The organism is Sphingomonas sp. S-NIH.Pt15_0812, from assembly GCF_003951315.1.
Taxonomy (GTDB): Bacteria; Pseudomonadota; Alphaproteobacteria; order Sphingomonadales; family Sphingomonadaceae; genus Sphingomonas.
The window spans coordinates 1-42,094 of the sequence record NZ_QLJH01000029.1 but is presented as its reverse complement, the minus strand read 5'-3'; the positions used below and the strand labels follow the sequence as shown (position 1 = coordinate 42,094).

Here is a 42,094-nt window from a genome sequence, read left to right as displayed (position 1 = left end):
TCCGCAAGTTGGCCAAGCTCATCCCGATGCCGGTACAGCCGCTACCCGCCTGAGGCGGTCAGCGGCTTCCGGCGCAAACCAGCCCCCAATTGTCTCCGCGCCAGACGCCGACTTCTTCAACACAATCGCCCAATAGCGGACATATGCTCGCGAGTGTATTGCCCGCTCATGGTTCCTGCCGGCTACCTCTTGAAGCGCCTCGCGCCACCTCCCGGGTGGCTCTCTAATGGCCCCAGTCACATCAAAGACGTTTGCAGCGTGTCCGACTGCGTCAACGACAACGTAGTCGATGTGCAAGGAGCATGGCAGCACAACGGCTTCGGCTTGGCCAACAACCCCGATGTACTCGCGGCTTTGGCCGCTGAAGCTGGCGCTGACGTGAGCGATGCAGCCCTGCTCTACTTTACTGCCTACGACCGCGAGCAGGAATCCGACGGGTGGACGTTTGACCCTGTTCGCTGGCGAGCGCGCTCGCCAGCCAGCTCTGCCGCTGTCGCAAACGATGTTCGTGTGCCCGCCTCGGGTGCCTCGACACTGCTCGGTTACGATGTCGTCGTGCTCGGTGACTTTCTTGAGCACTCCCCGTTGTCCTGCAACTCCATCGCCAAAGAGCTTCATGTAAACGAACATTGTTTGTTCGCGAGCCTTGACGAAGCCGTTGCGGCCATAGACGCAGGGGCGTTTGGAAACGGCTGCGAGGATGGGGTCTATACGATCTTCGGGGTTCACCGGGTGCAATGAACGATGGGGTGCGAAAGTCTGCTTTCCTCCCAATCTCGGACATTCGCGACGGGGAAACCCTCTGCCGCATGCGGCAGGAACCAACGATTTTTCGGCAGCTTAGTGAGCGGGGTAATGTCGCCGATACCCCGGCTTGTACCCCAATGATTGCAGGAACATAAGAAGAACGATAGACGGGGTTCATGGCCGACCGGATCGCGATGATTGCCGTCTGCATTGTGGAGGATTACCTCGCCTGGTGCGGCAACAGGGTGCTGTTCCGGCCGCCTGAGCTTCCGCTGCGCCTAGCTCTTGCCTATCTCTACATGATCGCGGGGGACGATCCGCGCGTCGGTCCCAAGACGCGGGAGCCCTTCGACGAGCTGTGGCGCGAGATGATGCGCGGCCTAGATTCGGAGCGCCATTTCGACGGCTATGTCCGATCGACGATGGCCACCGCCTGCTATCGGAAAATCCGCCGGATGGTCCGCCTGCCCGAGACGCGGGAGATCGAGGATGCGATTGCGCGGATGCGGAAAGTCGGGCGCAAGGATGGTTAGACCGCCAGCCGCCCGACACCTCCGCCGGTAGCCTAGTCGTTGCCGGCCGTGTTCCTTGTCAGCGGTCGGTGCAGCCCGACATGCTGGCGTCGGTGCGGGTCTGGTGGTTCATGCGGCGGCCGGCCTGGGCGGCGATCGCCTGGACCTTCGCGCCGGGTGCGCGGGTGCGCCACTCGGCCGGGGCGATGCGCTCGCGCAGCGGCACGACCGGCGCGGGCCGGTCGACGACGCAGCCGACCGGGACGGCGACGGCCGCGTCGCGATAGACGATGGAGGGCTCGGGCGCGGGCGCGGGCAGCTGCGCGGCGCAGGCGGAAAGGCCGCCGGCGATCGCCAGCGCCAGGATGGTGCGGATCATGCTGTCTCCCCTCAGAAGCCGTCGCGGTAGAGCGCGTCCGCGACCCGCTCGCATTCGGCTGCCTCCGCCTCGGCACTGCGCCGGGCGGTGCGCGTCTCAGCCGCCTCGGCGCGCGCGATCCAGGCGTCGCGTTCCCGAAGTGCCGATAGCGCGAGCTCGCGATTGCGCGCGCCGATAGCCGCCTGGCGCTGGCCCTCGTCCGCCAGCGCTCGGATCGACCTGGACTGGCGGTCGACTACCTCGCGCGCCTCGTCGCGCTGAAGTCGGTAGCGGTCGCGGACGATGCCGATGGCCGCGATGGTCACCGGCATGTCGACCGCCTTGGGGCGACGGCCGGTCACGTCCTCGATCGCGATCGCGATCCGGTCGAGCCGGGTGCGGTAGCCTGCGCGCAGATGATCAACCCGCAGGCCCCAGGCCGCGATGATCGCCAGCGCGACGACCAGGCCGGCCCCGATCGCCCGCTGGATGGTGCCGAGCGGCGTCATGCCGGCAGGCCCGTCAGGCACAGTGCGCGCTCGCGCCGTCGGCGCAGCAGCAGCCCGCGCACCTCGCGCCTGCCGGCATAGCGAAAGGCGAGGAAGCAGTCGCAGCCCTGCCGCCAGCGCCCGGCCGCGAAATGGCGGGCGATGCTCGACCGGCAATAGCCGCGCACGCCGATGTTGAAGGTCAGCCGCGTCACCGCGGCGAGTTGGTTCGGATGATCCGCCAGCATGGGCGAGCAGGCCAGCGCGCCCGCCATATGCCCCCGTGCATCCGCGCGCAGCAGCGTCTCGCATTGCGCGTCGGTGCGGACCTGGCCCGGCCGCACGTCCGGCCCGGTATGGCCGTAGCAGGCGGTCGGGATGCCGACGATGTCCAGGTAAGAGGTGTTGCGCTTGCCCTCGTCCGCCTTCAGGCCGACGACCGCCAGCGCCAAGGCGGTGGCAATCAGCGCCGCGCGCTTGGCGGAATTGGGGCTGACCGCGCCCTTCGCCGACCGGAAAAGCGCCCGCCAGAGGCTCGCACCATCCCTCGCCGAGCGCTGCGGGAGGACCCGCGCGACGATGACCAGAGCAAACAGGATCATGCCCAGCCAGTTGCCGGCCCGCGCAGGCAAGAGCGTGCGAACCTCGGCCGGCATCATGTTCCAGAGGCCGAGGAGCTGGTCCGGCATGAGGAGCATGGCGGCATAGAGCAGCGAACCGAGCGCGGATACGCGCACGGACCACCAGCGCGAAGCTTCGCGCCAGTCGATCTGGGTCATGGATGGGAACTCCGATGGCGGCCCCCAGCGGGGCCGGGATTCAATCCGGCCGGGCGACGCGGCCGAGGGCACGTAGACGCGCGACAATCACCGGCCATGCCGGCGCGGCCTGGACGCCCAGGCAGATGACGACGAGGATGGCAGGAAGCTGGCTCATCGAGCGCCTCCCTTGGTCATCATCTGGAGCGTCGCCTCGATCCGGGCGGTGCGGACATCGATCGCGCTCAGCAACTCCTGGCGACGATCGTCGCGCTGTTGCAGCTGACGCACGTCGGTCTCGACCTGGAGCAGGCGCTGCTCGCGCTGACCGTCGCTCCGGATGACGCCGAAGACGACGGCCGCCGCGGCGGTGACGGTGCAGGCGAGCGTCAGCAGCTCCTTGAGGGACAGGCGCGCGGGCGCGGGCGCGCCCGCCGGGGGTGCGGTGGCCATGGCGATCGGGTCCTTATGCGGTGATGTACGAGCCGGTGACGGTGATCGTGGTGCCCGCCTGGATATTGGCATGGGTCACGAAGCTGTCCGGATTGGCGGTCCGGTTGAAGACGAACAGGCCGTCCGCGCCGGGCGTGACATAGCCGATCGCGTCGGTGAGGCTGCCGCCGGCGCTGCGGATCAGGACCGGCAGCACCTGCGTGATGCCGGCCGAGGCGGTGACGGGCAGCGACAGCTTCAGGTCGCCGGTCGACGATCCCGGCGCGTCGATCGTCAGGTCCATCGCCAGGCTGACCAGTCGGCCGTTCTGGACGTAATAGCCGCCCCGGCTGGAATAGGTGAGCCCGGCCGACCCGCCGCCCAGCGTAGCCGACGACTGGAAATTGACGGCTGCGGGTGCCGCCGGTGCCGACCCGCCCCCGATCGTCAGCGCCTGCCAGTCGGTGCCGGCGACATGGGTCGTGCCATCGGTCAGCCGCCACCAGCCGATGACGAGCTTGCCGCCCTCGACAACCTGCGCCTCGGCAAGGAGCAGATCGTCGCGACGGTAGCTGCCGGCGGTCGGCATGGCGGGGGCCGAGCTGACCAGGCGCGTGCCGAAATACCCGCCCCCGAATCGACCCTGGCCGCGCGCCAGCAGCAGGCCCGAGGATCGGTCCTGGCCCAGCGTCAGCGATCCGTCCTTCTGGCCGGGGTGCGGGAAGCCGCCACCGCCGGGCGACCAGCTATACCAGCGCAGCCGCCCGCTGTTGTAGACGATCCGCGTGCCCCGCGCCCGGTAGCCGTCGCGGACCTCGACATAATAGGCATCCGCCGGCAGCGCTCCGGCCGGGATCGCGTCGATCCAGGTATCGCCCTCGCTGTCGCCCCCGACGATCGCGACGAATTGACAGTTGGCGAGGGTGGCGGTCGAATGGGCGACGGTGATGGTATTGCGCCGGGTGATCGCGCCATCGAGCTGGAGGCGGGTGCGGGTCAGGCGGATGGCATTGCCGATCAGCTGGACGCCGGCACCGGCACCGGCCACGTCGATCAGGTAGGTATCGCCCGAGCCGCTATCCAGCGCCGGCTCGTCGGTGATGGTCATGCCCTGGATCACGGTATTGTCGGCTGCGGAGGCCTGCCCGCCCAGCACCCGGCCGAACGTGCCGTGCAGCTCGCCGTCGATGAAGCGGGTGCGCGGCTTCGACGTCCAGAGCCGGCCCCAGGCGCGGCCGCGGAATTCGATGTCGGCGGAATTGCCGCTGTCCGCGACGAGCGCGGTGCTGCCGCCTGGCCCCGCGATCAGCGCGACATTGCTGCCGAGCGTCACGCGGCGGACGATCGCGTCCTCGGCTTCGATGTCGAAGCACGATTTCGGATTGCTGCCGATCCTGCCGCTGGCGTGATAGCCCGCGCCGGCATCGCGGAAGAGGCAGTCGTCGAAGGACATGCCCGAGCCGCCGATGACCGAGACGACATTGCGCCCGGCGTTGCGGCCGCGCTTGTTGCGGATGCGCGCGGGCTTAGGGCCTTGCGCCTCGGTCAGGCCGGTCCAGGAATAGACATAGCAGTCGAGCAGGCAGTCGAAGGTGTCGAGCACCGCATCGTCGGACAGGCTCTCATAGCCGCCGATCGCCATGCCATAATGGATGCATTGCCAGCCAGTGTCGCCCCAGCCGCCGCCCACGATCATGGTGCGGCTGTTGCCGTCGAGCGTGCCGGCGCCGGTGGTGACCACCCGCTTGCAGTCCTGGATACGGACCAGCCAGCCGATATCGGCGCGCCGGCTGCGATCGAGGAAGGGAAAGGCGGGCGTGATCGCCTGCCCGGTGGAGGGGTCGAAGCTGCCGAAGCGCATTCCCGGCTTGAACCGCAAGGTCGCGCCGTTGAAGTCGACCGCGATATAGTCGAGCCCCCGCGCATCCAGGCAGGCGGTGCCGGTCAGGTACTGGCCATTCACTCCCGCCACCTGCCGGCCGACCAGATAGGTCGCGCCCTGGCGGAAGGTGATCGACGCCCGGCCGGTCGCCTTGATCGCGGCATTGAGGCGATCGAAGGCCGGCTGGTCGTCGGTGCGGCCGTCGCCCACCGCGCCGAATTGCTCGGGCGTGACCTCCAGCAGGCCGGCGGCCGCGATCCGCGCGATCTCGACGGCCGCCGCGCCCTGGCGCTGGTAGAGGATGGCATAGCTGCCGCCGGCGCCGGTCGCGACGGTGAAGAATCCCTGGTCCGCAGTCGCCGCCAGTCCGGCCGCGACGCTCGGATACATCACGCCCCCGATCGCGGCGGCCGCGACCGCAGAGGCGGTGCGCGCATCGTCGGCCGCGCGCTCGGCGCGATCGGCGACGACTTCGACCTGATCGCTGACGAAGTCACCGACCTGGCGGATGGTGGGCGCGACCTGGCGGCCGTCCTGGAAGACGGCGACCGGCTCCTCCCCCGATAGCGGACGACGGGGCGGCGGATAATCGGCGATCGTGCTCATGTCGTCAGTTCCCCACTGCGATCCAGTCGATGCCATCGGCCGAATTGCCGGTGGTCCCCGCCCATTGGATCTTCACCCGAAAGCCTGCGGCGGTGCGGCTCACCCGCTGCGCCCAGGTGTCGCGGTCGGTGCGGTCGCTGGTGTTGACGACGATCGGCACGGCGACGAGGCAGGCGGTCGGAAACGGCTTGGCGAAGGCGATATCGACCGATCCTTCCGAGAAGCTGCCGGTCACGCTGCCGCCCTTCAGAATGAAGCCGCCGCCCAAGGGCAGGCTGAAATCCCCGGCCTGGCCCAGATAGAAGTCGCTGCCGCCGCCCTTGGCGACGAAGGTGGCGAGCAGCGCGCTGAGCAGCTGGTTGCGCTTGCCCTTGTCGAGCGCGATGCCGGCATTCTCGACCACGCCGCACATCTCCTCCTGGACCATATTGGCCCAGTCGACATCCAGCGTGGTGGGCGGCGTCCCCATCTGGGGATTGCCATGGCCGAAATAGCCGGGCGACGCATTGCCGGTGCCGGCCGCGGCAGGCGGTGGCAGGACGGCCGACCGGGTCGGCCCATCGATACGGTGCATGAGGCCTCGCTTAAGTGAGAAGGATGACGGTGGTCTCGGCCGGCTTGATCGCATCCAGCTCGCGCATCAGGGCGGCGATCGGCAGCGCGCCGGTGGTGGCGGTGACGGTGACGCCCCAGACGAACGACCAGGCGTCCGACGCCACCGGATTGCCGACGGTGCTGAGCCCGGCGCGGAAGGGCGCGAAATTGGTGATGCGGATCGTGAAGCCGAGTGCCGCGGCAAAGGCGATGATGGCGCCGCGTGACTGCCCACCGATCCCGACGAAGCGGCCGCGCACCTGGTCAAGCCGCTGCGCGATCGTCGGCGCATCGCCCAGCGCCGGGTCGGGCAGCCCGAGCGTCGCCTCCCATTCGGGCAGCATCGCCGTCTCCGCGCCCGGCAGGGTGCCGGCGAGGAGCGTGGTGGCGGCCGCGTCGCTGCGCGCGAAGCCCTCGCCGATCGCCGCCAGCACCCGGCCCTGGACGCTGTCGGGATCGGTCGACCAGGCGCGGCCACGCGGGAGAAGCGCGCGGGCGGCGGTCGCATAGTCGCCGGCGCGGTAGCGCGGCGGCCGGGTGACGACGGGCACCGGCAGGTGGGTCGGCGCGGCGCGCGGGGTCGGCGGGGCGGCGGGGATGTAGATCCCGCCGGCATAGCGGGTCGGCTCGGCCGCCTGAGGCGGCGCGGGGCTGGAGATCGGAGCGGGACCGGTCTCGGGCGGATTGAGGACCGGCTCGCCATCATAGCCCGGATCGGCGCCGAAAACCGGTTCGTCGTAGCGCATCAGGCCCAGACGATCCCGCCCAGCACCGGCAGCGCGCCGGCGTTGGAGCTGATATTGCCGATGCCGCCATTCCCGACGGTGCCGGCGGTCGCGGCGATGCCGGTCAGCACGAAGCCCGCGGTCCCGGCGGTGGCCGAAATCGCCGCCTCAATCGCCGCGACATGGGTGACGCCGCCCGGCACCGCGCCGGCGAAGAGCGCGCCGCGCACGGCCGCCGCCACCGCCGCCTTCCGCTCGTCGGTCAGGCCGCCGAGGTTGGCGATCGTCAGGGTCAGGGCATTGGCGGTCGGCGCGACCGCATAGACGAGCGCAGTAACCGGCTGCTTCAGGAAGATCGCATCGGCGACGGCGAGCTGATCGCCGCTCGCGGCCGTGTCGCGCGCCTCCATCGCAGCGCAGCCGTTCGTCCCTTGCGGGAAGCCGCCCTTTGCCGCCTGCGCCTGGTCCATCATGAAATAGACCGCGACCGTGCCCGGCCCCATCGCGCCGGGCTTGATCCAGGCGCGCGTCACGCCCGGCACCTCCAGCGCCCAGCCGGGATAGTCGGTGATCGATCCGCCCTGGGGCGGCGAGGCATAGGCGGCGAGCATCCGGGTGCGGAGATTCGCATCCTCCTCGACCGCCGCCCCGCCGGTGATCGCCGCCACCGCCGCGCCGGTGGACGCCACGCCCGGCAGCGCGGCGCCCAGGAAGAGCGTGACGCCCGCATCGGCGTTGCCGGCCGCGCCGGCCACGTCGGCGAGGAAGGCGACGGTGACCGCGCCGTCCGCGACGCTGGCGGCATCGGTGGTGCGATAGGTGACGCCGTCCGAGCGGGTGAGCGTCGTGCCGGCGGGGATCTCGGTGCCGACTGCCGCGACGAAGCGCGCCGCGCCCTTTGCCGGCGTGGCCGGCTTCCTGGTCACGCCCTTCAGCGCCGCCCAGCCCTCCAGATATTCGCCGGTCGCGGTGAAGGGCACCGACTGGCGCGCGATCCAGTCGAGATAGCCATAATGGCCGCTGGTCATCGCCGCCTGGACGTCGCCGAGGATGCCGAGATTGGAATAGCGGAGCAGCGCGTCGACGCCCGGCAGCGCGGCGTTGATGTCGGTCGCCGCCTGGCGGCGCAGGGTGCCGAGCGTCGGACGATCGAAGGGCATCAGCTATTCTCCCAGAGATAAGCGAAGCGCAGCGCCCGGCGGGTGCCATCGGTGCGCAGGATCAGAACCAGCGCGCCGAGCAGGCCGGGCGCGGCCCAGGCGGTGGTGACGTCGATCCGGGCGGCGACGCCGTCCGTGACCAGCCAAGCGAGCGCCTGCTCGATATCGACCTTTACGATCGCCAGCGTGGCGGCATTGGCGCGGGCCCGGGCGCGCAGCCACAGGCGCGAGCCGATCTCACCCGCCCACCAGCCGCGTGGATCGCCCGAGCCGTCAGGGATCGCATCGTCATCGCCGGCCGCGGCATCGCAAAAGAGGCTGATCAGGACGGCGGTGAAGAGATCGTCGCCAACCGCCAGGTCGCCGCCCGCGGTGAAGACATAGGAGACGGGCCGCCCCGCCTCGTCGACGATCGCGCGGCCGGTCTCGTCGGTCCAGATCACCTGTTCGGGAGCCACGACGCTCCAGTCGCCGGCATCGATCCGCCAGCCGGTCGCGATATCCGCCATGGGTCAGGCCTTCCTGTCGGGACCGAGCGACTTGTCGCTGCCGGTCCGGACGCCCGTATGGACATGGGCGACATAGGCATCGCGCAGGTCGTTGAGGCTGACCGGCGTGCCGCCGGCCCGGCTGACGATATCGCCGGTGCATTCGATCGACGGCGCTTCGATCCGCACCTTGCTCTGGCTCTTGATCGTCACCGCGCTGGCGTTGACGATCGTCACCGGGCCACCCTTGCCGTCGATCGTCATGCCGTCGCCGTCCAGGCGGATCGACCGGCCGCGAACGTCATAGACGATCGCATCGCCCGGCTTCAGGCCGCGCGGCCGGCTCGGCTGGTGGTTGGTGGCGATGCCGACCGACTGCGCCCGGTCGTCGCCGCAGCGCGCCACCAGCACCTCGGCGCCGATCGGCGGCACGCTGCCGAAGCCGAAGGCGCCGACGATCGGGACATTGTCGGTGAGGCGGCGCACGCCGCCCACCAGCGCGCCCTGATCGACCTGGCCCCGTTGGACCGGGCCGCTATCGTCGATGAGACGCAGCCGGCCCAGGCCGAAGATGGTGGACAGCCAGCCGGTCACGGCGCGGCCTGGATGTCGTTGAGGTTGACCGGCGAGAGGCTGATCGGCTCGGGCTGGAAGGCCTCGGGCGGCAGGAGATACAGGCGCGCGATGGTGCCCTCCTCCGAATTGCGGATGAATTGCACCTCGGCGATGCACAGCGACGCCTTCGCGCCCGGCAGGTCGACGTCGACCAGCGTGTTCGGCAGCCAGAGCCGGCCGGCGGTGTCGCGCCAGCTGTCGATCGTCACCTCCACCGCCAGCGCGCGGCCGGCGCGGCGCGCCGTCTCCCACCGCGCCTTGCGGATCGTCAGCTCCTGGCCCAGCGCGGACTGCTCCAGCACCAGATAGAGGCGGCGGTGCCGGCGCACTCCCGGATCGCGCTCGGTATGGAAGAAGAACCCGCCCTCGCCGAGGTCGGACCAGAGGTCCTGGCCTGCCCAGGCGCAGACGATCTCGCTCATCCGCTGGTCCATCGACCGGGTGACATTGTACGCCTCGACATTGACGCCGTAGGCGATGCCGCTGGCGGCGCGGGTCGATCCGGCCGCCGCCAGCAGCAGCCGGCCATCGGGTGCTTCATAGGCGAGCAGGCCGGCATTGCGCGCCAGGCGCTGGATGATCGCGGCCGGCGTCTCGCCATAGGTCAGGTTGAATTGCGGGACCGGATCGCCCGCGCTGGCGCCGTCGCCGAGCGCCACCTCGACCCCGTAAGGCTCGGCAAGCCGGGTGACGATCTCCAGCGCAGTGGCAGACAGGATCTGGCCACCGGCCTCCCATTCCGCCGAACAGTCGACCAGGTCCTGTGTCCGGCCGCGCCCGATCAGCGCGACACGGTGGTCCTGGCGATCGCCGCCGGTCGCGACCCGGTCGACATAGCCGGTCACGACGATGTCGTCGTCGATCAGGATGCGCGCGAAGTCGCCCTCCGCCACCGCGATCTTGTCCCCGGCCGGCGTCGCAGACGTCGCCGTCAGCGACCAGTCGTTGGGAAAGGCCTCGGCGCGCAGCGTGATCGCCACGTCCATCCAGCCGGTCAGCCGCCGCCCCCCCGACACCTGGATCTCGTCAGCGGCGGACGTGGCCCTATTCTGGCTTTCGGTGACGATCGTCACCACGCCGGCCGTCATGCCGCCAGCGCCTGGAAGCGCGCTGGCATGAAGAGCGGGTGGACCGGCTCGATCTGGGTCACGAGCTGGTCGGCGCGATCGCTGTCGCGGTAGAGGCGCTGGGCGAGAGCCAGGCTCGGCAGCGCGGCCGTTAAGACGAAGTCGCGCAGGCGCGCCATCGTCGCCGCCCGGGCGCGCAGATCCTCTACGATCGCGCCACGCGCTGCGCGCATCGCGCGGTAGCTGTCATCCTCGTCGGCATCGGCCGCCGCGGTCGCCAGCGCGTCCAGCACATCGCCGCAGCGTGCGATCATCGCGCCGGCATCGTCGCCGCTCGTCGGCTGGTAGCGGCCGATCGCCAGCACCAGCTCGGCCGCGGTCGCGCGACGCAGCATCCGGTCGATCGCCTGGCCTAGCGGGGTCGCCGCCTCGGGGCGGCCCGGCACGAAGGCGAGCAGGCGCAGCAGCAGCCGGATCGCATCGGCCGGATCGGCGCAGGCCGCTGCCAGCGCCGCGATCAGCGCGGCAGCGGCAGGGGCGACGCCCTGCATATTCGCAAGATCCGCGCTCGCCAGGGCGGTGCCGAAGGCCGCGGTGGCCGTGCCGATCGCGGTGCGCGCGGTCGAGGCGGCCACAACCAGGTCGTCGATCGTGGCGGTGCGATCGTAGATCGAGGCGCGGGTGGCAGTGAAGCCGGCATTGCCGCCCGCGGCGAAGCGGCCATGGTCGCCCGGCAGCCGCGCCGCCAGGCGGTGGAGCGCGGTCGCATCGCCGCCCAGCTCGCCCACCGCCGCGCTCCAGGTCGCGGCCGTCACCGTGGCCTGGCGGCGGGTGCCGCCGGCGCGGCTGACCACCGCGACGGCCCGCACCACGTCGATCGCCAGCGCGGCCTTCACCAGATTGGCGGCGGTGAAGGGTCCGCGCCCGGACGTGAGGAGCGAGGGGAATTGCCGCTTGCCGCTCTCGACGAATTCAAGGTCGACCGTCGAAAAGGACCCCGCCCCCAGATCCTCGCCGATCGCCGAGCGGACGAGCGACACGGTGAGCGCGCCGAGCGTCGGATGGATCAGGAGACCGGGGCCGGCCTTCTCGCAGGCCGCCAGCAGCGTCGCGCGCTGGAAGGCGATCGGCCCGCCGGCAAAGGCGACATCGCCGTCCGCGATGAACCCCCGGAAGCGGAAGCGTCGTGCCTCGCGCCCCATATCCTCGGCCCAGGGCTCGTCCCGGCCGGGATATTGGTGGAGCGCGACGCGCCGCCCCGCCATCGCCTCGCTGGCGAAGACGGCGAAGGGCACGCCCCGGAAGGAGGCCGGCAGCAGGCCCTGAGCGAAAAGCGCCATCGATCTCTCCTCCTACTGCGCGAAGGCGTGGCTGACCGCCGGGCGGACGCCGCGCCCGCCGCTGGCGCGCACCGAGGTCCCCTTGGGCAGGCCGTCGACCTTCAGGTGGATCTCCAGCGCCTTGCCCACTTCCGCACGCTCGGCACCGTCGCGGCCGGCATGAAGGGGCCGCAGGACGTGGCGGGCATAGCCATCGGCGATCGATGCGCCGTCCTGCCCGCCCGCCAGGGCGCGCCGCCAGTTGCCGCGCTCCTTGTGGCCCAGCTCGTAGCGGAGGAAGCGCCACTGGGTGTCACGGTCGGCATGCTCGACATCCATGCCGGTCACCCGGCGGAACTCCGCCTTGCGCGCGGCATCGGTCCACTGGATAAGGCCGCGGCCATTGCCGCCGCGCTCGCGGGAGCGATGATCGCCGCCGCTCTCCAGCACGATGTTCGACGCGATGCCGATCCCCTCGGCCTTGCTGAAGCCGTAGCGCATTGCCTCATGAACCAGCGGCACCGCCATGGCGGCGAGCGACTGGATCTGGCGCGGATTGAAGCGGCCGGCGCCGCCGGCCTCGACCGTGCGGCCGATCCGGTCGGCGGCACGGGCCAGCGTGTCGGCCGCCGGGCGGAAGGTATCGCGCACGGTGCGGGTAAAATCCTTCGATCCATCTAGCATCGCCCGGCCGCCCGACAGCACCGCGTCATAGCCCTGCTCGGTGACGCCGGCCGCGGTCGCGCCGGCATCGAGCATCACCCGATCCTTCATCTGGCTGACCATCGCGCCCTTGCGGACGATGCGCTTGCCGGTCTCCACGTCGCGGTCGGTGATCAGGCCGGCATGGCGACCGGCATCGGCCATGTCGGCACCGAGCGCCTTGCCACCCTGGGTGAAGATCGGCAGCGCAGCCTCACCGATGCCCAGCATCCGGGCGGCCGTGCGCCGGCCGGACGAATTCTGGCGGGTGATGGCATCGGCGATCGCTGGCAGCATGGCGGCGGTGTCGACCGTGCCGTCCTGCTTGAGCTTCAGCCCCACGCCCATCCGGGCGAGCAGCGCGACGGCGTCGGTGTTGCGGCCATAGCGCGCGTCGTTCAGCGTCTGGTTGAGGCCGCCGAGCGCGCCGGCCCCGGCCGCCTTGTCGATCCCGACCCGCTCGCCGGCCGCGGTGAATTCCTGGAGCTTCCGGGTCGCGATCCCCATCATCTCGGCGGTGTGGCCCATCGCTGCCGCACCCTTGGCCCAGCCGTCCGCCAGGCGGAACGCGCCGTAGGCTGCCGCCGCCATGACGCCGGCGATGCCGGCCGCGGCGACACCCACCACGCCGAGCGTGCTGCCGAGCATCCCGCCGGCCACCGACGCCTCGCCCATGCCGGTGCCGAGCGCCCCGATGACGCCGCGCACCTCGCCGATGCGGCTGACCAGGCCCATGGTGATCGAGCGGCCGCCGAGCGCGCGGGCGGCAGCCTGCTCGACCGCGCCGAAGGTCCGGCCGACCGCGCGGGCGGAGCGGCCGAGCCGGCGCTCGTCTTCGGCGACCTGGCGGCGATTCACCTCGCTGACGTGTTTCGGGATCGCGCCCAGCCGCTTCTCGGCGGCCTTGCTGCCTTTCGCCGTCTTGTCGTCGGCGGTGATGTCGATCGCGACTTTCGGACTCGTCATGCCGCCTCGTCATCCAGGAGCCCGGCCCAGGCGGCCCAGGCATTCAGCTCGGACCAGGGGTGCTGGGCGATCATGCGCGGCGTCTGGCCATAGCGCTGCCCGAGCAGGTCGAGCCGCCGTCGCCAGTCCGGCGGGATCAGGCCAAAAAACGCGCGATATACCTCGCGGCGGTGAGCAGGTCGCGCGTGCCGATCCGCTCGATGACCGGGCGCGGCACGCCCGACACGACCGAGATCGCCATGATGTCCGCGTCGACACCTTCCAGCCGGTGCCATTGCTGCCATTCGGCCGCGGTCGGTTCACGCAGCAACAGGTCGGCATAGGTCTGGCTGCCGAGCGTGATCGGCTTGCGAAGCGTGACGCGCAGCTCGTCCGCCGGCTGGTCCGGGACGATCATATCCAGGTCCATGATCAGGCCTCCGTCACGTCGGGACCGATGAACTCGACCTCGAAGGTCGAATCCTCGGTGTTCACGCTGAGCGGGCCTTCGCCCATGCGGGCCATGTTGCGGCCGATGATCGTCTTGCCGTTGGCCAGGCTGAGGACGACGGTGACGTCGACCGCCTCGGACAGCGCCGAGATGGACAATACGCCGGTGTCGCGGCCCTTGAAGCTGATCTTGCCGGGCTGCGGCATCGACGAGAAGCCGTGGAAGCCGTCCTGGCCCACCAGGGGCTCACGCTTCGAGCCGGACACCTGATAGCTGGCCTCGCCCGACACATTGTAGGACGCGCCATCGATCGTGATGGACGCGGCGCCGGTGATGGCGCTTGCGGTAACGGTCATGCGGGCCTCCTTCAGGCGTTGCGGAATTGGGCGAGCAACGCGAAGATGCGCAGCTGCTCGATCAGGGTGCCCGGCCACAGGACATTGACCCGGCCGGGGGTGGCGGCGTCCTTCTCGACGACCAGGCCAGCCGCGAAGGCGGCCGAATTCTGGACCATTCCCTCGGCTTCCAGCTGGCGATAGGCGGCGATCAGGTCCGCCTTGATGATCGAGGGCGTGACCACCTTGCTGCCGGGCAAGAGCCGCGCGCCGTCCGCTGCCAGCTTCACCCGCGAATATTTGGCGGTGATCACGTCGCGCAGGCGGCGCAGGACGAACATCAGCAGGTAGAGCGTCTCCACCTCCAGATAGCTGTTGTCCGCCTGGCCCTGGGCGTTGGTCACATAGGTGGTGACCAGATTCTCGATGGCGATCGCGCCGGCCGTGTCGACCGTGAAGGTGCTGACGCCGCCATAGAGGAGCGTGGCGTTGCGGGTGGTGAGCGGAAAGCGCGAGGCGAGCGGCGGTGCGAGGATGCCGGCGACGGTCAGGGTCTGGAGCGGCAGGCCCGGATCGGCGCGCAGGCTGACGGCCGCCGCACCGGCAAAGGCCGCCGCCCATTTCCAGCTCGGCGACGGCGAGTCGTTGAAGCCGATGCAGCAGATGTGCTGGTTGTTCAGCGCGGACGCATAGGCGGCGAGCGTGCCGGCGGTGCCGCGCGCCGCGATGAAGCAATGGCCATAGACCTGCGTCGACCAGGCCCAGCGGCCGGTGGTGTCGGACAGGAGCGCGGCGATCGCCGCCATCGAGGTCGCATCCGTCAGCGAGCAGACGATGAAGTCGAAGGCGGTGTCTTGGAGATTGGCGAGCGCGGTGACCAGTGATGGGTTGGTCGCGCCGCCCGTCATCGCCGCGATCACGACGCCGAGCCCTGGCGGCGTATATTCGCCGGCCGGCGGGCCGGCATGATTGATCCGCAGGTCGACGTCGTTGCCGAGCAGGCCGCGATTCCGGGCGGTTAGCGTCACCACCGCCGCGGCTGCGGTCGCGGTCACCGGCAGCGTGGTCGCCCCATTGATCGCGGCCGCGACGATGGTGGCGACCTGGGCGGCGGTGGTGGCCGCCGCCAGCGGGATCTGGAGAAGGTGGCCAGCGACATAGAGCGCCAGGACGCCGGCACCGGACGTCGGACCGGTGAAGGTCAGGCTGCCGGTGGCGGCGACGGCTGCGGCATCGTCGGCGAGCGGCAGCGCCCAGACCTCGCCCGCCGCGTCATTCTGGCGATAGGCGCGGACCATGCCGGCGAGGACCGAGCCTGCCCCGCCGGCCGCGACCGCGTCGCTTTCCGACTGGAGGACCACCGGCACATTCGGGGCCAGGGTGCCGGCATTGGTCTTCTGCCCGATCAGCAAGGCCCGCTGGGCGCGCTGGTTGGTGTTGGCGCGCGATGCATCCAGCTCGGCATAGAAGAGCGGGGTGCGCAGGCCGGTCGGGATGGTGCGGAAGGGAATGGTCACAATGCGGGCTCCTTGCTGGTCGCGGCCACCGGGGCGGCCGCGACATCGCCATCGGCGAGGAGGCGCGCCCAAGCCGGGTCGAAGGGATCGATGGTGAGGCCGGCATCGTCGACGACGCGGCGGGTCGCCGGGTCGCGCACGATGCGCCCCGGTACGGAGACGATTTGCATGGACGCTCCTAAAGCGGGAGGGAGGCGGTCAGCCCGGCGGGCGGATAGTGGCTGGCGGCGAGATCGATGGCGTCGATCGGCTCGTCCTCGATCGCAGCGAAGTCCTCCGCGCCCTCGTAGATCTCGAAGACATAGTCGGACTGGATGCCGGCGAGGCGCTGCGCCTGGACGCCGTAGGCGAATTGCGTCGTGACGCTGGCGAGCTGCTGGACGATGCGGAAGAGCGCGCCGTCGCCGATGATCGCGCGCTCGGCCTGGCGCTTCAGCACCAGGAGCTTCGCCATGATGGTGGCGACGAGCAGGTCGTCGTCCGGGTCGACCGGTTCGGACACCTCGCCCTGGACGCGGATCGTGACCAGCGTGGTGAAGCCGATCGTGCCGCGCCCGGTCGATGTCTTGCCCTCGGCGACGATTCGGACCTTCAGCGCCGGGAATTGATCCGGCTGGAGGGGAAGGTCGCCCGGGACGGCGATCCGGTCCCCGGCGGCCGTGCGGCCGACAAGCGCCGCAGTCATCGCGGCGACGACATCGGTCGCGCTGGTCACCGCGCCGCCTCGACCAGCACCAGGACGATATGGCCGTGACTGTCCGGCTGGATGTCCATGACCTTGTAGAGCTTGCCGGTGGACGGGATCAGCACCCGGTCGCCCTGCGCCGGCAAGGGCCGGCCGGCCGCAGTGAAGACTGCGGCGCGGACGCCGAGCGCCGGGCTGCTGGTGCTGATCTCGCTGCCGTCGCCCTGCGGCACCAGGCGCTGGTACTGCGCGTCGAAGACCGCGTCGGTGAGCGTGAACGGCACCCCCGATCGCGGCCGGTAGATCGGTAGCGAGGCCGGGACGCCGATGTTGCCTTCGCCGAAGACGCCCATCACCGGGCCGAGGACGTCGGCGTCCCAGTCGATCGCCATGTCAGGCGCCTGCGCGACCCGAGCGCAGCACCTCGGGGCGCTTGCAGATATGGAGCGGGAAACCATAGGCCTCCATCCGCCACCAGGAATTGCGGTCGCGATCGAAGATCGGCACGACGTAGCGCTCCTTGCCGGGCGTGTTGATCCACTCGAAGCTCTCGCCCGGCGCCAACGCGCGCTCGAAAATGCCGGGCGCATTCTCGGGCAGGAATTTCACCTTGTCGTCGCCGATCTTGATCTGCTGGTTGTCGTCGGACCCACGATAGTTGATCCAGTCGATCCCGGCGAAGCGGAACGCCTTGAACGCGCCGCCTTCGCGCAGTTCGGCCGCATCCGACCAGTTCTTGAAGGTCTTTTCCACGTCTACATGGGTGGTGAACTTGTCGTAGAAATAGTCGCCGCACAGCGCGGTGATCGAGGTCTCGGTGGTGAAGGCACCCTGCGACGATCGCGCCATCGACCGCTCAAGCGCATTGCAGAGCGGCCGGATCGTGTACTCGATATTGGCTTCCAGATTGAAGGCGATCTCGGCCGGCCGGACGATCTGGAATTCGTCGTACCAGTCATACCAGACGCTGCCGTCCTTATCGAGCAGCAGGCCCTGTGCCGCCGCCAGGCGGTGGAATTCCTCGGTGAAGTCCAGCGTCCGCAGGATACCGGTCGGGCCGGACAGGCGGCGCGCCACCTCCGTCTGGAGCTGCATCATCACCGATTCCTGTCCGAACTCCCGGATGTTCTGGAGTTCGTGGGCGTGGATGGTGTCGCCCTTGAAGATGCGCGGCGCCTCGAAATAGCGCATTTTCCGGCGCTCGGTGTCGCGCTCGGAATTGGTCGGCTCGCCACGCTGGCTCATCGGCACGACCGACAGCACGCCGTTGCGCTCCTCGACCGCCAGCGCGGTGGTGCGGATCGGGTTATCGTCGAAGATCTTGCGATCGCCGAGCGTCGTGGGCACGTGCGGAATACGCTCGATCTGGCTGGTCAGCTCGACTTCGCTGAAGGCGTCGGCGCGGAAGAGGTTGAGAATGGACATGGGGGTGGCCTCATCGGCTGGGCGCGCGGCATCGCCGCCCATGGGGTGATGGGGCTGGACCAGCCCCGGACGGGTCGGAGGAAGGATGGCGGCCGCGACTGCGCGCGGCCGCCGGTCGGTCAGACGGAGAGGATCTGCGCGGCCTTGAGCAGCGACAGCGCCAGCGTCTTATGGGCCGGGGTGGTGACCGCCGGGCCCCAGATCAGCTCGGCGATATTGACCTTCATCGGTCCGCGCACATTGACGATGCAGCGGCGATCGGCGCTGGTGGCATCGACATAGCCAGTCCACAGGATGGCGACTGGCACGCCGACCAGCGCCGGGTCCCAGGGGACATATTTGACCGTGCCGGTCACCGTCACCGTGAAGCTGTCGGCGGCCGCGAAGGCGGTGCCGCCGGCGGTGACGGTGAAGGTCAGGCCGCCCACGGTGACGGCCGCGCCGGTCTTGCCGTGACCGATGGTCAGGCCGGTCGGGTCCTGGACGACGAAATTCGTCGCATCGTTGAATTCGACGATATAGACGCCGGCCCGCGCGGTCGCGCCGACCACGATCGCGCCGAAACCGCCAGTGCCGTTGTTCGCGCCGAGCGGTGCGGCGACGGCGGCACCGCCGGTCAGGATGCCGGCCATGACCAGGCCGGTGATGCAGACGCCGGCGCCGGACTGGACGATGCCCGGCTCGCGGGTGAACATGCCGCTGAAAGGATCGAAGACGACATAGCCGCCCTCGCGGCGGTTCTCGACAAGCGGCTGGAAGGTGGGATTACCCATGGCGATGGTCCTGGAAAAGGGGGCCGGCCGGGGGAGCCGGCCCGAGGGGATGGATCAGCGGCGCAAGGTCGTGACGCCGGCCTTGGCGAAGGCCGCGCCCCAGCTCGCGTCGGTCGCTTGGCGGCCGGTCGGGGCGGCATCGCTGCCGAGGCGGACATTGCGCTCGGCGCGCGACGGGCGGCTGCCACGCGGGCGATCGTCACCGCCGTGGGCCGGCTGGCCCTTCAGCACCTGCACCGCCGCCTGGCGCGACATGCGCGTCTCGCAGGCCAGCGACACGGCAAGCGCCGGGTTGTTCGCCGCCGCCTTGTGACCGAGGATGTGGGCGATGCGCGCCTGCTCGCGGCGCCGCGCGCGCGACGCCGAGGAGCGGCCGTTCAGCTCCTCCTCGTCATCCTCGTCCTCGTCGTCTTCCGCCGCACGGCGGGAACGCTTGCTCTTGGGCTCGTCATCGTCGCCATCGTCGTCGTCCTCATCCGACGCGCGGCGGGACCCCTTGCCCTTCGGCTCGTCGTCACCATCGTCGTCATCGTCATCCGATGCCCGGCGCGATCCCTTGCCCTTCGGCTCGTCGCCGTCATCGTCATCGGCTGCGCGACGGGAGCCCTTGCCCTTCGGCTCGTCACCATCATCGTCATCGTCCGACGCACGGCGCGATCCCTTGCCCTTGGGCTCGTCGTCATCGCCGTCCTCGTCCTCGGCCGCACGGCGCGACCGCTTGCCCTTCGGCTGATCGTCATCCTCTTCGGCGGCCCGCCGGCGGGCGTTGGAGCGGCTCAGGCCGGCGAAATGCGCAAAGCGGCTCGCGCCGGCCATGAGGCTGGTCGAAGTCTTCATAGTCACCTCTGTTGATGGTCGGGCACGATCGCCCGACGGGGCCGGTCCGGGCCGGCCGGGGATCAAAGCTGCGCGAGCAGCGCCCGGAAGGCGGCATCCGGCGCGGCGACCGCGTCGGCAAAGCCGATGTCGACACCATCCGCGCCGGTGAACACCCCGGCCTCGGTGCCGGCGACGTCCCGCACCGACAGGCCGCGGTTGCGCGCCACCGTCTGGTCGAAGAGCAGGCCGGCCTTGTCGACGTCGCGCTGGATGCGGGCGCGCGCCTCGTCGCTGAGTGCGATCAGGTCGCTGCCCTCGCCCTTCAGCGCGCCCTTGGTGACCAGGGTCGGCGCGATGCCGGTCTTGGCCAGCCAGTCGGCGACGCTCAGATGGATGTAGATGACACCGACCGACCCGGTGCCGCCGGTGCGCGGCACCCAGAGCCGGCCGGGATCGACCGCGGAGGCGACCGCATAGGCGGCGGAATAGGCGCACTCGCCGAGAATCGCGGCGATGGGCTTGATCCCGCGCGCGCCGAAAATGGTGTCGACCAGGTCGAAACAGCCGGCGACGTCGCCGCCCGGGCTGTCGATGTCGAAGACGATCGCGTCGACATTGGGGTTCGACAGCGCGTGAAGCAGCTGGAAGCGGATCTTGTCGTAGCCGGAGACGCCGAAATACTGTCCGATATGCCAGAGCCAGCCGAGGCGTTGGATCAGCACGCCCTGAACCGGGATGACCGCGACGCCGCAGATGATCTCATAGGGCGCGCGGTCGTCGACCGGCGCGCGCTGCGTCGACCACGGGTCGCCGGCATCAATGTCGATCCCTGCGCCGCCATCGCCGCGCAGCACCGACTGTTCCAGGAGCTGGAGCGCCAGCGCCGTGCCATCCTGCTGCATGGCCAGCGGTGTGTTGAACAGCGTGGTCGCCAGATGGCGCGGGAAGCGCATCAGCTCCGGCCGCGCTGGCGACGGTTGCCCGAGGTGGTCGCCGGAGCCGCTGGGCTGGTGGCGGCATCACCGGAGATCTGGCGCAGTTCTTCCGACTGCTCCTCGGTGACGTCGACGGGCAATGCGCGCATCGTCAGCGGCGCGATCGCCGCCTCGATCTCGGCGACCGTCTCGGCGACGTGCAGGCCGTCGCCGCTGGTCAGACGGATGACCGCGCCGGCATCGGCCTCGTCCAGCCAGGCGATCGCGCCGAGCGCCAGGCGCAACGGTCGGCCGCCGCCATGGCGGGACACGGTGATGAACATCATGCTTGCTCCTGCTGCTGTTGCGCGCCGGGCATCTGCGAATAGTCGATGCCGAACCATTGCGGCCGGGGCAGGCCCAGCTCTTCCATCCGCCGGCATTCCAGCGCGCGCTGTTCGAGATTCTCTTCCCAGTCGGTGCCCTGCTTGGCGCACTCGTCCTCCATGGTGGACAGAGCGGCATCGAGGCCGAGGACGACGCCCTGACGCTCGGCGACCGGATCGACCCAGCCACGCGCGACGCCGAGCCAGCGCCCGCGCGCATAGGCGCTACGCATCTCGATGAACGGGACGGCGTTGCGGGGGAGCGGCACCTCGCCGCGTTCGAACGGCTCTTCCAGCCAGGTTGCGAAACACGGTGTCGCGGTGTTGAGGTCGAATTCGTCGCACCGACGATTATAGGTCTTCTCGGATTGGACGATGCCCGCGCGGGCGCTGGCCCAGGATGCGTCCGAATAGTCGTTGTGGACCTCCTCGGCCGAGGTGCCGAGGCAGGCGGACACGGCGCGCAGCATTTCGTGGGCGAAGGGCGTGATGTCCTGCTGCCCACCGCCCGGCGCGACCGACTGGATCTTCTCGCCCGGCGCCAGCATCGCCAGCTTCGCACCGGTGACGCCGACATCATTGTCGCGACGGAAGTTGGCGCGCAGATCCTGGTAGAAGCCGATGCCCTCTTCTTCGTCATCGTCGAGCGCGTTGCGGATCATCTCCAGGTCGAAGGGCGATTCGACATAGAGACCGAAGGCGGCCGCGATGTTCTCCGCCTGGAGCTTCACGCCGTAGAGCCGCGCCAGCATCTTGAGCTTGGGGATGATCGGCGCGAAGATCGACACGCCGCGATTCTGCCCGAACGCATCCGCGTCGAAGTCGTGATAGACCCGCCGCCAGCCGTCCGGGTCCTCGCGCTCGACCCGGTCCCAGATCATGCTCTCGCTGGCATTGTACGGATCGGACTGGTGCGCGCGCCGGAGGTGATAGGCGATATGCACCTCGTCATCGTCCAGCTCGACGCCGCCCCGCAAATAGCGGGTGTCCGCGCCCTGGTACGGGTTCGACAGCCGATCGGGATGCACGCCCTGGAAGGTGGTGGCATAGCGCGCCGCGCCGCGCCCGATCCGATCCTCGCGCCAGTGTCCGACGATCACTGACTCGCCGTCGACCAGCTTGTGGCCGAGCGCGATCCGCCATTGCTGCGATACGGTCCGCTGGCGGGTGAGGTCGTTATAGTGGCCGAGATCTTCGGAATAGGTGCGCCACAGCGCCTCCACCACCTGGCGATAATCCTGTGCCCAGACCGCGTCATAAGCCTTGGAATAGAGCGACAGCGCCCGATAGTCGGGCTTGGACACCAGCCGGTAGGACGCACCGATCGTCGAATCGAGAATACGGCTGATCGCACCCGACGCCCAAGGGTCGTTGCGGCGCAGATCCCGTGCCCGCGCCGCGATCCGGTCGCGGTGGATGATGATGTCGCTGTCGGGCGAGCGGACCTGGGGGTTCCACGATCCCAGCTCCGCCGATTCCCAGTCCGCCGCGTCATAGGAGAACCGGTTTGGCATCGAGCCGCCGAGCGCGCCGCGCATCCGGCCGCCGCCCCGGCCTCCCTCGCGGATGCGGGCGATCTGCGACGACGCGATCGGTCGGCCGCCGCTGTCGAGGATGACCGGGGCCTGCGCCATCAGAAGCGCAGCCGCAGGGCACGCCGGGGCGTGTCGATGATGCCGAGCTGCGCCTGCACCTGGCGGATCGCCATCGCCAGGTCGGCGATCGTCGCCTGGGTGTAGGAGGCGGTCTTGCTGCCGTCGCCCTGCGCATAGGCGGCGCTCTGGAGCTTCCGACCGGATGACAGGTCCAGATAGTCCTGCTGCATCTGAGCGAGCCGGGCGCGCAGCACGGCGTCATCCATGCCAGCCAGCAGGCCGGCGTTGCGGTTTAAGCGCATGGCGTCTCCTCAGGCGAGGCGGCTGGCCCAGGACGAAGCGCGGCTCGTCCGGGTGCGGCTCGTGGCGGCCGGGGGTGACCGGGCCGGTTTGGTGGGGGCCGGTCGCGGCGCGGCGACTGGCAGGGTGGCGGGCGGCGGAGCGGCCGACGGGGGATCGTCGGGCGGTTCGTCGGGTGGCAGAATGCGCGGCTCGTCCGCGGCCGCCTGTAGTGCGTCGTCCTCGATCGGGGCGGGCGTGATCTCCGCGCCCACCTTGTCGGCGAGCCGGTTGAGCTTCAGTCCGGTGTGCATCAGGCCCCGAAGGGCCGCCAGCGCGTAGACCCGGCAGTCGAGCCGCTCATTGGCGCGGCCGGCGATCGGCACCCAGCGCTCGACCTTCTGCGAGCCTTCGCCCTTGATCTCGATCTGCTCGGCGGTGAGCTGTTCGAAGGCAGGCAAGTCCCAGTCGCCATTGAAGTGCATATAGCCGGCGCCGGGCTTCTGCTTGGGCAGGTAGCTCTTGAGGATCGTGTCCTTGGCGGCGTTGACGCCGATGATGAACGGCCGGAAGCTCTTCTTCGACCGCGACGACGGACGCTTGCTGGGCCAGACGGGATTGCGGAAACCGGTGCGTGCGCTCTCGCCCTTGATTGCCCACCATTTGCGACGAAGGTTTTCCTTCGAGAAATTATAGACATGGTCGGTGTGGTGGCCGCCCGAGTCTTGGCAGGCCGCCGACAGGGTGAAGGGCCGCTCGTCCGCCCGGTACCAGGTCTGCGACAGATAGGCGGCGAGTTGTTCGCGCACCGCCGGATCGCTCATCTCGCCATCGATGACGTGGTGCGCGATCGACCAGCTCTCCTCGTCGCGCCCCCAGCCGACGATCTCGATCTCGATCCGGTAATCCTGCGTGTCGATGCCGGCGGTGATGAGCGCCACGCCGTCCGGCACATAGCCGTCAGGCCAATTCTCGCGGCGGGCGAGCAGCGCATGGCCGTCGACCGCCTTGGCCATGTGCTTGCGATAGGTGACCGCGAGCTGGGTGTTGTAGAAGGAGAGCTTGCCGTCCTCGTCGACGATGGCGAGCCATTTCTCGGCGATGCGGGGCGGGGAATCGTTCTGCCACGGGCTGTAGAGCTTCGACGCCTGGAAGCCGGCATGGATGTTCGGCACCGCCCAGGCGCCGCACTCGCTGCACTTGGCCCGGTAGACGCCCCAGCGGCTGGACGCCCACCAGTCCCACACGGCATCGACCGCGGCTGGACCAGGCTGCCTGGCCCATTGGGCGGCATAGCGGTCGAGCGGGTTCTGCAGGACGGCGCAGCATTCGAAGCGCCGGGTCTGGTGCCAGCGGATTGTCCCGAGCGCGCGCAGCCGCTGGCCCTCGGTCCAGCCCTTGCCGCAGCACTCACAATAGATCTGCGCCGTCTCCGGCTTGTGGGTCTTGCCGTCGCTGCCCTTGTCCCAATGGACGTGTTTGAAGAAGTCGAGGAACTGGCGGTGGCCGCAATGCGGACAGGCCACCGACGCCAGGCGCTGGTCCGACTGCTGGAAGCGGACCTCGATCTTGCTCGCGCCCTTGATCGTCGGCGAGCAGACCGCGACGCTGAGCGAGTTCGATTCGAAGCTGGCGAGGCGTTCCTCGCCGATGAACAGCGGGCAGCCCTCTTTGAGGGGCAGATACTTGTCGACCTCGTCGAACAGGATGATGCGGATCGGCCGGCGGGCCAGATTGTCCGGGCTGCCCGCGCCGACGATGCCGAGGAAGCCGCCGGGGAAGGTCTTGTAGTCGAGCGTGTTACCGGCATCGCGAGACTTGGACTGTCCGCGCTGCCGCTTGCCCGCGCGGGGTTTCTTCACCGACCCGAACAGTTTCCGAAGGACGGGCGTCGCCTTGATGAAGGGGGCGACGCGCTCCTTCGAGAATTGCAGCGCGGCTGCGTCCTTGGGCTGGACGATCAGCATCGGGCACGGATCGAGATCCGCGTGATAGCCGACGACATTCTCGATCAGCGTGGTCTTCAGGAGCTGCGTCGCGACCATTGCCGACAGCTTGCGGACGCCCGGCTCGGTGACGGCGAGCATGGGACCGCGCGCCACCTCGACGCGCCCCGTGCGGTACTTGCCCGAGGTGCTGCCGGCCTCCTTTGCCAGCACCCGCTTGCGGTCGGCCCATTCCGGCAGGCTGATGCGCGGGGGCGGTGTCCACCCCCGGCGCGCCGCCAGCCGCAACCGGTCAGCCTTCGTCCACGCCGGAGAAGTCGAGGTCGGGTTCGCCAAGCTCGTCGAGCTGCTGGTGGACATAGGGCTTCAGCGCCTCCGCCAGCGTGGCGCCGTCGATATCGAGATCCGCCGCCAGGAGCGGTGCGAAGCGTGCGGGGAACGCCATCCAGGCATCCCGCGCCGCCCGGCGATCGTCGAAGATCACCGCCACCGCCACTTCCACCTCCACCAGCTGCTCGGCCTCCCGCTGCGCGCCCAGCCAGTGCTTCAGCGCGAGCGCGTTCTCCTTGATGGTGCCGGCATTGGCCTTCGACTGGAATTGCCCGGCGAGGAGCTGCTGGATGAAGTCACCGGCGATGCCCTCGTCGATCTCGCCTTCCTCGGCCGCATCGCGGAGATCGGCCACCACCTCGTCGACGACGGCCGCAACCGCGCGGCCGGTTGCCCCCGCAACCGCGCGCCGGTTGCGGGGGGCGGTTGCGGGGGGCGGTTGCGCCCCCGCCGCCTCGGCCTTGAAGCGCCCAAGGCCTGCGTCGCGGAGACGCTGGTCGGACGCTTCCACATCGACCTGATCGCCGCGCAACTTCAGGAAACCTTTGGCTTTCCACTTGCTCGCCGCTTGGCGCGACGTGCCGTGCGTCGCAGCGAAAGCGGTGAGCGACATCAGCGTCATCTCATGCCTCCCCCGCAACCGGTTGCCCCCCGCAACCACATTTCAGATTTGACAGCTGCCGGATCATCGGGGTGCGCAATTACCCACGTTTCAGGAGGGGCCAGGAAGGACCCGCGAAGGCCGGGGGGTGCCGGGCAAGCAGGCTATCACCGCCGCGCTGTGGCCAGCGCCCGGCGGATCGCGGCGTCGAAGGCTGGGCCGGCATGGCGCTGGATGTAGGTGCGCGCGAGTTGCTCGAAGGGCAGCCGCTTGGGCACCGGCGTCGTGTCCTCGAATTGGATCAGGAGCTGCAGCTTTCGTTTGGGCTGCGCACCGCTGGTCCGGCCGGACTGGGATCTCTTGCCTTTCGCCGGCCGCTGCCACACGCCGCTGATCACGCGACCCGACTTGGTCTTGATTGGGCCGATATAGGTCGTAGGCTTAGCTTTTAGCGACGCGAGCTTGCTCTTCGGCAGGTTGCCGTACTGGTTCAAGCCCACCTTGCGCGGCGCCAGCATGCCACGCTTCTTGCCCAGCGATCGACTGCCGCCCAGCACATAGGGCGCGAGGTACTCGGCCTGGATGTCCTTGATGGCGACGGTCGCGATCGGCCGGGTCTTCGTCGCCCGGACGGTCCGGATGGCCTTCCGGGTAAACGGCGTCGGCGTGTCGAAGGTCCGGGCGATGCCCTGTTCCTCGATCTCCGCCACCCCCTGTGCAAGCTCGTTTAGCGCCAGGGACATGGCAAAAGGCACCTGCTCGGCGCCCATGGCGATCATCGCCCGGTGCAGCGGCTTCAGGTGCGCCTTGATGCCGATGCCGATCATCCTGTGTCGATCCTCCAAGCATCGAGAAAGCGACCTGCGCCGTGGGGCTGACCGCCTGGCGCACCTGGATGCCGACGAGGAGCGGCGCCATCCGGCCGCCGCAAGGGATGACGGGGAGCCGGCCGGTCAGCACCGGCCGCGCACGACCGCACGGACATCGGCCGAGATCTGCTCGACCATGTCGATGCGCTGGTCGGACACGTCGATGGACAGCGCCGGGCTGTCCATCATGTCCGCCACCTCCAGCAGCTCAAAGGCATGGATGCGGATGCGATCGCTCGGGCTGAAATGCTGGGGCAGCGACGGCACGCGGCGTCGCAACGGGGATGCGGCCATCGCCATCTCCGATCTGGAATTTCGGGTAACCGCAGGACACCCGCCGGCACGCATGGCCGTGGGTTTGGTGGCGGGGAGCGCAAGGACACGAAGTCCCAGATCGTCTAGCCCCAGGGCCGCTCAGGCGGCGGTGCTCTTCCGAGCTGCAGCTTCATCTACATGAAAGGGCGACAGCCGCCAAGCCTCGATCTCCCAGGCATATGACCCGCCGAAGGACACCAGGGCCTTGCGGCCCAGGCCCTTGACCACGGTGCCGACCAAGCCCGCCAGCGAGGGAGCCTCAGCGACCACCACATCCAATCCCGGAGCGAAGTCCCGCCGCTCGGCGCGCAGCGCCTGAAGGCGCTCCCGGGCCGCCCGACGCGCCGCCCGGTCCCGCTCCGCCTGGCGGCGAAGGCCAGCGATGTGGATGCGCTTGGCCTCGGCACGGCTCTCGGCGGTCCGGATGGCCTGGAGGAGCGCGGCCTCCTCCTGCTCGGCCTGGCGCAGGCCGGACAGCTCGCTCGCGCCGATCAGTGGATATCGATCGCCGTCGCGGAACAGGGAGAAGGCAGGATGCGGGCCGGCACCCTCGATCCGCTGGTCCATGGCGATCGTCGCCAGCTCGGCCATCGCCGCGACCGGCGCGAAGACGATGGTCGGCAGGATCGGCGCCTCGATCTCGACGACCGGCTTGCTGCCGTCGATCAGGCGACAGCGGCCGGGCTTCTCCCGGCGCAGCGTCCTGCGCGGCGTCCAGGCCTCGATCCCGGCCGCCACCAGCGAGTCCGCCAGCGCGAGCGTCCGCCCGCCGGAGGTGCGCAGGATGCACCAGCGCGTGACAGCATCGGGCATGCCGGTCACGCCTTGGCGATGTTGAGTGGGATGGACCGGTAATCGTCGTCTGGCGAGCTGCGCTCCTGGAAGCGCATGTACGTCTTCGAGCCGATCGGACGGATCGAGGCGCGGATCGCATCCATGGCGCGCTGCCAAGCCTCGTCGTCGATGTTGACGCGGAGGAGCTGGAAGATGCCGGTGTGGCTGATCGCCCCTTCCTTTTCGACCGTGAACACCTGGTCGACGAGCGCGCGGATGTACGGATGGCTCGTCGCCGACCAGCCGGTCAGGCACTCGTCGATCATTCCCTTGGCGACCTGCAGCTCGGGACCGAAGGTGATGCGATCGGAAACGGCGATTTGCACTTTGGCGCAGCCGTCGATCGACGTCAGCGTGATGTTGCCTCGCGCTCCACCGACGCTTGTCCCATGATCTTGGGCAAGAAGGGCATTTAGCGAGCCGACGCGCTCGAAGCCCATTTGCTTGAAGTCGCGGATGCGGTCCGCGAGATCCAGCGCATGCGCGCGCAATTCGCGGACCAGCTCATCGATCAGCAAATCCACCGGCTTGATCGCCGAATAGGGCACCAGCGCACCCTTGGCATCCCGCAGATACCAGTGGCCGTTATAGTCGAGCGCCTGCGGGTGCGGCTTCTCGCTCACGCCGCGATCCCCAGCGGCGCGGCGCCGAGAATGACGCGGCGCATTGCCGCGAGATCATCCTCGGCACCCTGCCCTCGCTCCACGGCTTCCAGGAGCTTGCGGAAGTCCGCCTTTTCGATGCCCACGGTCTCTCCCGGAGAGGCGTCGACAAGCTCCCGCATCGTCTTGGTGTCGTAGCGCATTGCTGATCCCGGCTAATTTCCTCCGCGATGTGCCAGGATCAGGGGGATCATCGGCAGCTGCTCATTTGCGCAGGGGTGCACAATAAGATTGCTCAGCGGGTGCGCGTGACACCAGCCTTGCCGGCCGAGCGCATCGGCGATCACCACGCGGCACCGGTGTGCATCGCGGATGTAGATCCCTCGGCGCGCGCCGATATCACGCTGGATCAAGCCGCGCGCGACGAGCTGGTCCACCAGCTGCCGGACGCGCGTGCCCTTGATGCGCGGCCGCATCCCCCGCCCGATCTCGCCATAGCTCGGGCTGGTGCCGGTCCGCTCGATGCGCTCCATGATGTACGCCAGGGCCTCAATGCGCCGCGGCGCACCGTGGAAGGCGGATCGCTCCCCCACAATTCCTCCATGACACCCCCGTCACGGAACATAGGGGGAATTGCACCGCGTCGCCAGCGCGACGAACGACGCGCCGTCCCGCTGCGGGCATGCTACCATCGCGATGCTGGAAGCCGGCTGCGGCCGTGATCGTCGGTGACCTTCAGGAGGAGCGGTGCTCGCCGCTTGCCCCAATCCTCCACCCCGGAAGTCGGGGCGCGGCGGAGACCTCGTCCGCCGCGCTGGACATTTCCCCTCCTATGAGTGGGCCAGCCGGGGCGGATATACCCCAGCGATACCCCACCTAGAGAGGAGCGGCCTTGCGCAGCGCATCGTTCAGCCGCGTCTGCCAGCCAGCGCCACCTGCCCGGAAATGGTCCAGCACGTCGCGATCCAGCCTGATCGTGACCTTCTCCTTGTCCGAGCCTTTCGGCCGGCCGCCACGGTTCACCACCTTGCCAGCGACCTTCACCGTCGCGGCATCGAATTGCGCGGAGGAGATTTCAGGAAAGTCGTCCGGATCAACCCACGGTTCGATAGTAGTCATTCGCCTCACCCTTGGTTGCCACGCGCATCGAGATGATGTGCTGGTCATCGCCACGATCGGTCCAGACAATCACCACGACCTTGGTGCCGAGAAGGCCGATGGAAACGATCCGCACCTCACCATAGTCGAAGCGGTCATCCTCAAACTCGACCGTGACACCGGCGAACACCTTGCCTGCGTCCGCAAAATCGAGGTTCCGTTCCCGAAGGGTGACGGCGCGTTTCGCAGGATCGAAGGTGATTGCCATGAGGTTTTTGTAGGTACAAAAACGATGGTGGTCAAGAGGTTCTTGTCATCCCAAAAACTACTGCGCGGCCACATCCTCCGCCGCCCGCTGCTTCTCCCCTCGTACAACAAGGCTGGATGAAGCGGATGTACCCCATCGATACCCCAAGTAAGGCTGCGGCTTCCAATGTCCGGTATTGGGAGGAAAGCGGACCTTCCGCTTTGGAGGCGCGCCCTCGAAAACTAAACAATGAACCGGCATCTCAAATGCATCGGCCTTTTGCATCGCTGAAGCTCCCAGCTTCCTGCCGTTCTTGGCCTGATGCGAAATCCGTGAATTCTGCATCATGGGCAATGGAAATTGGCCACTGTCTATGTTAGTCCACGCACACGGTACTCAGGATACGACCCTTTTCGACCAGCGTTCTACACCCAAAATAAGAATTGTTTGGAGCACAAATACCCCTGATCTTCGTTCTCGAACTTTTAGGACGCGGCTTGTCCGGGTAAAGACAGGCTCCATGACAGTCTGCGTGACCATTGCATGATTTGCCGGCATCTTGGTAGGGAATGACGCACATTTCGTAACCGAACATACCCTGAGCCGTTGCGGTCCCGCCTTGCCGTAAGCACTGTTCTAATTTTGCACCAGATAGCGCTTTCTGAGGGTCTCGAGCACGTCCTAAGCTCGATGTCGCACAACACGCGAGTAAGCTAACACAATGGATAATTCGCATGTCCGATGGCTACCATGTTTTTTGAGCCGCAGAAATCAGCGTCGGTGGACTGACTGCTTTGCATCCCAGCGTTAATGCAGAACTTTTGATTTTTGCATCAGGGGTGGCCGGACCGAGACTGTCGCGCTGAACGAATAACCGCTTTCGAAAGCCGTGTATCGCAAATTGAGCGTCCGGTATTGGGCGATTGTGTTGAAAAACTCCGCCAGGGATCGAACCTCGCCAACCACGCGCAGCTCCGTTGCACAAACCCCTTGGCTTCTGCAGTTTAGTTACGTTTGGCAATCGTCCAATGGTCTATTGCTTCACGGTCATGGCCCACCATCAGGGCTGTGAGAGTTTTTCAACACAATCGGGTGAAAGCGGACGTGGCCCGTGGCGGACAAACCCTCCGCCGCGCTTGCTACTTGCCCTTCTACGCCTAGGCTAAAAAACGCGAATGTACCCCTATCATACCCCAACTTGGCTTGCGTCATGACATGGTCAACAGAGTAGCCACCTTCGGTTCCCGCCATATTCCAGCCAAGCAATTTCCTGTCACCTGTCACTCAACAGGCTGCTCGCTAAGCCAGGCTCGAGCTTTCCCCATCAAAAGGTTCAGCACGAGAGCGATATCCGCTGCGATCGCGACTGCAGCGATTAACATCATCCACTTCGACGCGCCGTCATGGGTGCAATGAGCGTTTGCCCGGACGCATGCGATGCCAGTGGACAGATCTGCCTGGAGTATGATGGCCGCCATTGGAACCGCTAGGACTCCGGACAGGACATATCCAAGCATGGTGAATGGAGCTTTTGGCGGCATTGCGTTCTCCTGCGAGGCCACGCCAATGCCTTCAACCTGCATGAGCTTGAAACCGATATAAGCCGTTGGTGTGATCGGACCAGCCGATTTGGTCCTAACGGGGCAGGAATGGAGGGGTAGAGGAGGCACCCTCCGCCGAGCATCGCCTTGCCTCTCCTATGCGGGTGGTAGAAGCGGCGATTATAGCCCCATCGTACCCCATGCGCGCCTGGAAGGATAAGCGTGGGAGTGGATTAGCCCGGCGTTGCTAGGAGTTGATGTCCGGGTTTTGGGGGGAGGCGGGCATACCGCTTTAGGGTGTAACCTTGGATACGGCGCAAGCTTTTCGAGCATCTGCAAGCCGCAGATCGCATGTCACACGGACACGATCGGGATGCCATGAACCAAACCAGCGGACGCCACCAATAATAGGATTGCCGTTGCCAGTGAACAAACGAACCTGCAGGCTCTGTGAACTCTCCACACCTGGCAGATATTCCATTCGCGAAACTCGGCTCACACAAAGTGATCCTCTCGTCTTGCAGTCTGCGACGCGAATATCGCTTCGGCCGCCTCCTTCGTGAAAAGGATCACTGCCCTTCTCGCCGTAGATCAAGAGCAGGTTCGGCGTCTTGTCACCGGCGTCAGCTGTCCGAACATCTATGACGAACTCTGGCATGCTATGACGCCAGCTGGTCACCGCCGTATACCCTGTTCCGCCGACAAGGACCGTAGCCGTCAGAGCGACGGCGATTTTGATTGCGTTATGCATGGCGGTTTCCTCAGGGCTGAACACGGCAGCTTAATGCTTCGTCGATTGCCTGCAACTGGGCGAAAGCGGACGTGGTCTGCGGCGGACATCCCCTCCGTGTGATGTGTCATTCTCTCTTCGTCAAAAGGCGGATATGTAGCTCGATGTACCCCTGCAATACCCCAGAGCAGTCGGGTACACGGTTGCAAATCGTGCCCAGTTGGACGGTCATCGCTCCGGTCGATCATCTTCGGACGGGGATCTGATCACCTCCCCGAGTCAGCTCCTCGCGACGCGATCATGGCGTTCGTCTCAGTCAGGTCGACGACGTGAACGGTAAGTGGCCCCATGCGTGAGGGGATGCGGCTGCCGAGCGGCACACCGAAATTGGCTCGAACCGTGAACCGGTCGATCCGGTAAATGCCGGGGCTGTTTGGATCCAGAGCCAGAGGGACATAACGTCTCGCGCTGACGTGCCGCACGATGCCAACGCGCCACTGGCTCAGTCCAGTGGTTCTCAGCATTTCCACGTCCGCAGTATGCCCATCCGGGCGGATCCAATAGCCGATGTCCGCCCACCGAACGGGATCGCGATCATAGCGATCGCTTATACCCGGAGGGGGATTGATGTCCTCGACCGGCGGTGCTGACAGCAAGGTAGGCGCTTGGGTGGCGGATTGTCGCAACCGGGTTGCCAGGGCCTCAATCGCGCCCTTGTCGCCCCTGCGATTGGCGATACGGGCAAGGAGGACATCGCGTACTTGATTCATCGCCGGCTGGCTTGGTCCAGCGATCGTCGCCCCCTGCCTCACCAACTTATCCGCTTCAGCATAGCGATTGCGCATGAGGGCGAGCCAAGCGCGCCGGTAGGTGGCGGCGGCCGCGATCGAGCGGTGATCGTTTGCGAGTGCCAGCCGCTGCACCTTTTTGTAGATGTCTTCCGCCACGTCCGGCAGGCCAAGGCCCAGCATATCGTCGGCGCGGCGGATTTCCTCGGTCAATGTGGCAGGCGTTGTCGCGCCGAGATGCTCGCGAAGCAGCACCACATTCTGCCGTCCGGCGTGTTTCCAAAGGTCCTTGTAGCCTTCATGTTCAGCGACGGTGGCGAGCGTGGCGTAAAGGCTTGAAACAGGGCCTGGCAGCTCTGCGGCATGTTTCTTGTTGCGGTGTATCGCTTTCTGAAGGGTGCGATGTGCATCCGCATAGCGGCCTGCGCCGAATTGCTCGACAGCGGCCTGCAGGGACGCTTCGACGTCCTCTGCGGGGGGACATTGTCGCTGCAGACAATCCGTCAGCCCTTTCTCCGCGCGGCGCCCCAGGACAATGACTTCATCAGCGTCAGGCGTTTGTGGAGCCGCCGGGACCAGCTGTGCCGTCACCAATAGGAGCGCCGTCGTCACGATCATGACGGTCAAGCTCCTCGGCTCTGCACAGACTGGATTAGGGCTCCCGCGGCGAAAGGCCAGACGGCGCTCTGCAACGCGCTCATGATGCCTGCGAACAACTGGCTCTTCGCAACGCCGTTGACGGTTTGTGCGCCTGCACCAACGACCAGGCCATGAACCTGCTGCGCTGTCAGACTCGCGATCGATATCGCGCTGATTACTCCACCGACGAAGATCACGGCGCTGAGCACGAAGAGAATAGCGGGAGCCCGGCGGGTCAATATGGCGGCGAACACATCCATTGAAGCCTCCTACTGGCAAGCAAGTGATTGTGTTACACTGCTTTTCAGTGAGGCTGAACGAGAAGCCCGAGAAAGGAAAGCATGTTCGTCGCCGATGTGGATGTTACCTGGTAAGCGCGGCGGACGGACCGTCCGCCGCGCTCGACAAGCCCTCTCGTAATGAGCGCGAGTTTCGTCTCGATATATCCCAGCGCTACCCCATGTCGGACATTGGGAGGAAAGCGGACCTTGCCCCGGCGGATGGCACGCTGTTAATTGCCCTCATGGATTGGTCACAGATCGCTTCGGATTTCACAGCCGATGGATCTCTCCGCGACATCTACATTTGCGGAACGTCGATGGACGACTGGGTGTGCGTTTGGGCGGTGCTCACTGCCGAGTCGAGCAGCTTGGAATTCACCATTGACGGGGAACCACGCATGCCTCCAGCAGTGACCGAAGTGTTCATGCTAAGTCGTGCTCATTCTGTCTGTGCATCTTATAAACTTGGTCAACAGCGCTTGAACTGCCACTTCTTCTGTGAGGAGGAAATCGAGTTTGACCTAGATCCTCGCGATGTCGTTGGGCTCGACGAAGCGAAGCAGCTGGCAGAATTTATGAAGAGCGTTGGACGGGCCACGTCAAAGAAAGTGCGGCTGACGCCTGAAAACGAGGTGGGCTCTACGATTGCTCGCTATGAACCAGCCACTGATGAAGTCGTGTGGCGGCCTACCTTGGACTAACCGCATGTCCGCAACTGGGCGCTTGCCGTCCGGCAGCTTCCTCGCCTCGTAGCTCCCGGTCGGGTTTCCGGCGATCTGCGCCGCTTGAACGGGCCGGAACGGCGTTACGTGGTGGAAGGCGGACGTTATCTTCCTATCAGGACCGCTTCTTCAATCTCGTTGTTCATCATCCGGGCAATGCTCGACCTGAACGCGTCTACATCGGCATAAGTCGTGAGGAACGCTCCTCGGACCCGGTTCCGTGGATCGTCGTTATCGGCGACTTCAAAGCGAGCCGTGAGGTTGCCGCGCTTGTCCGCCGAGGCGATCTCCATGCGCACCATCAGGTCGTCGCCGGTTTGCATGTCGTAGCCCCATTGGGCCACGACGGGATTTTGATCGGCTATCGGGTAGACGGATAACGCTTCGGCAAACTCCTTGATGTCCTGCCACTGGACCCAAAAGCCACCCCGACCAGCAAAGCCTTTTGCCTCCGCTGATATTGAAAGGTAACCAAAGTCGTCCGTGTCGAGCTTCGGATCGAAGAAGCTAGCGTCATACCGATATCGAAGCGTGAGCCGGTCCATAGGCAATGCTTCGCATTCCAGCTCTAAGTCCGCAATTGGGCGGTTCCAGCCTAACGGCTTTTAGGGGTCGCTTTCACCCTTGGGAATGTCGCGACTTGGGAGGTTAGCTGCCGTCGGCAACTTGGGTTCGGAACGGGTGATGCGGGTTCCTGCTGACGAAATCCTCAACTTCTCGCAGACGGTCTGGGAAAGGCTCCGCATCTCGCCAGCGTGTGTGGTTGATGAAGCGGAAGCCAGCGAACCAGAGTGCCCGTACCTTAGCCCATTGCTCAGCGTCGTCCCTCCTGGGAACTTTGAAGGCGCGGCCCATCCAGCGAAGATCACCCCCGCATTCTGGGCACTTTGCCGTGTTCCCTTCCGATCGCTTCCATGATTTGTGACAGTCGAAGCAAGCGTGCGGCCAGAGGCATTCTGGTCCTCGATGCAAGGGGATGGCGTCGAACGTAGGCACCTTCCGATTGCCGAGTTCACGGCGAAGTTCCATCCGTTCGGACTTGGTGGGGCCACCGGGCATCGCCAATGTATGCGACAGCCGCTCTATGTCGGCAATCGGGCGGAAGCGGAATGTCCGCCTCTGGGGGGATATCTGCCGTCAGGGCTGACGCCGCAAAATCCGAACATGCTGGCGGAGGAGCAGCATTGTGAAGACGAAAATGCCAAGTAGATAGCCACCCCCTCGCTGTGCGAGAGCAGCTTCTGCTTCTGAGCCCGCATGTCCTCCAAAGCTACCGATTGCAAAGCCGATCGCGAGGAAGCAGCCTGCAAACCGCGCTTGAGCCGGTGTTCCGATCCGTCCCGCAAAAAACCAAGCGAACCATCCATAAAACATGACGTTTCCCGCTGCGGCAACAATCGTAAGCATCAGACAACCTCGGAACGACGAGGCGTCGACGATAGTGGTCCGCTAGGATCGGCACAACGTCGAAGACGGCATCTCAATTTCATACTCCCAGCGGCTGCAATTGGGCGAAAGCGGCATGTCCGCCAAGAGTGGAAAGCAGTCGGTCTGCTTACCGAGTGATGACGAACATCTGTTGCAGCATGGACGACAAGTCCCTGTCGCGGTTGGGCCGCACCGGAAGCTCCATTCGATCTCGAACAACGCTCGTAAGATAGTCGGCGATTTGCTCCACGGGCGCATCGGCTTTCAGCATTTCTAGCACCCGAGGCGCATACATGTCGTACTCGTCCGCAGCCTCTTCGATACCCCGCACGCCGATCGGGTCCCAAGCCCAGTGCAGGGCAACTTGGATCATTCGTAAGCTGGAATCGTCGCCCATCACGCTATCCTAATATCTACGCCGAATGTCCGGAAGTGGGCGATTGTGTTGAAAAACTCCCGCAGCCCTGATGGTACACCCCGACCGTAAAACTATAGACCATTGGAAGATTGTGAACCGTAACCAAACTGCGCGGGGTTGGGGAGGTTCGATCCTCGGCGGAGTTTTTCAACACAATCGGGCGGAAGCGGTCATCCCGAAAGGCTTGCCCCTGCCAGTCTTGGCCGTTCGCGTATGCCGCCGTTCCGGCAGTCATCGCGCGCCTGGAAGGGTGAGGAGAGCAGCCGTTCAGCGCCAGATTGCGCGAGCCCTGCCGCAGCTCGGATACCCTGTCTCGAAATGATCCATGAAGCTACACGTTCATGCTTCAGAAAGATTTCGACTGAGACAGCTAGGGTAATCCAGCCTAAAGCAGCACCCAATCGGAGCCGCTGTGGCGCCGAGGAACGATCGGATCGCTCATGAGTGCGGCCGACCTAGGGGGTGCTTTGTCAATGTTTAAGTCGGTTGCGCTTACTAGCCTGTCGTTCGCGACCTTCCTTGCCGCCGCGCCGGCAAGCGCCGCGACGCTCACTCGTACCAGCTTCGAGTCTGATTATCCTGTAACGGGGTTCGAGACGCCGGTTGCTGATGGCAAATCCAGCTATCTACTCGGCGTTTATGAGGCTGCGACAGACCATAGCCACAGCCACGCCGCCAATGTCGTCATTGACGACCAGGGAGGTCGGCCATTGTACCTTACGCTTGCTTCGTATGAGGGTGTCGACTGGACGTTCTCGGGCAGCGGTGTCAGCAACATTGCCGGCATCCTGCTCTCCGCTTACACGCCGAGCAGCGTTATTGGCGTCGACGCGGCAAAGGTTACCTCGTTGGTCGGGTCCACGACAAACGTCGGCTACGCCTACACTTATCCGAGCGTAGAAGCGACTGCGTTGATCAACTATTCGTCGAACTTCTTTCGCACGCCGGTCGATGCTGCGATTATGACTTATACCGGTAATGGGTTTGTAATCGCGGCTCCCAGTGGTGTGCCCGAGCCGGCAACCTGGGCGCTCATGATTGCGGGCTTCGGAATGGTAGGCGCAGCGATGCGTCGTCGTCCAACCACTGTAAACGCTTGATCTTGGCGGGAGCCGCACACCGCCCTCTTTTGGGCGCTTTCTGACAGAGCGCGCGGCGGACATTTCCTCCGCCGCGCCGCGCTGCGCCACTCCTAAACCGCTCGGTATGCAGCTCATGGTACCCCAGCCATACCCCACCGCTTGGCGCGGATCGGCAGAGCTGGACGCTGCGGCAAAGCCAGAGCCATCGCAGGTATATGTTTGATCGGCAGGTCTGCGGTATGTTGCAAGCTCGTGATCGCTGCTTAGTATCTAGTGATGGATGCCAGCGAGACGGAGCATTTGATCGCCCTGGTGCACGCGTGCGGCCTGCAGGCCGGCACGGATCCAGGGAAGAGCAGATCGGACTGTCCGTTCTGTGATGATCGAATGGATCTCTGCCGGGCTTGGCTTGCCGGCTTCAGTATCGGTCGCGCTACCCTGTCACGGGCACCGAGCTGAGTCTGCTACGCTGATGCGCGCGGCGGACAGACCGTCCGCCGCGTGTCAAATTCCTGTCAGCGATGAGACTGTCTGAGCCTGCAAATACCCTGGCGGCACCCCGCCATCCGAAGAACCTGTTTGCGCTTTGGTGCAGTCCAAGTCTGGTGTGGGCGAACACTGAGTGTGGTGAACGTGCTTCATAGCGTACATCGCTTCGTCGGCGGCATCAGTTAGCCGCTCAAAACCGTTTTCGATGGGTCCGTCGCTGATGCCAATGCTGAGCGTCGGATAATCACGCGCCTCGATCAGCACACGCACAGCGCGATCGAAGCGATGCGACAGTCGCTTGGCGAGCGCCTCCGCATCGGCCCGCCCCATTCCTGGTATGACGCACAGGAACTCGTCGCCCCCGATCCGTGCCACGGTCCCGATCGTGTCCAATTCGCGCTGCATGATGTTCGACAGCATCCTCAACACCGCATCGCCCGCTGCGTGTCCCTGCCCGTCGTTCAGCATCTTGAAGCGATCGACGTCGATCAGCAGTACCGCCACCTCGCCGCGCATCCCCTCGATGACACGCGACAGCCCGAGGCGATTGAGGGCACCGGTCAGACTGTCATGGCACGCCTGATTGCGCAGCAAGTGCTGGCTGCGCTCGGCGTCCATCAGCAGCAGCAGAAAATGGCTGAGTGTCAGGATAACGATTGCGACCGCGGCCATCCAAGCGGCGCTCGAAGCCAGCAGCACCTGCCAATCGTCTCTCGTTTCGAAGACGATGAGCACGATAGCGCGGCCGACGAACAACAACGATGCGGAACCAGAAAGCGCCGCCATGATCCAGCCGGTATCGAGCCGTTCGCGTTTCGCCACCCCCAGCGCCATGCCCGCGATGATGGCCAGCGCGATTCCTCGCGCTGGGCCGACGATCGCCATCGCCCACCGCCCATCTTCCGGTTCTACGATCGGCAGCATGACGACCGCGAACACCATCACAACTAAGAGTGCGACAGCGACGGGGGGCACGCGCCGCCTCGCGAAGCCCGCAACGCCGTGAACGCACGCTGCATATCCAACCATCACCACGATGTTTGACAGTCGCTCAACGATCACCGAGGTTGCCGACCCCCAGATCAGCGCGCCACCGTTTCCGAGTCCAACCGCCAGCTTGCCGCAGCCCCACCATCGGGCCCATCCACCACGATCGCTGCTGACGGCCCTTGGCAGCAGATATATCGACCCCGACAACAGCGCGCCGATCGCGGCGACCACTTGCAGGCTGATCAGGTCTAATATCATCTGATTACGCATCTCTTGGCAGGACTTGCAGGCCGTGATGCATCAGATTGATTAGAAAATCACTTCTCCATCCAGCCCCGGCACCCGCTGGTTGCGTTTGACGGCTAACCGGTATCAGTCAAGGAGCGAAGTTCGGCGTTGTACTTGCAAGGAATGAATTTGTCTTGAAACTTGGGCCTGCCAGCGGAAGTATGAAAGTCCGCGAGCTCCGGCGGAAAAGCCCTCCACCGCACACGGTCGTCCTCCTCGCTCATGAAATGCGCACCGGGACCTGGCGCACCCCGATCATACCGCCACAATGCGGAGCGATGTGCCGGACGCAAGGCAACAGTCCGCTTCCTCAGCGATCAGACGGACGCGTGACAGGCGAAGGCCACGAACGCATCCAGCAACCCGGCTTTCGATACCGCCGCCAAGCTATGCTGCGCCGGGCAGGACAGGCCAGCCAAGGGGCATCCCTGCGTTCCTCTGTCGAAGCGCGCGATGCGGCGACGCTGGCGCGCGTTCAGGGTAGGCAGGAAATCTTCCTCGAGCGAGTCCAGATCGCTGGGATGAAGATAGCGCAGCTGACGCAGTGGGCAGGCCCGATCCGCCTTGTCCGCGAAGGCGCTGCAAGCGGGCGTGATCATCAACTGAAAGTCCAAGCGACTGGGCGGCCCGGCTGCCGGTGTCGCGAGGAGAGCAGCTAGGATCAGCATAAGGCACCCTCAAACCGGCGCATCGCGCACCGGATCATCAAAGCGACCGCCAGGCTATCGCCGCCTCGATGACGACAAACGATCACACGCATGACAGTCGCGGACAGATGGTGGAATCCGCCCACGAGGCCTGTGCAAATCCATTCTGCGCCGTGCCGCCGTGGCGCGTTGGAACACCAGCTCGCACATCATCATCTGGTCCGCTGGCTCGATAACATCAGGGCGACCATGCGCGCCCCGCCCGCCTGGCGGACGACGAAGGCCTTGCTCTTGGGGAACAGCTCGACCGGATCACGGTTCGGCCGTACCACGCCGTCCGCCCAGCCGGCCCCGAAGCGTTCGAACAGCGTCTCGGGCTCGCTGGCCAGCCGGGCGCGGTTGCACATGCGATCAGCGCCGTGCCGTGACCGGCACGGACGCGCGGCCGGGTGGCGGTGCGTCGGGCGCCGCCGGCGACCCCTCCGGGGACGCGGACAGTCGGGTCGCGTGGAGATGCCGCAAGATCAGCGCCAGATCGCGCTCCGTCAGCCCCGAGGCCGGATCGATCACGTGCCCCTCCGGCAGCGGCTCCACCCAGGCCGCCAAGCGGTTGCATGCTGCGCCTAGCGCCAGGGTCAAAAGATTCGTCGAAATCAACATTGATTTATAATACAAAATCTCTCGAACTAGAGCTACGGTTTGCATGTAGGAGCATTGAGATGCTTCACGAAGCACCAGTTCGCCGATGCGCCGGCATATCGGCAATGATGATTTGGCGGGTTACCGGATCAAAGGCATAATATATACGTAAGCAACGATCAGGTTGCCTTGTATTTCCACCATTTTTCACGTGCCAATTTGCTAAATATCGATTTGACTGGTAGTCAAATAAGTATTCGTCTGAACCGCAGGGTGCATTAGTTATACCATTTTCAATAGCTATGTTTGCTAGTGCTCCTCCACCATCAATAAACCTATCCCGCGCAACGCCGGCGAGCCACTGAAGGCAGCGCACCGCCATCGCGACGTCGCGAAACTCCGGTTTGCGCAATGAGCGTCTTGCAGCTGAACTCAATACCAGTTTGCTTGGAAAAGCTGCATCTACCCATCCTGTGACGTCATCCCAAATTTCTGGAGTCGGTGCAGCTGCTGGCGGTTCGGAACCTGCAGCTTGAAGAGCATACTCCAACTGCTCTAAGCGGGCATTAGCAGACGCTAATTGCCTCTCGGCGTTAAATGCTCGCGCTTCTTCCTCGGCTGAAAGTTCAAATGCCTGATCACACTGCTCTTGCAGCGAACTAACCAACTCCTCCATAGTCTCGATCCGAGATTGAGCGAGGCGGAGCTTCTCACCTTCTCCGGCGCTAGACGCTGCATCTGTTTCTTGAGCAGTTCGACTAGCTAGATCTCGCACCTTTGCAAAACTAAGAACATCATTTCCAAGCCTTGTTCGACTGAGACTCTCGCGGGCAGTAGAAACAGCTAGACTGCTCAATATTTGGCGAGGGGCGGCAACGATGTCGTCACCAAAAAACATGCGATGATCCCGCTCATCCGAGCGTATATTGAATCCCGGCTGATACACTCGTAATCCACCATGGAAGACCTTGAACTTCTCTCCTACAGCAGCCGATAGTCTATAATTGAGGGATGCAGGTATAAAAACAACATGTGCCAATCCACATAGTGACTTAGCTAATCGATTAAGCAGCTGCAAATGCTGACCCTGAACTTGCCTACGATCATCTTCCGTGACAACGATCAATGGTAGACGGCGCGCATCTTCAAATATCCATCTAATAACTTTGTCAACATCGTCCAGCGTCCTTGCCCACCAGCATTTGCCATGAGCTTTTATTATCCCATCCGATAAACCAATCTTTTGAGCAATCTGGTATACTAGCCCGGGAACAGAAGGGGTTATTGTAAGAACAGCTTCGCTAGAATTAACAATTGATCGTACGCCAAGCCGAATCCCGTCTTGTCTACCCTGATAGCCAAGACTAATCTCTGTAGACCAAATTCTACCTGCAACAGTCTTGTCAGGATCATCACCGCGCAGAGACCAGATGCGAACGCCCTCTTGGTCGATTGCGGTTGCCATGACGGTTCGTCCTACAGCAAACGCCTCAAAAGCCCGTCCATCCCAAGCTTCTTTGGGCAATAAATCACCAGCGCGATTTCGAGCCCATTTTAGCACTTGGTGCTGTGCTTCACGAAATATTTGATCGATCATATCCGGAGACGCCGGTATGGTCGCAACGACACGCAATATCTCGCGTTGAACTGCTCGCCTAGTTTGGTTCCGTTCACTTCCTACCGAACGGCTAAAGCTTGGCTGAGTGATCACCCTTTCCCCCTCCACTACCTAGCGCTAAGTCGGCGCACTATGAGCCGGAATAAAAGTCAGCAGAATTCATACACTTAATACAAGCATCAGGACGATCTGCAAGGTCAAGCAACTCCTGGTGTCGTTCCATTGTGCTTATACATGAGAGGTGCCTGAGAGCCCGACTCATAATTCGAGCTTTGCAATACGGCGGGTCATTCGCCTGATGGATGCGATGATGAGCCATGCTTCTGACGAGGCGATGGAAGCCTCCCAGTCCTTGGCGAGGCGTCGGCATCGGTT

At 65.8% G+C, this 42,094-nt stretch carries 52 protein-coding genes and 1 pseudogene; 5 read left to right on the top strand and 48 right to left on the bottom strand.

Annotated elements, in window-relative coordinates; all coding sequences use genetic code 11:
- Positions 1-258 precede the first annotated feature (258 nt).
- Positions 259-741, top strand: coding sequence for a hypothetical protein (locus BRX43_RS16090; RefSeq protein ID WP_125996115.1), 483 nt, complete (start codon positions 259-261; stop codon positions 739-741).
- Positions 742-923: 182 nt separating this feature from the next.
- Entirely contained in the window at positions 924-1,280 is a 357-nt protein-coding gene (locus BRX43_RS16085) for a hypothetical protein (protein ID WP_125996114.1), read from the top strand.
- Positions 1,281-1,338: 58 nt separating this feature from the next.
- Here BRX43_RS16085 and BRX43_RS16080 read toward each other — a convergent pair whose 3' ends face one another.
- From BRX43_RS16080 to BRX43_RS15880, 40 genes are all read right to left on the bottom strand, one after another.
- A complete protein-coding gene (locus BRX43_RS16080) occupies positions 1,339-1,638 on the bottom strand; it encodes a hypothetical protein (RefSeq protein ID WP_164523640.1) in 300 nt (99 codons plus the stop codon).
- An 11-nt stretch (positions 1,639-1,649) separates the two neighbouring features.
- Positions 1,650-2,126 (bottom strand): hypothetical protein, encoded by a 477-nt coding sequence (locus tag BRX43_RS16075; protein ID WP_125996112.1) that lies wholly within the window; start codon positions 2,124-2,126, stop codon positions 1,650-1,652.
- Positions 2,123-2,884, bottom strand: a complete 762-nt coding sequence (locus BRX43_RS16070) for a glycoside hydrolase family protein (RefSeq protein WP_125996111.1) — start codon at positions 2,882-2,884, stop codon at positions 2,123-2,125. The genes BRX43_RS16075 and BRX43_RS16070 overlap by 4 nt, the downstream gene beginning before the upstream one ends.
- Before the next feature lie 153 nt (positions 2,885-3,037).
- Positions 3,038-3,316 carry a hypothetical protein gene (locus BRX43_RS16065; protein WP_125996110.1) on the bottom strand — a complete coding sequence of 93 codons (279 nt, stop codon included), beginning with the start codon at positions 3,314-3,316 and terminating at the stop codon, positions 3,038-3,040.
- 13 nt (positions 3,317-3,329) lie between these two features.
- Positions 3,330-5,783 carry a hypothetical protein gene (locus BRX43_RS16060; RefSeq protein WP_125996109.1) on the bottom strand — a complete coding sequence of 818 codons (2,454 nt, stop codon included), beginning with the start codon at positions 5,781-5,783 and terminating at the stop codon, positions 3,330-3,332.
- Positions 5,784-5,787: 4 nt separating this feature from the next.
- Positions 5,788-6,357 (bottom strand): hypothetical protein, encoded by a 570-nt coding sequence (locus tag BRX43_RS16055; protein ID WP_125996108.1) that lies wholly within the window; start codon positions 6,355-6,357, stop codon positions 5,788-5,790.
- Positions 6,358-6,367: 10 nt separating this feature from the next.
- Complete coding sequence (locus BRX43_RS16050) at positions 6,368-7,123, bottom strand: putative phage tail protein (protein WP_125996107.1); 756 nt, start codon at positions 7,121-7,123, stop codon at positions 6,368-6,370.
- Positions 7,123-8,262 carry a baseplate J/gp47 family protein gene (locus BRX43_RS16045; RefSeq protein ID WP_125996106.1) on the bottom strand — a complete coding sequence of 380 codons (1,140 nt, stop codon included), beginning with the start codon at positions 8,260-8,262 and terminating at the stop codon, positions 7,123-7,125. Before BRX43_RS16045 ends, BRX43_RS16050 begins: the two co-directional genes overlap by 1 nt.
- Positions 8,262-8,771 (bottom strand): phage GP46 family protein, encoded by a 510-nt coding sequence (locus BRX43_RS16040; RefSeq protein WP_125996105.1) that lies wholly within the window; start codon positions 8,769-8,771, stop codon positions 8,262-8,264. The genes BRX43_RS16045 and BRX43_RS16040 overlap by 1 nt, the downstream gene beginning before the upstream one ends.
- A 3-nt stretch (positions 8,772-8,774) precedes the next feature.
- Positions 8,775-9,344 carry a phage baseplate assembly protein gene (locus tag BRX43_RS20385; protein ID WP_164523639.1) on the bottom strand — a complete coding sequence of 190 codons (570 nt, stop codon included), beginning with the start codon at positions 9,342-9,344 and terminating at the stop codon, positions 8,775-8,777.
- Positions 9,341-10,453, bottom strand: coding sequence for a phage baseplate assembly protein (locus tag BRX43_RS16030; protein ID WP_125996103.1), 1,113 nt, complete (start codon positions 10,451-10,453; stop codon positions 9,341-9,343). The genes BRX43_RS20385 and BRX43_RS16030 overlap by 4 nt, the downstream gene beginning before the upstream one ends.
- Positions 10,450-11,772 carry a DNA circularization N-terminal domain-containing protein gene (locus BRX43_RS16025; RefSeq protein ID WP_125996102.1) on the bottom strand — a complete coding sequence of 441 codons (1,323 nt, stop codon included), beginning with the start codon at positions 11,770-11,772 and terminating at the stop codon, positions 10,450-10,452. The genes BRX43_RS16030 and BRX43_RS16025 overlap by 4 nt, the downstream gene beginning before the upstream one ends.
- Positions 11,773-11,784: 12 nt before the next feature.
- Complete coding sequence (locus BRX43_RS16020) at positions 11,785-13,419, bottom strand: phage tail tip lysozyme (RefSeq protein WP_125996101.1); 1,635 nt, start codon at positions 13,417-13,419, stop codon at positions 11,785-11,787.
- 136 nt (positions 13,420-13,555) lie between these two features.
- On the bottom strand, positions 13,556-13,828 hold the full coding sequence (locus BRX43_RS16015; protein ID WP_125996100.1) for a phage tail assembly protein: 273 nt from the start codon (positions 13,826-13,828) through the stop codon (positions 13,556-13,558).
- 2 nt (positions 13,829-13,830) lie between these two features.
- Positions 13,831-14,205: a phage tail tube protein gene (locus BRX43_RS16010; protein ID WP_125996099.1), complete on the bottom strand. Its 375-nt coding sequence runs from the start codon at positions 14,203-14,205 to the stop codon at positions 13,831-13,833.
- A gap of 11 nt (positions 14,206-14,216) precedes the next feature.
- Positions 14,217-15,701 carry a phage tail sheath subtilisin-like domain-containing protein gene (locus BRX43_RS16005; RefSeq protein ID WP_125996098.1) on the bottom strand — a complete coding sequence of 495 codons (1,485 nt, stop codon included), beginning with the start codon at positions 15,699-15,701 and terminating at the stop codon, positions 14,217-14,219.
- The gene (locus tag BRX43_RS16000; protein WP_125996097.1) at positions 15,698-15,871 is read right to left on the bottom strand and encodes a DUF2635 domain-containing protein; all 174 of its coding nucleotides are present in this window, start codon (positions 15,869-15,871) and stop codon (positions 15,698-15,700) included. The genes BRX43_RS16005 and BRX43_RS16000 overlap by 4 nt, the downstream gene beginning before the upstream one ends.
- A gap of 8 nt (positions 15,872-15,879) precedes the next feature.
- Positions 15,880-16,416, bottom strand: a complete 537-nt coding sequence (locus BRX43_RS15995; RefSeq protein ID WP_125996096.1) for a hypothetical protein — start codon at positions 16,414-16,416, stop codon at positions 15,880-15,882.
- Entirely contained in the window at positions 16,413-16,778 is a 366-nt protein-coding gene (locus BRX43_RS15990) for a hypothetical protein (RefSeq protein ID WP_125996095.1), read from the bottom strand. The genes BRX43_RS15995 and BRX43_RS15990 overlap by 4 nt, the downstream gene beginning before the upstream one ends.
- Position 16,779: 1 nt before the next feature.
- Positions 16,780-17,811 (bottom strand): major capsid protein, encoded by a 1,032-nt coding sequence (locus BRX43_RS15985; RefSeq protein ID WP_125996094.1) that lies wholly within the window; start codon positions 17,809-17,811, stop codon positions 16,780-16,782.
- 119 nt (positions 17,812-17,930) lie between these two features.
- Positions 17,931-18,584, bottom strand: coding sequence for a hypothetical protein (locus BRX43_RS15980; protein ID WP_125996093.1), 654 nt, complete (start codon positions 18,582-18,584; stop codon positions 17,931-17,933).
- A 54-nt stretch (positions 18,585-18,638) separates the two neighbouring features.
- On the bottom strand, positions 18,639-19,421 hold the full coding sequence (locus BRX43_RS20380; RefSeq protein WP_206433249.1) for a hypothetical protein: 783 nt from the start codon (positions 19,419-19,421) through the stop codon (positions 18,639-18,641).
- 62 nt (positions 19,422-19,483) lie between these two features.
- Positions 19,484-20,356: a S49 family peptidase gene (locus tag BRX43_RS15965; protein WP_125996090.1), complete on the bottom strand. Its 873-nt coding sequence runs from the start codon at positions 20,354-20,356 to the stop codon at positions 19,484-19,486.
- Complete coding sequence (locus BRX43_RS15960) at positions 20,356-20,664, bottom strand: hypothetical protein (protein ID WP_125996089.1); 309 nt, start codon at positions 20,662-20,664, stop codon at positions 20,356-20,358. The genes BRX43_RS15965 and BRX43_RS15960 overlap by 1 nt, the downstream gene beginning before the upstream one ends.
- On the bottom strand, positions 20,661-22,337 hold the full coding sequence (locus tag BRX43_RS15955; RefSeq protein ID WP_125996088.1) for a phage portal protein: 1,677 nt from the start codon (positions 22,335-22,337) through the stop codon (positions 20,661-20,663). Before BRX43_RS15955 ends, BRX43_RS15960 begins: the two co-directional genes overlap by 4 nt.
- Positions 22,337-22,600: a gpW family head-tail joining protein gene (locus BRX43_RS15950; RefSeq protein WP_125996087.1), complete on the bottom strand. Its 264-nt coding sequence runs from the start codon at positions 22,598-22,600 to the stop codon at positions 22,337-22,339. The genes BRX43_RS15955 and BRX43_RS15950 overlap by 1 nt, the downstream gene beginning before the upstream one ends.
- Positions 22,601-22,609: 9 nt before the next feature.
- Positions 22,610-24,883, bottom strand: coding sequence for a terminase gpA endonuclease subunit (locus tag BRX43_RS15945; RefSeq protein ID WP_206433248.1), 2,274 nt, complete (start codon positions 24,881-24,883; stop codon positions 22,610-22,612).
- The gene (locus BRX43_RS15940; protein WP_125996086.1) at positions 24,816-25,475 is read right to left on the bottom strand and encodes a hypothetical protein; all 660 of its coding nucleotides are present in this window, start codon (positions 25,473-25,475) and stop codon (positions 24,816-24,818) included. Before BRX43_RS15940 ends, BRX43_RS15945 begins: the two co-directional genes overlap by 68 nt.
- 146 nt (positions 25,476-25,621) lie before the next feature.
- On the bottom strand, positions 25,622-26,281 hold the full coding sequence (locus BRX43_RS15935; protein WP_125996085.1) for a hypothetical protein: 660 nt from the start codon (positions 26,279-26,281) through the stop codon (positions 25,622-25,624).
- Between the two features lie 126 nt (positions 26,282-26,407).
- On the bottom strand, positions 26,408-26,617 hold the full coding sequence (locus BRX43_RS15930) for a hypothetical protein (protein WP_125996084.1): 210 nt from the start codon (positions 26,615-26,617) through the stop codon (positions 26,408-26,410).
- A 120-nt stretch (positions 26,618-26,737) separates the two neighbouring features.
- On the bottom strand, positions 26,738-27,451 hold the full coding sequence (locus tag BRX43_RS15925; RefSeq protein WP_125996083.1) for a hypothetical protein: 714 nt from the start codon (positions 27,449-27,451) through the stop codon (positions 26,738-26,740).
- Between the two features lie 5 nt (positions 27,452-27,456).
- The gene (locus tag BRX43_RS15920) at positions 27,457-28,095 is read right to left on the bottom strand and encodes a DUF3164 family protein (RefSeq protein WP_125996082.1); all 639 of its coding nucleotides are present in this window, start codon (positions 28,093-28,095) and stop codon (positions 27,457-27,459) included.
- Positions 28,092-28,277, bottom strand: coding sequence for a hypothetical protein (locus tag BRX43_RS15915; protein WP_125996081.1), 186 nt, complete (start codon positions 28,275-28,277; stop codon positions 28,092-28,094). The genes BRX43_RS15920 and BRX43_RS15915 overlap by 4 nt, the downstream gene beginning before the upstream one ends.
- A 12-nt stretch (positions 28,278-28,289) precedes the next feature.
- Positions 28,290-28,607, bottom strand: coding sequence for a hypothetical protein (locus BRX43_RS15910; protein ID WP_125996080.1), 318 nt, complete (start codon positions 28,605-28,607; stop codon positions 28,290-28,292).
- 343 nt (positions 28,608-28,950) lie between these two features.
- The gene (locus BRX43_RS15905) at positions 28,951-29,193 is read right to left on the bottom strand and encodes a BrnA antitoxin family protein (protein ID WP_125996079.1); all 243 of its coding nucleotides are present in this window, start codon (positions 29,191-29,193) and stop codon (positions 28,951-28,953) included.
- The gene (locus BRX43_RS15900; RefSeq protein WP_125996078.1) at positions 29,168-29,440 is read right to left on the bottom strand and encodes a BrnT family toxin; all 273 of its coding nucleotides are present in this window, start codon (positions 29,438-29,440) and stop codon (positions 29,168-29,170) included. Before BRX43_RS15900 ends, BRX43_RS15905 begins: the two co-directional genes overlap by 26 nt.
- A 1,259-nt stretch (positions 29,441-30,699) precedes the next feature.
- Positions 30,700-31,002 carry a hypothetical protein gene (locus BRX43_RS15895; RefSeq protein ID WP_125996077.1) on the bottom strand — a complete coding sequence of 101 codons (303 nt, stop codon included), beginning with the start codon at positions 31,000-31,002 and terminating at the stop codon, positions 30,700-30,702.
- A gap of 250 nt (positions 31,003-31,252) precedes the next feature.
- Positions 31,253-31,711: a hypothetical protein gene (locus tag BRX43_RS15890; protein ID WP_125996076.1), complete on the bottom strand. Its 459-nt coding sequence runs from the start codon at positions 31,709-31,711 to the stop codon at positions 31,253-31,255.
- Between the two features lie 245 nt (positions 31,712-31,956).
- On the bottom strand, positions 31,957-33,096 hold the full coding sequence (locus BRX43_RS15885) for a hypothetical protein (RefSeq protein ID WP_125996075.1): 1,140 nt from the start codon (positions 33,094-33,096) through the stop codon (positions 31,957-31,959).
- Positions 33,097-33,101: 5 nt separating this feature from the next.
- Positions 33,102-33,377 (bottom strand): hypothetical protein, encoded by a 276-nt coding sequence (locus BRX43_RS15880; RefSeq protein ID WP_125996074.1) that lies wholly within the window; start codon positions 33,375-33,377, stop codon positions 33,102-33,104.
- Positions 33,378-33,577: 200 nt separating this feature from the next.
- On the opposite strand from BRX43_RS15880, the gene BRX43_RS15875 reads away from it, so the two are divergent.
- On the top strand, positions 33,578-34,099 hold the full coding sequence (locus BRX43_RS15875) for a hypothetical protein (protein ID WP_241215006.1): 522 nt from the start codon (positions 33,578-33,580) through the stop codon (positions 34,097-34,099).
- 125 nt (positions 34,100-34,224) lie between these two features.
- Here the strand turns inward: BRX43_RS15875 and BRX43_RS15870 are convergent, their stop codons facing one another.
- The gene (locus BRX43_RS15870) at positions 34,225-34,665 is read right to left on the bottom strand and encodes a hypothetical protein (RefSeq protein WP_125996073.1); all 441 of its coding nucleotides are present in this window, start codon (positions 34,663-34,665) and stop codon (positions 34,225-34,227) included.
- A 523-nt stretch (positions 34,666-35,188) separates the two neighbouring features.
- Here BRX43_RS15870 and BRX43_RS20580 point away from each other — a divergent pair.
- Positions 35,189-35,329 carry a hypothetical protein gene (locus tag BRX43_RS20580; RefSeq protein ID WP_206433247.1) on the top strand — a complete coding sequence of 47 codons (141 nt, stop codon included), beginning with the start codon at positions 35,189-35,191 and terminating at the stop codon, positions 35,327-35,329.
- Positions 35,330-35,675: 346 nt separating this feature from the next.
- Here BRX43_RS20580 and BRX43_RS15865 read toward each other — a convergent pair whose 3' ends face one another.
- Positions 35,676-35,945, bottom strand: a complete 270-nt coding sequence (locus BRX43_RS15865; RefSeq protein ID WP_125996072.1) for a hypothetical protein — start codon at positions 35,943-35,945, stop codon at positions 35,676-35,678.
- A gap of 461 nt (positions 35,946-36,406) precedes the next feature.
- Between BRX43_RS15865 and BRX43_RS20980 the strand changes: the two genes are divergently transcribed.
- Positions 36,407-37,066 (top strand): PEPxxWA-CTERM sorting domain-containing protein, encoded by a 660-nt coding sequence (locus BRX43_RS20980; RefSeq protein WP_241215005.1) that lies wholly within the window; start codon positions 36,407-36,409, stop codon positions 37,064-37,066.
- 486 nt (positions 37,067-37,552) lie between these two features.
- Here the strand turns inward: BRX43_RS20980 and BRX43_RS15855 are convergent, their stop codons facing one another.
- From BRX43_RS15855 to BRX43_RS15830, 6 genes and pseudogenes are all read right to left on the bottom strand, one after another.
- On the bottom strand, positions 37,553-38,797 hold the full coding sequence (locus BRX43_RS15855) for a GGDEF domain-containing protein (protein ID WP_125996071.1): 1,245 nt from the start codon (positions 38,795-38,797) through the stop codon (positions 37,553-37,555).
- 335 nt (positions 38,798-39,132) lie between these two features.
- Positions 39,133-39,414, bottom strand: a complete 282-nt coding sequence (locus BRX43_RS15850) for a hypothetical protein (protein WP_125996070.1) — start codon at positions 39,412-39,414, stop codon at positions 39,133-39,135.
- Between the two features lie 260 nt (positions 39,415-39,674).
- Entirely contained in the window at positions 39,675-39,869 is a 195-nt protein-coding gene (locus tag BRX43_RS15845; RefSeq protein ID WP_125996069.1) for a hypothetical protein, read from the bottom strand.
- A 4-nt stretch (positions 39,870-39,873) separates the two neighbouring features.
- Entirely contained in the window at positions 39,874-40,032 is a 159-nt protein-coding gene (locus BRX43_RS20575; protein WP_206433246.1) for a hypothetical protein, read from the bottom strand.
- A gap of 154 nt (positions 40,033-40,186) precedes the next feature.
- A complete protein-coding gene (locus BRX43_RS15835) occupies positions 40,187-41,698 on the bottom strand; it encodes a hypothetical protein (RefSeq protein WP_125996067.1) in 1,512 nt (503 codons plus the stop codon).
- Between the two features lie 279 nt (positions 41,699-41,977).
- A pseudogene (locus tag BRX43_RS15830) lies at positions 41,978-42,094 on the bottom strand (IS5/IS1182 family transposase); the annotation flags it as partial.

What these genes read in the sequence shown, in the direction of transcription:
- BRX43_RS16085 (WP_125996114.1), top strand. Translation starts at nt 924, where the DNA reads ATGGCCGACCGGATCGCGATGATTGCCGTCTGCATTGTGGAGGATTAC.
- BRX43_RS16080 (WP_164523640.1), bottom strand. Translation starts at nt 1,638, where the DNA reads ATGATCCGCACCATCCTGGCGCTGGCGATCGCCGGCGGCCTTTCCGCC.
- BRX43_RS16075 (WP_125996112.1), bottom strand. Translation starts at nt 2,126, where the DNA reads ATGACGCCGCTCGGCACCATCCAGCGGGCGATCGGGGCCGGCCTGGTC.
- BRX43_RS16070 (WP_125996111.1), bottom strand. Translation starts at nt 2,884, where the DNA reads ATGACCCAGATCGACTGGCGCGAAGCTTCGCGCTGGTGGTCCGTGCGC.
- BRX43_RS16065 (WP_125996110.1), bottom strand. Translation starts at nt 3,316, where the DNA reads ATGGCCACCGCACCCCCGGCGGGCGCGCCCGCGCCCGCGCGCCTGTCC.
- BRX43_RS16060 (WP_125996109.1), bottom strand. Translation starts at nt 5,783, where the DNA reads ATGAGCACGATCGCCGATTATCCGCCGCCCCGTCGTCCGCTATCGGGG.
- BRX43_RS16055 (WP_125996108.1), bottom strand. Translation starts at nt 6,357, where the DNA reads ATGCACCGTATCGATGGGCCGACCCGGTCGGCCGTCCTGCCACCGCCT.
- BRX43_RS16050 (WP_125996107.1), bottom strand. Translation starts at nt 7,123, where the DNA reads ATGCGCTACGACGAACCGGTTTTCGGCGCCGATCCGGGCTATGATGGC.
- BRX43_RS16045 (WP_125996106.1), bottom strand. Translation starts at nt 8,262, where the DNA reads ATGCCCTTCGATCGTCCGACGCTCGGCACCCTGCGCCGCCAGGCGGCG.
- BRX43_RS16040 (WP_125996105.1), bottom strand. Translation starts at nt 8,771, where the DNA reads ATGGCGGATATCGCGACCGGCTGGCGGATCGATGCCGGCGACTGGAGC.
- BRX43_RS16030 (WP_125996103.1), bottom strand. Translation starts at nt 10,453, where the DNA reads ATGACGGCCGGCGTGGTGACGATCGTCACCGAAAGCCAGAATAGGGCC.
- BRX43_RS16025 (WP_125996102.1), bottom strand. Translation starts at nt 11,772, where the DNA reads ATGGCGCTTTTCGCTCAGGGCCTGCTGCCGGCCTCCTTCCGGGGCGTG.
- BRX43_RS16020 (WP_125996101.1), bottom strand. Translation starts at nt 13,419, where the DNA reads ATGACGAGTCCGAAAGTCGCGATCGACATCACCGCCGACGACAAGACG.
- BRX43_RS16015 (WP_125996100.1), bottom strand. Translation starts at nt 13,828, where the DNA reads ATGGACCTGGATATGATCGTCCCGGACCAGCCGGCGGACGAGCTGCGC.
- BRX43_RS16010 (WP_125996099.1), bottom strand. Translation starts at nt 14,205, where the DNA reads ATGACCGTTACCGCAAGCGCCATCACCGGCGCCGCGTCCATCACGATC.
- BRX43_RS16000 (WP_125996097.1), bottom strand. Translation starts at nt 15,871, where the DNA reads ATGCAAATCGTCTCCGTACCGGGGCGCATCGTGCGCGACCCGGCGACC.
- BRX43_RS15990 (WP_125996095.1), bottom strand. Translation starts at nt 16,778, where the DNA reads ATGGCGATCGACTGGGACGCCGACGTCCTCGGCCCGGTGATGGGCGTC.
- BRX43_RS15985 (WP_125996094.1), bottom strand. Translation starts at nt 17,811, where the DNA reads ATGTCCATTCTCAACCTCTTCCGCGCCGACGCCTTCAGCGAAGTCGAG.
- BRX43_RS15980 (WP_125996093.1), bottom strand. Translation starts at nt 18,584, where the DNA reads ATGGGTAATCCCACCTTCCAGCCGCTTGTCGAGAACCGCCGCGAGGGC.
- BRX43_RS20380 (WP_206433249.1), bottom strand. Translation starts at nt 19,421, where the DNA reads ATGAAGACTTCGACCAGCCTCATGGCCGGCGCGAGCCGCTTTGCGCAT.
- BRX43_RS15965 (WP_125996090.1), bottom strand. Translation starts at nt 20,356, where the DNA reads ATGCGCTTCCCGCGCCATCTGGCGACCACGCTGTTCAACACACCGCTG.
- BRX43_RS15960 (WP_125996089.1), bottom strand. Translation starts at nt 20,664, where the DNA reads ATGATGTTCATCACCGTGTCCCGCCATGGCGGCGGCCGACCGTTGCGC.
- BRX43_RS15955 (WP_125996088.1), bottom strand. Translation starts at nt 22,337, where the DNA reads ATGGCGCAGGCCCCGGTCATCCTCGACAGCGGCGGCCGACCGATCGCG.
- BRX43_RS15950 (WP_125996087.1), bottom strand. Translation starts at nt 22,600, where the DNA reads ATGCGCTTAAACCGCAACGCCGGCCTGCTGGCTGGCATGGATGACGCC.
- BRX43_RS15945 (WP_206433248.1), bottom strand. Translation starts at nt 24,883, where the DNA reads ATGTCCACCAGCAGCTCGACGAGCTTGGCGAACCCGACCTCGACTTCT.
- BRX43_RS15940 (WP_125996086.1), bottom strand. Translation starts at nt 25,475, where the DNA reads ATGACGCTGATGTCGCTCACCGCTTTCGCTGCGACGCACGGCACGTCG.
- BRX43_RS15935 (WP_125996085.1), bottom strand. Translation starts at nt 26,281, where the DNA reads ATGATCGGCATCGGCATCAAGGCGCACCTGAAGCCGCTGCACCGGGCG.
- BRX43_RS15930 (WP_125996084.1), bottom strand. Translation starts at nt 26,617, where the DNA reads ATGGCCGCATCCCCGTTGCGACGCCGCGTGCCGTCGCTGCCCCAGCAT.
- BRX43_RS15925 (WP_125996083.1), bottom strand. Translation starts at nt 27,451, where the DNA reads ATGCCCGATGCTGTCACGCGCTGGTGCATCCTGCGCACCTCCGGCGGG.
- BRX43_RS15915 (WP_125996081.1), bottom strand. Translation starts at nt 28,277, where the DNA reads ATGCGCTACGACACCAAGACGATGCGGGAGCTTGTCGACGCCTCTCCG.
- BRX43_RS15910 (WP_125996080.1), bottom strand. Translation starts at nt 28,607, where the DNA reads ATGGAGCGCATCGAGCGGACCGGCACCAGCCCGAGCTATGGCGAGATC.
- BRX43_RS15905 (WP_125996079.1), bottom strand. Translation starts at nt 29,193, where the DNA reads ATGACTACTATCGAACCGTGGGTTGATCCGGACGACTTTCCTGAAATC.
- BRX43_RS15900 (WP_125996078.1), bottom strand. Translation starts at nt 29,440, where the DNA reads ATGGCAATCACCTTCGATCCTGCGAAACGCGCCGTCACCCTTCGGGAA.
- BRX43_RS15895 (WP_125996077.1), bottom strand. Translation starts at nt 31,002, where the DNA reads ATGCAGGTTGAAGGCATTGGCGTGGCCTCGCAGGAGAACGCAATGCCG.
- BRX43_RS15890 (WP_125996076.1), bottom strand. Translation starts at nt 31,711, where the DNA reads ATGCATAACGCAATCAAAATCGCCGTCGCTCTGACGGCTACGGTCCTT.
- BRX43_RS15885 (WP_125996075.1), bottom strand. Translation starts at nt 33,096, where the DNA reads ATGATCGTGACGACGGCGCTCCTATTGGTGACGGCACAGCTGGTCCCG.
- BRX43_RS15880 (WP_125996074.1), bottom strand. Translation starts at nt 33,377, where the DNA reads ATGGATGTGTTCGCCGCCATATTGACCCGCCGGGCTCCCGCTATTCTC.
- BRX43_RS15875 (WP_241215006.1), top strand. Translation starts at nt 33,578, where the DNA reads ATGTCGGACATTGGGAGGAAAGCGGACCTTGCCCCGGCGGATGGCACG.
- BRX43_RS15870 (WP_125996073.1), bottom strand. Translation starts at nt 34,665, where the DNA reads ATGGACCGGCTCACGCTTCGATATCGGTATGACGCTAGCTTCTTCGAT.
- BRX43_RS20580 (WP_206433247.1), top strand. Translation starts at nt 35,189, where the DNA reads ATGCGACAGCCGCTCTATGTCGGCAATCGGGCGGAAGCGGAATGTCCG.
- BRX43_RS15865 (WP_125996072.1), bottom strand. Translation starts at nt 35,945, where the DNA reads ATGGGCGACGATTCCAGCTTACGAATGATCCAAGTTGCCCTGCACTGG.
- BRX43_RS20980 (WP_241215005.1), top strand. Translation starts at nt 36,407, where the DNA reads ATGAGTGCGGCCGACCTAGGGGGTGCTTTGTCAATGTTTAAGTCGGTT.
- BRX43_RS15855 (WP_125996071.1), bottom strand. Translation starts at nt 38,797, where the DNA reads ATGCGTAATCAGATGATATTAGACCTGATCAGCCTGCAAGTGGTCGCC.
- BRX43_RS15850 (WP_125996070.1), bottom strand. Translation starts at nt 39,414, where the DNA reads ATGATCACGCCCGCTTGCAGCGCCTTCGCGGACAAGGCGGATCGGGCC.
- BRX43_RS15845 (WP_125996069.1), bottom strand. Translation starts at nt 39,869, where the DNA reads ATGTGCAACCGCGCCCGGCTGGCCAGCGAGCCCGAGACGCTGTTCGAA.
- BRX43_RS15835 (WP_125996067.1), bottom strand. Translation starts at nt 41,698, where the DNA reads ATGATCGATCAAATATTTCGTGAAGCACAGCACCAAGTGCTAAAATGG.